This is a genomic window from Phenylobacterium sp. FG114 (assembly GCF_057809855.1).
The window spans coordinates 328,325-385,127 of sequence record NZ_JBMDKU010000001.1 but is presented as its reverse complement, the minus strand read 5'-3'; the positions used below and the strand labels follow the sequence as shown (position 1 = coordinate 385,127).

The following is a 56,803-nucleotide window of genomic DNA, read 5'->3' as shown; positions in this document are numbered from 1 at the left end:
ACAGCCGCCCGTCCGCCCCCCAGGCGCCGCCCGATGAGCTGCGCGGCTTGAAGCGGGCCAGTACGCTGTCGGGGAACGTCCATACGCCCGCGACGCGCCACTTGTCGTCGAACTTCAGCAGGGTGGTGAACCGATGGTCGCGACCCGGCTCCCCGCCTTTGCCGTCGTAGTTGGCGAAACAGGCCCACCAGGCGTTCTCGCGCCGGTCGACCCAGGTCAGCGAGCCGGGCTGGGGCGAGATGGGCATGGACCGCAGGTGGGTCATGGTGATGGTGTCGAACACCTCGACCGAGCTCTGCATCGGCAGGGTGGGATAGTTCGAGCTGGCGCAGACCAGCTCGGCGCCCAGGATGATGCAGGAGTTCAGGTGCGGGAAGGTGGCCGGATCGCCCGTCCAGGCGGTGACCTTCTGGCCCGTGGCGCGGTCGTACTTGGCGATGACCGAATTATCGATGGCGTAGATGAAGCCCGCGTCCACGGCGACGCCTTGGTTCGCCTCGGGGGCAGACAGGCGCGAGACGGTCGCGGCCGGGCTGAGCGCCAGCGCGGCCGCCGCCAGCAGCTCAAGCATTCTTCAGCCCCGCCTCGCCGTCCTCGACCACGAACCTTGCCAGGTCGCGGATGGGCGACTTCGGCAGCAGCGCGTTCTCGAGGCCCCGGAAGGTCACCTCGCAGGTCTTGGCCGAGACGTCGACGCGGCCGTAGCCGCGGGTCTGTCCGTCGCCGAACTTCAGCGTGGGCGTGATCGCCAGCATGCCCTGAACGATCTCCCGCGACCGCCCCAGGGAGGTGACCGAGCCGCCCACGAACTCGCTCGCGATCGGCTTGCCGCCCCGCTCCAGGGCCAGGTCGCCGGCGAAGAAGCAGTGGACGTCGCCGCCCAGCGCGACCGGGTTCGAAACCTTATGATCGCGCCAACCCTCCAGGATGCGCTGGCGGGTCTGGGCGTAGCCGTCCCAGCCGTCGTTGCTCACCCGCTGGTCTGGCGTGATGATCTCGTTCATCAGGGTCTGCTGCCCCAGCAGGTTCCAGCGCGCGGGCGTCGTGCTGAACTGTTCGGTGAGCCAGGATTCCTGGGCCTCGCCCAGCATCGAGCGCTTCGGGTCCGTCCGCTCGGGGCAGGACGCTGGGATCAGCTTTTCCTTCGACTGGACGTCGCAGCTGCGGTGCGCGCGGTACTGGCGGTCGTCAATGAGCGTGAGGCGGGCCAGCCGGCCCCAGTCCAGGCTGCGGTAGAGGCGCATGTCAGGCCCCACCGGCTTCACCGACCGGCGCAGCGGCATGTTCTCGTAATAGGCCTGGTAGGCGGCGGCGCGGCGCTTCAGGAACAGGGCGGGCGGCGGGTTCGAGCGGTCTTGGTCGCCGCCGTAGTCGTTCGAGACCTCGTGATCGTCCCACGTGACCACCCAGGGCGCGACCGCATGGGCCGCCTGCAGGTTCTCGTCGGCCTTGTACCAGGCATAGCGCTGGCGATAGCTGGTGAGGTCCTGGGCGATCACCGTCGGGTGCTTGCGCACGCCGTCGTCGGTCGCGGCCTTCTCGTAGATGTAGTCGCCCAGGAAGAGCACGATGTCCGGGTCGTCCTCCACCAGATGGGCATGGGCGGCGTAGTAGCCGGACTCCCACTTCTGGCAGGAGCCGTAGGCGATCCTCAGGCGGTCGGCGCGCGCTCCAGGCTCCGGCGCCGTGCGCGTACGGCCGACGGGGCTGGCGTGGCCGCCGGCGGTGAAGCGGTACCAATATGCGCGGCCGGGCTTCAGCCCCGCGACTTCGATGTGGACCGAGTGGCCGGCCTCGGCGACGGCCAGGGCCTGGCCGCGCTGGACCACTTGCTTCAGGCGCTCGTCCTCGGCGATCTCCCATCCCACGCGGACCGGGGCGCGGCTCATTCCGGCGCCGATCGCCTGCGGATCGGTGACCAGGCGCGTCCACAGAACCACGCCGTCCGGCAGCGGCTCGCCCGAGGCGACCCCGACCTTGAACGGATACTCCGCCAGCCGGGTTTGGGCGACGGCGGGGGTCCACGCCGCCGGAGACAGCGCGGCGCCCGCCATCACGGCGGCCTGGAGAAGCAGCCGCCGCCTGGAATACGCGTCTACCAACGTGCGCTCACCCCTACATAGTACGTCTGGCGCAGCCGCTCGTAGTTGGTGATCCAGTCCCGGCGTCCGCCGACGTACTGGCGCAACTTCGTGTCGGTCAGGTTCTGCCCCTCGACGAAAAGCTCGATCCGCTCATTGATGGCATAGCTGGCCTTCAGGTCCACCCGTTCATAGTCGTCATTGTAGGTGTCGCCCGCGGCGGTGGAGCCCAGGCTGAGCAGGTTCTTGCCCGTGTGGTGGAACGACAGCGCCGCCTCGAACGGACCCTTCTGGTAGAAGAGCTGGCCGCCCCAAAGCAGGTCCGACTGCTGCAGGAAGTCGGTGCGCCGGCCCACGATATCGAGGTGGGAGTCGATCAGGGTGAGGTTCGCCGCCAAGCCGAAGCCGCTGAGCAGACCCGGCAGGAAGACGAACTGCTGCTGATAGGCGAATTCGACGCCCGCGATCTCGCCGGACTCGGCGTTGCGCGGCTGGGTGTAACCCAGCGTCGCGTAAGTCTGCCCGCCGATGGTGATGTTGTTGAAAGTCTGGCGGAATTTGTAGATCGGGTCGTTGATCTTCTTGTAGAACGCGCCCGCCGACAGTAGGCCGCCCTGCGCAAAGTACCATTCCGCGGTCGCATCCAGGTTGTCGGACACATAGGGCTTCAGGTCGACGTTGCCCTCGTCGAGCTCGGCGTCGAGCTGGCCGTCCGCCCGCGGAACCGACGTGAGCGTCCCGGAGATCTTGAGCTGGCCGAAGTTCGGCCGGCCCAGCGTGCGAGAGTATGCGAGGCGCAGCACCAGGTCCTGCCGCGGCTCGAAGCGGAGCTGCAGGTTGGGCAACAGGTTGTTGTAGGCGTTCGACTGCTCCGCCGGACGGATGGTGGCCCCGTTCACCAGGGTGTACCCGCTGACGTCGGTCTCGGTGCGCTCCAGTCGCAGGCCGCCGATCGCGCGCAGCTGGCCGAAGCGGACGTCGAACATGCCGTAGCCGGCATAGATGCGCTCGTTCAGCCCGTAGTCGTTGACCGTCTCGTTGCTGACGCTGCTCCCGACGTTCTTCACGAAGCGCGGGCCGGCCAGGTTCTGGTCGGTGAACGCGATGATGTCCTGGCCGATCACATAGCGCAGGACATAGGTGCGATCCTCGAAACGCACGAACTCGTCCGGGCCGTGCAGGTTGAAGTCGGCCAGGGTGAAGCGGTTGGCGCCGGCGCCGGCGCGGTCCCAGACGTCGGTGCTTCCGTCGAACTTCTTGTCCTGGTCGCGCACCTTCACGCCGAACTTGACGTAGCCGCCATCGCCCCAGTCCACATCGTAGCGGGCGCTGGCCTTGCCGGCCCAGTTGGTCTCGTTTCCGTGCTCGTCCTGCTCCTGGTACTGGCGGAAGCCCAGGTTGCTGAGCGGCAGGTCGCGCGGCTCGGCCGAGAACAGCAGCGACCGCATGTCGAAGTCGACGACGGTGTTTGCCGACACGCTGCGGAATTGCCAGAGCCGGTTGGGCTCGACCACCTCGGCGTAGCTGTAGGAAAGGTCGTAGTCGAACTTCCACGACCCGCGCTCGTGCTCGCCGCCGAACGACAGCGAGGAAAAGGACTTCTCCTTGTATTCCTCGCGCAGGTCCTCGCGGACGTCCACGTTGCGCGACACGCCCGCATAGCCGTCGGCGTTGAAGGTGATGTTGGCTGGGTTCGAGCCGAAATCCGCGCGGTAGCGCTGGCGGTGCTCGTCCTCCGTGAACTTTGAATAGAGGCCGCGCAGATAGAACTTGTCCTCGTCGTTCGGCCGATACTCCAGCGCGCCCGAGACGCCCACGCGCTCGCGTTTGATCGTGTAGTTCGTGAACTTGATGTTGGTCGGCAGGCCGCCGCGGGCAGAACCCGGCACGGTGCGCCAGTCGTCGGGGAAGAAGCCGTTGGAGTGGAACTTCCGCGACGAGCCGCTGACGCCGATCAGGGCGCCCCACTTGCCGTCGCCGAAGATGCCGCCGACCGTGGCGTCGCCTTGCAGCGGGTGCGAACCCTTGTACGCCTCCTGGTAACCGACCTGGGCGCTGGCGCGGGCGAAGACGTCCTGCTTGAACTCGAACGGCGACTGGGTGACCAGATTGACCGACCCGCCGATGCCCTGGGCATCCATGTCGGGAGTGACCACCTTCACCACCTCGAGCCGCGAGAGCAGCTGGCCGCCGACGACGTCCAGGGGCACGCGCGGCTCCGAAGCGAGGCCGTCCGGATTGCCCAACTCGACGCCGTTCAGCGTGACGTTGCTGAGCGAGGAGTCGAAGCCGCGGATCGAGACGTACCGGCCCTCGCCCTGGTCGTAGAACACGCCGACGCCAGGCAGGCGCTCCAGGTTCTCGGCCACGTTCTTGTCCGCGAGGCGGCCCATGTCGTCGGCCGAGATGGCGTCGATGACGGCTGTGGAGTCGCGCTTGGCCGCAATGGCCTTTTGCTGCGAGGCGCGCTGCCCGGTGACGACCAGCTCGTCCACCGATGTTGAGGCGGTCTGGGCGACGGCCGGCGCGGCCGATAGCAACACGGCGGTCAGCACCGCCCAGCTGGACGTGGAACGAAGCATCAGTATCCCCCATGCCGCCTGAGCGGCTCTGCGGGGACGGCCTTAGGACCGAGGCGCGACAGCACGGTGAAGCTTGGGCGACGTTGCGATGACGTCCCACAGGCGACCCACAGCCGGATAGGGCTTGAGCCATAGGGCCAGGGGCGGTAGGCCGCGCCCATGTCGCAAGGCCCGAACCTCCAAGGACTTTCCCATCAGGCGCGCGAGGCCAAGAGCTGGCCGTTCGAACAGGCGCGCCTGCTGCTCGACCGCATCACCCGTCTGCGCCTGACCGACGCCGAGCGCGACCTGGCCGCGACGCTGTTCGCCCAGGGCAAGTTCGCCGAGGCGGTTCGGACGCTGCCGGCCCTGCAGAAACCCGTCATCTTCCAGTGCGGCTACGGCGCCAGCGGCCTGCCGCACCTGGGCACGTTCGGCGAGGCCACGCGGCCCACCATCGTGCGCAACGCCTTCCGCGCGCTCACCGAGGACGCGATCCCGACCCAGCTCATCGTCTTCTCGGACGACATGGACGGCCTGCGGAAGATCCCGGACAACGTGCCCAACAAGGCGATGCTGGAAGAGGACCGCGACAAGCCGGTGACCTCGGTCCGCGACCCGTTCGGCGAGCACGAGAGCTTCGGCGCCCACAACAACGCTCGCCTGCGCGCCTTCCTCGACAGCTTCGGCTTCGAGTACACGTTCATGAGCTCGACCGAGACCTACAAGTCGGGGCGGTTCGACGAGGTGCTGCTGCGCATCCTGGCCCGCTTCGACGCGGTACAGGCGATCATGCTTCCGACCCTGGGCGAGGAGCGGCGCGCCACCTACTCGCCGTTCCTGCCGATCAGCCCGAAGACCGGCCGCGTGCTGCAGGCCCCGACCGTGGGCCGCGACGTCGAGAAGGGCACGATCACCTTCCCGGACGAGGACGGCGAACTGACCGAGGTCCCGGTGACAGGCGGCCACGTGAAACTGCAGTGGCGGCCGGACTGGGCGGCGCGCTGGACCGCGCTGGAGGTCGACTTCGAGGCTTCAGGCAAGGACCTAGTCGACAGCGTCCGCGTGTCGAACAGGATCGTGAAGGCCCTGGGCGCCGAACCGCCCGAAGCCTTCCACTTCGAGCTCTTCATGGACGAGAACAACCAGAAGATCTCGAAATCCAAGGGCAACGGCCTGACCATCGAAGAGTGGCTGCGCTACGGCGCGCCCGAGAGCCTGACCTACTACATGTACCAGTCGCCCAAATCGGCGAAGCGGCTCTACTTCGACGTGATCCCCAAGGCGACCGACGAGTACCTGCAGCAGCTCGACGCGCTGATCCGCAAGAAGGCGGAGGGCGACAACGCCGCCCAGCTCGACAACCCCGCCTGGCACGTGCACCGGGGCGATCCGCCCGCGAAGGGTTCGCCGGTCAGCTTCTCGCTGCTCCTGAACCTGGTGTCGGCGGCGGACGCCTCGACGAAGGACCTGCTTTGGGCCTTCATCGCCCGCTACATCCCGGGCGCGACGCCGGAAAGCGAGCCGCTGCTGGACAAGCTCGCGGGCTACGCCATCAACTACTACGAGGACTTCGTGAAGCCGGCGAAGCGCTTCCGGGCGCCGACGGACCAGGAACGCGCGGCGATGACCGAACTGGTCGGGAAGCTGAAGGCCCTGCCCGCAGGCGCCGACGCCGAGGCCATCCAGAACGAGGTGTTCGAGGTGGGTAAGGCGGCCGGGTTCGAACCCCTGCGCGCCTGGTTCTCCGCGCTCTACGAGGTGCTCCTGGGGCAAAGCCAGGGCCCCCGCTTCGGCTCGTTCACCGCCATCTTCGGCGTGGACCGCACGGTGGACCTGATCGAACGCGCATTGGCGGGGGAACTGACGGCGGCCTGAGCCGCCGCCCTCAAGCCTTAGTCCTCGTCGCTACCGATCGGCATGCCGGGAGGCGCCTCCGGACGGCGCTTCGGCTGGGCGAGGACGCGGACCAGTTCCTCCTTGTCCTGCAGCAGGGCCGCCAGCGTCAGGCGGTGCGCACGGTCGGACGGATCGACCCCCGGCGCGGCCTTCAGCTTCGCCGTCAGATCGACGAGGCGCTGGCTGATCTCGGCCTTGGCCGCGGGCGAGACATCGGGCCGCCGCGTCACCGCCGCCAGCTCCAGCACCGTGCGGGTCTGCACCCGCCGGGCCACCTCGGCCAGCCGCCCGCTCGCCGGGGCGAAGGCCTGGGCCGTCAGCCGGTCGACGACCTCGCCGACGCCAGGCTGGGCCGCGTCGCGGCGATACTGTTCGGTCAGGCGGGCCAGCCGATCGGGGGCCAGGATCGCGTCCAACACCATGCCGGCGCCCACGTCAGCGGCGGTGAGGGCGTCGAACACCGGGCCGCCCGACCCGTCGAACACCTCGATCTCGTATTGCCGGTCGCCGTCGCCGGACTGGCCGGACGACAGGTAGGGGATCAGGGCTTCCGGCGTGTCCAGCGCCTCGGGCGTCATGGCGGCGAGCAGTCCTGCCAGCGCTGCCCGCTGGGCCGCCGCCGGGACCACGTCGGCCTTGGCCGCCGCATCCCCGCGCACCGCATAGCTGAAGTCGACGCCCCCCAGCACCTTGGCGGCGGCCTCGAGCTGGTAGCGGTGGATCAGGTAGATCGGCGCATACTTCCGCTTCAGCGCCTGCGCCGCCTCGCCGGGGCGCAGCGCCTGCGGGCCGAAGCGGTCGATGGCGACGCGGCGCACGGCCATGACGCGGGCTAACTCGGCCACCGGCTCGGCCCCGTCGTCCCAGATCGCGGCATGTGGCTGGCCGGTGCCCACGGCGCGGGCGTCCTGATCGGTGACGTAGCGCAGGCTCCGCTGCGCCTGAGCCGCCTTCGCCGAGGGATCGCCCTCGCCGTACAGCCAGTCGACGATGAAGTCGTCCCACTTGCCGACGCCCACGCCATAGGCGTCTGAGAGGTCGATGTTTCCGCCGGTCAGCTTCACCCGCGGCGCCGGGTAGTCCATCACCGAGGCGCGGTCCTGGCTGGAGGCCGCGAAGTTGTGCGCGAAGCCCAGGGAGTGGCCCACCTCGTGCGCCGCCAGCTGGCGGATGCGCGACAGGGCCACCTGGATCGGATCGTTCGGGCCGCCCTTGCCGCTGGCGTCGGCCCCGACCAGACCTTCGAAGATCAGCATGTCCTGGCGCACGCGCAGCGAGCCCAGCAGGACGGAGCCCTTCACGATTTCGCCGGTGCGGGGATCTGCCACCGCCTGGCCGTACGACCAGCCACGGGTCGCGCGGTTCACCCAGTTGATCATGTTGTAGCGGATATCCAGCGGGTCGGCGCCCTCGGGCAGGATCTCGACCCGGTAGGCGTCCTTGTAGCCGGCCTTCTCGAAGGCCGTGGCCCACCACCGGGCGCCCTCCTGCAGCGCGGTCCGGATCGGCTCGGGCGCAGCGCGGTCCACGTAGAAGACGATCGGCTTCTTCACCGTCGAGACGGCCGCGTTGGGATCGGTCTTCTCCAGCCGGAAGCGGCGGGCCACGCGCTGGACGATGTCGTGGTCGAGCGGCGCCGCGTAGTCGAGCACCACGCCGTCGAAGGCGCCCGAGCGCGGATCGAATGCGCGCGGCTGGTAGCCAGGCTCGGGCAGCTTCACCAGGCTGTGGCGCACGGTGAGCGTGATCAGCTTCGGATCGGGCGCGATATTGCGGGTCTCGGGCCCGGGCGTGTCGGAGGCGTAGGTCTGCAGCGCCTCGAACTCGACGTTCTCCGGGAACACCTTCACCGCCGAGGTGTCGGCGACCGACAGGTCCCCCACCGGCTTGAAGCCCGCCTCGCCGCCCCGCTTCAGGGCGTCGGCGATCCCCATGACGTCGCGGGTCAGGAACGACGAGAGGTCGACCAGCAGCCGGCCGTCGGGAAGCACGCTCTCGACCTTGCCCGCCCAGACCACCGAGGTGGCGAATGCTTCGCGGGCGGCTGCCTGCTCTGCGGCTGGAGCGCCGGCGGCCCGGAACCGCGGGTTCTCGAACTCGGCCAGCACCTTGCCGCCCACCCGGCGGAAGGCCAGCACCTGGGTGTCGCCGAGGCGCGCGCGGTCCAGGCCGACGGGCGCCGAGCCGAGGCCGGTTTTCAGCGCCGAGACATAGAGGTAGCGGCCGGCGATCCCGTCCTTGTCGGGCGCCGGAAGCGCGGCCAGCACGCGGCCCTTGGCGGCGTCGACGTAGATCGGAACCAGACCCTCCTGCCGGGTCAGTCCCGCGGTCGGGCTGGGCGGCGCCTCGGCCTTCGCGGCCACCGCGGGCGAGCCGCACATCAGCGCCAAGGCCGCGGCGCAGCCCAACCAGAGACTCTTCAAGGCGATACCCCCAACACGAACCCGCAACAGGCCGCGAAGCTATCCAGCCTCGCGCCCGCCATCCAGCCCCGCGCGCCGCGAGGTCGCCCCAATTCGGGAGATGCTGGCCTTCCGGGCGACTGGACGTGATTGCTCACCTCAGCGTGAACGCAAGTGTCCCTTGACGTAAACGGAAACCGAGATCACCGTGGTTATCAACGATAACCTAGGGAGGACGTCAAAATGCCAACCGATCTCCGTCGTCCGGCCCGGACCTATACGATCCGGCAGCTGTGCCTCGAGTTCAAATGCACCCCGCGCGCCCTGCGCTTCTACGAGGATAAGGGGCTGCTGAATCCCGCCCGTGACGGGATGAATCGCGTTTATTCCTACCGCGACCGCGGGCGGCTGGTGCTGATCCTGCGCGGGAAGCGGGTCGGCCTGTCGCTCTGTGAAATCGGCGAGATCCTCGACCTCTACGAGGCCGACGACAGCGGCGTGCAGCAGGCAGCCAAGAGCCTGAAGAAGTTCCGCGAGCGGATCGTCGCCCTGGAGCAGCAGAAAAAGGACATCGACGACGCGATCGCCCAGCTCGAGGGTGGCATCGCGGCGATGGAAAAGCGGCTGTCCGAGACACGCCCCGATCTGCTGCCCCGTGCGGCAGACTACGACCAAATGCTGCGCCGCCAGCTGGACGGCGTCGGGGCTTAGGCCGCCGCGCACGGCTCCCCGTTCGACTGAAACGCGTCGAACGGGAGAAGCCCGCCCGGGCGAACCTAGAGCGAGCGGCCGCTAGGGAAGTTCGCCGCGGTACTGTCGCGCCCAAACGACCAGCCGGCTGATCTGTTCGTCGACTTTGCCGAGGTGCGCGTCGAAGTCCGCATCCGGCCGGTCCTGGAAGATCACCGGACCGGAAACCGCCTCGAGCAGGCCGGGCCGGATGTTCTCCAGCTCGGCGAGCGCGCGCGACGTCACGATCTCGAGGGCATGGACGTTCAGTTGCAGCAGCTGGACCACCTCGGTCAGCGGGTCCGGCGCTCGGGCCATGCTCGTACTCCGTGATCGCCCCGAGGATTACCCGAGTCGCGCAAGGGCGCGCCGCCAGGAACCGGCCATGACGCGCGCCGGAGCACATGGTAATCGCCCAGCAAGGCGCCCCATCGCCCCTGCGATCCGATGTTCGGAGTTCCCATGACCTACCAAGCCCCCGTGCGGGACTACGTCTTCCTGCTGCGCGACGTGCTCCAGCTCGACCGCTACGCCAACCTGCCGGCCTTCGCCGACGCCTCGATGGACACCGTCGAGGCCATCCTGGAGGAAGCCGGCAAGTTCACGTCCGAGGTGCTCGCACCGCTGAACGGCGTCGGCGACAAGGAAGGCTGCACGTGGAGCCCGGACTTCAGCGTCAAGACGCCGACAGGCTTCAAGGACGCTTACGCCAAGCTGGTCGAGGGCGGCTGGCCGGCGCTGGGCTCGGATCCGGCCTATGGCGGCCAGGGCCTGCCGCACGTCGTGAACGTGGCATTCTCCGAGATGAGCAGCTCGGCGAACATGGCCTTCTCCATGTACCCGGGGCTGACGCACGGCGCCTATTCCGCCATCCACGTCGGCGGGACCCAGGAACAGAAGGACCTCTACCTGCCCAAGCTGGCCTCGTTCCAGTGGGCGGGCACCATGAACCTCACCGAGCCGCACTGCGGCACCGACCTCGGCCTGCTGCGGACCAAGGCGGTCCCTCAGGCTGACGGGACCTACAAGATCACGGGCCAGAAGATCTGGATTTCCGGCGGCGAGCAGGACCTGACCGAGAACATCGTCCACCTGGTGCTGGCCCGCATCGAGGGCGCCCCGGCCGGCGTGCGCGGCATCAGCCTATTCATCGTGCCCAAGTTCATCCCCGACGCCGACGGCAACCCGGGCCAGCGCAATTCGGTGAACTGCCTGGGCCTGGAAGAGAAAATGGGCATCCACGGCAACGCCACCTGCGTGATCGGCCACGAGGAATCGACCGGCTGGCTGATCGGCGAGGAGAACGCCGGCCTGAAGCTGATGTTCGTGATGATGAACGAGGCGCGGCTGGGCGTGGGCCTGCAGGGCATCGCCCAGGCCGAGGCCGCCTACCAGGCTGCCGCCGCCTTCGCCAAGGACCGCCTGCAGGGCCGTTCGCTGACCGGGCCGAAGAACCCCGAGGGCCCGGCCGACCCGATCATCGTCCACCCCGACGTGCGGCGGATGCTGATGGACGCCAAGGCCATCGTCGAAGGGGGCCGCGCGTTCATGGCCTGGACCGCCCTGCACGGCGACCTCAGCCACGCCAGCCCGGACGAGGCCGTCCAGCAGAAGGGCCGCGACTACATGGCCCTGCTGACCCCGGTGGTGAAGGCGTTCCTCACCGACCGCGGCTTCAACGTCTGCTCCGACGCCATGCAGGTGCATGGCGGTTCGGGCTTCACCGAGCACTTTCCGGCCAGCCAGTACCTGCGCGACGTGCGCATCGCCCTGATCTACGAGGGCACCAACGGTGTGCAGGCGCTGGACCTCGTCGGCCGGAAACTTGCCGCCGACGGCGGCCGCGGCGTGATGAGCTTCTTCGCCGAGCTCGACGCCTTCGTGGCCGAGAACGGGGCGGACGAGAAGATGAAGCCGTTCACGGACGGCCTCGCCGGGGCCAAGGCCGAGCTGCAGGAGGCCACTATGTGGCTGATGCAGAACGGCCTGGCCAACCCCGACAACGCGGGCGCGGCCTCGACGGACTACCTGCACCTCTTCGGCCTGACGGCGCTCGCCTACATGTGGGCGCTGCAGGCCAAGGCGGCGCTGGCGCGGATCGCGAGCGGAGACACCGACGCCTTCTACGAGACCAAGCTGACGGTCGGCCGCTACTACGTCGAACGCCTGTTGCCGGAAACGGGCAGCCGCCTTGCGAAGCTGAAGACGGGGTCCGATCTTCTGATGAAGCTTCCGGCCGAGGCGTTCTGAAGAAGGGGTGAGGTGATGGCGGCGTACCGCGCGACGATCGACTGGGTGCTGGCCGAGGGCGAGGACTTCCTGAACGGCCGCTACAGCCGCGGCCACCTGGTCGACTTCGCCGAGCACCGGATGCCCGCCACCTCCTCGCCGCACGTGGTCGGCAAGTGGGCCCAGAAGGGCGCGGTCGATCCCGAGGAGATGCTGGTCGCCTCACTGTCGTCCTGCCACATGCTGACCTTCCTGCACATGGCGCGGCTGGAGGGCTTCACCGTCACCCGCTACCGCGATGCGGCCGAGGGCGTGATGGAGAAGAATGCCGCCGGCGTACCCTGGGTCAGCAAAGTCACCCTGCGGCCCGAGATCGCCTACGCCGGCAGGCGCCCCACCGAGGCCGAGGCCGAACACCTCCACCACCGCGCCCACGAGGAATGCTTCATCGCCAATTCGGTGAAGACCGAGGTGGTGGTGGAAGAGGTGGTGGCGGCTTAGTTTCGGTTTTGTTCTTGATGCCGCCACAGCCACCGCTATAGTGGTGGTTGAAGCAACACAGAGGGCAACGTGGGGTTTTCAGCGAGTTGGATCGCAGTGAAGGGGCTTGCCGCCGAAACGGCGATCGAGGCCCTCGGCATGGAAGTCGTCAGTGAAGGCAATCCGTACCCGGAAGGTGATGTCAGCATCGCCGCGCTCGCGAACGGCTGGACCGTGGTCTGGTTCGAGCAAGATGTGGAAGCGGCCTTCGGCGCGCCGGCGCGCGTCCTCCTGCCACACGGCCCCGCCGTCGCCTGCGCCGTCGAGGAGCATGTGATGTTCTCCGAGGCGCGGGGTTACGCCGATGGCGCGGAGACCTGGCGGGTGACTTGGGATTGCGAGAAGCAAGACGACGAGCCCACTGCAGCCGGCGATCTCCCAGCGGCCTACGCCGGGGTTCTCGCGAAGGCGATCGAGGAACAGGCGGCGCCGGACAATCAAGGCGTCGACATGCTGTGGGATGTGCCGCCCGACCTCGCCAAATCGATCTGCGGCTTCCGGCACGACGAGTCGCTCCCCGATGGCTCCACCTTCATCCAGTTGCGGCGAACCTCGCACCACGGCGCCTCGCGCGAGCCGGCCGGCGAAGCGCGCAACCAGGCCGGCGGCGGGTTCTGGCGACGGCTGTTCGGCGGCCGCTGAACTCAATCCAGCAGGCGCTGCAACCTGGCCTCGAGCGCCGCCGCATCCTTCAGCTCGCACTCCCAGATCGTCTCGACGCGCCAGCCCGCCGCCGCCAAGGCCTCGGCGTTGCGGGCGTCCCGCGCCAGGTTGCGGCCGACCTTGGCGACCCAGTAGTCGCGGTTCTGCTTGGGCACGCGACTGCCCCGCGGGCAGTCGTGGCCATGCCAGAAACACCCATGCACGAAGATCGCCAGCCGGCGCCCCGGCATGACGATGTCCGGATTGCCGGGCAGGTCCTTACGATGCAGCCGATAGCGGGCGCCGAGCCGCGTCAGCGCCCGGCGCACCGTCATCTCCGGCGTCGTGTCCCGCCCCTTCACCCGCCGCATCACGGCAGAACGCTTCTCCGGGCCGTAGACGTCGGTCATGGCCTCAGCTCTGGCGGCGTCGGTCCCAGGCGGAACATGCCGGTCAGGGTGGCCGCCGCGATGCGATCCAGCAACGGCGCCTGGGCCAGCGGGGCGAACAGCGCGCTGCGCACCCATGGCCCCACGGGCCCGGAGGACTGGAACAGCGGCGTCAGGGCACGGGAGAAGATCTGGTAGGGCGCGGTCTGCAGGCGTCGCGCGCGCTGGTAGCGGGGCAGGTCCTTTGGATGCTCGACTCGCATCGCCAACTCCACCGCGTCGATCAAGCCGAGGTTCGCGCCTTGGCCGAGTTGCGGGCTGGTCCCATGCGCCGCGTCGCCGATCAGCACGAAGGCGCCCGCGCACCAACGACCGACGCTGACGTCACGATAGATCGCCTGGTTGAACGCGTCGGGGCCATCGAACTGCGTCACAATGGGCTCGATCTCGGGCCAGACACTGAGCACGCGGTCACGCCAAACCCTGAAGTCCCCCTCTGCCCAGGCGTCCATCGACCTGACCGGCAGCGACCAGAAGAAGCTGGCTTGGCCGCCACCGATCGGCAAGACGCCGGCCATCACCTCAGCGCGGTCGTAGCGCTGGCGCAGAGCGCCATCGAACTCCGGGCCAGCGGTCGCATTGGCCCACACCGCGCCCCACGGATAGGTTGGCGCCCTGGCGCGGGGTCGCACCTGTCGGCGCAAGCTCGACGCCGAGCCGTCCGCCACAACCACCATGTCGAATGGGCCATGGTTGCGGCCGGCGGCGTCCGCGAGCGTCGGCGACGTCAGGCCGTCGAAGCCGGCAATGGCTGCGCCGGTGCGAATGTCGACGCCCGACGCCTCGACGGCGGCAAACAGCAACTCGAACAGCGCCGCCCGATGTACGCCCAGTCCGAAGGCGTTCGGCCGCCAGGTGGAATAGGACATCTTCATCGGCTCGCGGCCGGCGAGATCCCGGCCTTCCAGCCGCTCGACCCGCGCCCCACACGCCAGGATCGCTTGATCGAGGCCCAGAGTTCGCATGGCCGCGAGACCGGACGGTTGCAGCAGGAGACCCGAACCACGCGGGCGCGGGGTCTCGAACGCCTCGCACAGCGTGACCGTGTGGCCGCGCCGGACGAGCGCCAGCGCCGCCGCGAGGCCGGCGACGCCGCAGCCGACGACGGCGACCTTCAGCCTACAGCCCGTCGAACAGCGCTGTGGAGATGTAGCGTTCGGCGAAGCTGGGGATGATGGTGACGATGAGCTTGCCGGCCATCTCGTCGCGGCTGGCCAGGTCAAAGGCGGCGGTCAGCGCCGCCCCCGACGAGATGCCGACCGGGATGCCCTCTTCCTTGGCCACGCGGCGGGCCATGGCGAAGCTGTCGTCGTTGGTGACCTGGATGATCTCGTCGATCACGCCGCGCTCCAGGATCGAGGGGACGAAGCCCGCGCCGATGCCCTGGATCTTGTGCGGGCCGGGCGCGCCGCCCGACAGCACGGGCGACGAGGACGGCTCGACCGCCACCATCTTCAGCGACGGCTTGCGCGCCTTCAGCACCTGGCCGACGCCGGTGATGGTGCCGCCCGTTCCCACGCCGGAGATCACGGCATCGACGCGGCCGTCGGTGTCGTTCCAGATCTCCTCGGCGGTCGAGACGCGGTGGATCAGCGGGTTGGCGGCGTTGTCGAACTGCTGCGGCATCACCGCCCCCGGCGTCGCCTCGACGATCTCGCGGGCGCGGGCCACGGCGCCGGCCATGCCGCGCTCGGGCGGGGTCAGTTCCAGGGTGGCGCCCAGGATCAGCAGCATCTTGCGCCGCTCGATCGACATGCTCTCGGGCATGACCAGGGTGATCTTGTAGCCCTTGGCCGCCGCGACGAAGGCCAAGGCGATGCCGGTGTTGCCCGAGGTGGGCTCTACGATGCGGCCGCCCGGCTTCAGGTGGCCGGCGGCTTCCAGCCACTCGATCATGGCCACGCCGATGCGGTCCTTGACGGAGGCCAGCGGGTTGAAGAACTCCAGCTTGGCCACGACCTCGGCCTTGGGCTTCAGCGCCGCGGTCAGGCGCGGCAGGCGCACCAGCGGCGTGTCGCCGATCAGGTCGAGGACGGAATCATAGATCTTGCCCCGGCCCGAGCGCTTGTAGCGGGCGGCGGTGTAGGCCTTGTCGGGGGTAGCGTCGTCCATAGCGGACCTCATCGAGCTGGAATTCGCCGCGAACCCTAGTCTTTCCGATGGGGATTGGAAGCCGGCGCGCAGTGGGGCCGCTGTTAGATTTACTCGGCCGCCATCACCGCCGCCGGACTCAGGAGCGGCTCCAGCAGTTCACCGGCCAGCCAGCGCACCACCGGGACGGCGACGCCGTCGCCGGCCACGTGCAAGGCGCCGGTGGTGGTGCGCGGCAGCCGGTAGGTATCGGGCAGGCCCATGAGGCGCGCGGCCTCGCGCGGGCAGAGCAGGCGGGATCGGACTCGGCCCGCCTCGACCACCAGGATCGCCTGCCGCGACGAGCCGCCCCGGGGCGTGCGCAGGCAACCGGCCAGACCGTCGAACCGCACCTCGGCGCGCTGCACGGGCTGGCCATTCTCGATCCGGGTGCGGCGGAAGACGGCGCCCACGGCTCGGCCGGTGACGGCGGCCAGGCGAGCGCGGTGCAGCGGGCCCATGAGGTCCACGAGCCGCGCGGTCTCCTCGGGCGAATGCCAGGCGACGTCGGCGTCGGATTCCAGCACGGCGGCGAGATCGGTGTTGCGGGCGGGCGGCGCGGCAAGGCGCCACCAGACCCAATGCGCGGCGACCGCCGCCGGCAGCGCCGCCTGGGCCGCCTTCACCGCGCGGGTGTGGAAGGGGCTGTCCCCGGTCAGGGCCGCAGGCACCTCACGGGCGGCCACCACGAAGACACGCGGGCGAGATTGCGGCAGCACGGTCGCCGCGTCGATCTCCAGGGCCCCGAAGCGGTAGCCCCGCGCGCCCAGGGCAGCGCCCAGGGCGGCGAAGTCCGCCCCGCCGTGCGAGGTGAGCAGGCCGGTGACGTTCTCGACCACGATCAGGCGCGGCGCGCGGCCGGCGTCGTCCAGCGCCTCCATGAGCCTCCAGAATCCGAAGAAGGCGGAGGACCGCCCGCCTTGGAGCCCGGCCCGGCCGCCCGCCAGGCTGAAGTCCTGGCAGGGGCTCGAGGCCCAGGCGAGATCGGCGCGGCCGGGCAGATCGGCGTCCGATAACTTCCAGACGTCGCCTTCGTGGAAGTGGGCCGCCGCGTCGGCGAAATTGGCGCGATACGTCGCCGCCTTCACAGGGTCGAAATCGTTGGCGAAGGCACAGGACCAGCGGTCGCCGAGACCCATCCGGGCCATCCCGCCGCCGGCGAAGAACTCGTAGAAGGTGAAGGGCCGCGCCACGGCATGGACGCTAGCGTGATTTGCGCCAAGATCGCGCGGATGAAGACGAGTCTCGTCAGCCTGGCCCTGCTGGGCCTCTGCGCCTGCCAACCGCAGGATCCCACGGGCGCCCCCGCGCCGCCGCCGGCCGACGCGCCTGTCGCCCCGGCAGCCGCGCCGTCGCCCGGCGGCTCCGCGGGAAGCTCGATCGACATCAGTCAGCCGATCCGCGCGATCGGGACCGAGCCGTTCTGGGCTCTCTCGATCGACGGGACCACTTTCAAGCTGGAGCGACCAGACATGCCGCCGCTCAGCGCGACGGCTCCGGGTGCGGCGATCCAGTCCGGTCAGACCGTATGGATCGCGAAGGCCGCCGATGGACGGCAGATGACGGTGACGCTGCGCGCCGGAGAGTGTTCGGACGGCATGAGCGACTTCAAGTACCCGATGAGCGCCGAGATCGCCCTGCTGAACGAGAGCCTGCACGGCTGCGCCGCCAAGGCCTCCGCAATGCCGCGCGAGAACTAGGCGCGATGCTGCTGGAACTCCTGGTGGCCACGGGGATGGTGGCGCTGACCGTCGTCATCCACGGCTGGGGCCTCGCCCTCCTGGCGCGCATCACTCGCGCTGAGCAGAACGTGCATAGCCTGGACTGGGTCTCGGCGCGTGGTGTCGGATTCACCGTGGCCCTGGTGCTGGGCCTGTTCGTTCTGCACGGCCTGGAAATCTGGCTCTACGCCGTGCTGTTCCACGCGCTGGGCGCTATCGAGGACTTCCGCACCGCGGTCTACTTCTCGACCACGACCTATTCGGCGATCGGTTACGGCGACAAGGCAATGGCGCCCGAGTGGCGGCTGCTGGGCGGCATCGAGGGCATCAACGGCGTCCTGCTGCTGGGCTGGACCACCGCCTTCTTCGTCACCCTGATGAGTGGCATGCGCCTGCGCCGGCGCGCGGCGCCCAAGGCTTAGTCGTCGAGCTCGATCGTCTGGATCTGCGCGACTTGCTGGGCCTCGGCGTGATGCGGGGCCGGAAGGGCGAAGCCGACGGCCACGGCGGCCAGGGCGGTGAGGGCGATGAACGCTTTGACGGACATGGGCTCCTTCTCCGGACTTCTTCCGGACAGGCCAGACGAATGCCCGCAAATCCAGCCGGTTCCCGCTTCCGCCCTTGACCGACCCGGCGTCACGGGCGGCAGGATACGGAAAACGCGGTACGGGAGACGCCCCATGGAAAAGGCCTTCGATCTGGTCCTGCGTGGCGGAACGGTCGTCGACGGCACGGGCGGACAGCCGTTCGAGGCTGACGTCGGCGTCAAGGATGGGCGGATCGCCGCCGTGGGCCGGATCGCCGGCGCGGGGGCCGAGGAGATCGACGCACGCGGCAAGCTGGTCACCCCCGGCTTCGTCGACATCCACACACATTACGACGGGCAGGCGACCTGGGACGGGCGCATGCAGCCTTCGTCGTGGCACGGGGTCACCACGGTGATCATGGGCAACTGCGGCGTGGGTTTCGCCCCCTGCAAACGCGAGGATCACGACCGCCTCATCCGCCTGATGGAAGGCGTCGAGGACATCCCCTTCCCGGTGCTGAGCACCGGCCTGCCATGGAACTGGGAGAGCTACCCCGACTATCTCGACAGCCTGGCGTCGCGGTCGTTCGACGTGGACATCGGCAGCCAGCTGCCCCACGCGGCGCTGCGTGTGTTCGTCATGGGCGAGCGCGGCGCCAATCGCGAGCCGGCGACCGAGGCGGACATTCACGCCATGGCGGCGATCGCCAAGCGGGCGATGGAGGCCGGCGCCATCGGCTTCGCCACCTCGCGGACGCTGAACCACCGCACCTCGGATGGCCAGCCGACGCCGACGCTGACGGCGGGCGAAGACGAGCTGACCGGCATCGCCATGGGCATGGCCGCCGCGGGCCGCGGCGTGCTGCAGGTGGTCTCCGACTTCCAGGACCCGGTCGAGGAGTGGGCCATGCTGCGCCGGCTGGTGGAGAGATCCGGCCGCCCGTTGTCGTTCTCGCTCCTGCAGAGTCCACGTGCGCCGCGCAGCTACCAGACCCTGCTGGCCGGCCTGCGCCAGGCCAACCTGGACGGCCTGCCGATGCGGGCGCAGGTGGCCAGCCGGCCGGTGGGCATCCTCTTCGGCCTGGAACTGACCCTGAACCCCTTCAGCCAGCACGCCGTCTACAAGGAGATCGCGACGCGGCCGCTGGCCGAGCGCGTGGCCGCCCTGCGCGACCCGTCGTTCCGCGCCCGTCTGCTCAGCGAGGAAATCGAGAGCCAGCGCAGCTTCGCCGGCAGCCAGCCGCGCAACTGGGGCGGCATGTACCTGATGGCGGCCGACCCGGACTATGAGCCCACCGCCGACCAGACGGTGGCGGCGATCGCCGAGCGCACCGGTCAGGACCCGGCGGTGGTGGCGCTGGACCAGATGCTGACGCAGGACGGGCACGGCATGCTCTACCTGCCGTTCCTGAACTACGCCGACGGCAATCTCGACCCGGCGTATGAGATGCTGACCCACCCCGACACCGTGCCCGGCCTCTCGGACGGCGGCGCCCATGTCGGCATGATCTGCGACGGCAGCTTCCCCACCACCAACCTCGTCCACTGGACGCGCGACCGCACGCGCGGCCCGAAGCTCAGCGTCGAGACGATGATCAAGGCCCAGTGCCGTGACACCGCCGAGACGGTGGGCCTGTTCGACCGCGGCCTGGTCCAGCCCGGCTATCGCGCGGACCTGAACGTCATCGATTACGGCCGGCTGAAGCTGCGGGCGCCCGAGGTGGCCCACGACCTGCCGGCGGGCGGGCGCCGCCTAATCCAGCGGGCTGAAGGCTATACCGCCACCATCCTGGCCGGCCAGGTCACCTACCGCGACGGCGAACCCACCGACGCCTTGCCTGGCCGCCTCCTGCGCGGCGCCCAGGCGACGCCCGTGAAGATGGCCGCCGAATGAGCGGACTGGTCCTGCGCCAGGACAAGGACAGCGCCGCCACGCTGACCCTGAACCGGCCCGACAAGCTGAACGCGCTGAACGTCGAGCTCTTCCGCGAACTGGATGCGCATGTCCGCCGGTTGGCGGCCGAGACCGAGACGGTCGGCCTGGTGATCCTGAGGGGAGCAGGCCGCTGTTTCTCGGCGGGCCACGATCTGGGCGACATCGCCGTGGGCGAGAAGCTGCCTGAACCGTTCTACCAGTCGAAGGTGATCGAGCGGCTGGCCGACCTGCCGCAGCCGGTGATCACGGCCGTGCACGGCCACTGCTACACCGGCGCGCTCGAGCTGGCCCTGGCGGGCGACATCGTCTTTGCGGCCGAGGGCGCGAAGTTCGCCGACACCCACGCGAAGTGGGCGCTGACGCCGGTGTGGGGGATGAGCCAGCGGCTGCCGCGTCGGGTGGGGACCTACAAGGCGCGCGAAATGATGTTCACGGCGCGCACGGTCGGCGGGCGCGAGGCCGAGCGGATCGGCCTGGCCAACCTCTGCGTGGCCGACGCGGAGTTCGACACCGAGCTGGACCGGCTGGCCGCCGACATCCTGGCCAATTCCTGGTTCAGCCACCGCGCGAACAAGCGGCTGGTGCGCGAGACCGACGGCCTGACGCTCGACGCCGGCCTCGCCCACGAGATCTTTCGCGGCGAAGGCCGGGGGCCGGACATGGAGGCCAGGATCGCAGGCTTCCAGAACAAGACCGTCAAGCAAGGGTAAGGGGCGGCGGCCGTCGGAAAGCCGACACTTCGGCTTAGCTTTCCTTCAATGAAATCCAGGCATTAAGGCGGGCATACGGAGTCCGTCATGTCCGCCATCTCCAGCAGCCGCACGCTGCACCGGCTCATCTACGCCAGCCGCGTCAATATCCCGGCCCACGATCTCGACCACGAAGTGGCGGGGATCATCCGTGCGTCCATCCGCAACAACCGCGAGTGCGCCGTCACGGGCCTGCTGCTCGTGCATCGGGGCTGGTTTGTGCAGTCGCTCGAGGGGCCGGCGAAATCGGTCATGGAGCGATACGGCCGCATCGTCGAAGACAAGCGACACGCCGAGGCGAAGGTGTTGAGCGCTGGACCGGCGGAGGATCGCGAGTTCGCAGACTGGAACATGTGCGCGCGCAGCATGAGCCCGGCGGACGACGCGATCCTGGACGCCCTGGCCCTGCGAGCGGCGTTCGAGCCGGCCAGCCTGTCGGGTCCGACCGCGCTGCGGCTGCTGAAGGCGGTGCGCAGCATCCAGGACCGAACCCAGATCAACGCGATGGCTTAGCGGGGGAAAACCCCAGCCGCGCATGGCGCCCGTGGGCGGCGCGCGTCATATAGGACCGATGAGTCCCGTCGACGTCGAAGCTCCGACCCGGCCGCTGGAAGTGGCGCGGGAGATCCTGCGGCGAACCTTCGGCCATAGCGATTTCCGGGGTCTCCAGGCCGACGTCATCTCCGAGGTGCTGGCCGGGCGAAATGCGCTGGCCGTGCTGCCCACCGGCGGCGGCAAGAGCCTCTGCTACCAGATCCCCAGCCTGGTGCGGCCGGGCCTGGGGCTGGTGGTCTCGCCGCTGATCGCCCTGATGACCGACCAGGTGGCCGCGCTGGTGCAGTCGGGCGTAGCCGCGGCAAGGCTCGATTCCAATATCGACATGGACGAGCGGGCCGAGACTTGGCGGCGGATCGAGTCGGGCGAGCTCCAACTGCTCTACGTCTCGCCGGAAGGGCTGATGCAGCCCTGGATGCTGGATCGGCTGGGCAAGACGCCGCTGTCGCTGATCGCCATCGACGAGGCGCACTGCGTGAGCCAGTGGGGCCACGACTTCCGGCCCGAATACCGGATGCTGGGCCGGCTGGCCGAGCTGTTCCCGCGCACGCCGCGCCTGGCGGTCACCGCCACCGCCGACGCCCGCACCCGTGACGACATCCGCGCGGAGCTGCGCCTGCAGGACTCCGCCGAGTTCGTCGCCAGCTTTGCGCGCCCCGAACTGATCCTCTCGGCCGAGCGCAAGCGGGGCAATGTCGAAAAGAAGGTCGTCGAGCTGGTCACCGCGCGGCCGGGCCGATCGGGCGTGGTCTATGCCGGCTCGCGCGACAAGACCGAGGGCCTGGCGCAAGCGCTGCGGGACGCGGGCGTGCCGGCGCTGGCCTACCACGCGGGCCTCGACAAGCGGATCCGCGCCGAACGGCTGGAGGAATTCCTGGAAGCCGAAGCGGCGGTGATGGTGGCGACCATCGCGTTCGGCATGGGCGTCGACAAGCCGGACGTGCGCTTCGTGATCCACGCGGATCCGCCGGCCGCGATCGAGGCCTATTGGCAGGAGGTGGGCCGCGCGGGCCGCGACGGCGATCCGGCCGAGGGCATCACCCTCTATGGCGCCGCCGACCTGTCGTGGGCGCTGCGCCGCATCGGTGAGCGCGACGTCGACGAAACGGTGAAGCAGGCCCAGGTGCGCAAGGTGCGCCAGCTCTACGCCATGCTGGACGGCGCCGGCTGCCGCGCGGCAGCCGTGCGCCGCTATTTCGGCGAAGAGGGCGTCGAGGCCTGCGGCCAGTGCGATCTCTGCCTGGGTACGGTCGAGACCCACGACGTCACCGAGGCGGCTCAGAAGGTCCTGTCGGCGGCGCACCGGCTGCAAGGCCGGTTCGGCCGAGGCCGTCTGGTCGACCACCTGCTGGGCAAGACCAAGGACGTCAGCGACTGGGAAGCAGGCCTATCCACCTGGGGGATCGGCCAGGAGCTGTCGGCCGTGCAGTGGCGGGACCTGACAGAGCAACTGCTGTTCGAGGGCCTGCTGCGCGAGGACCCGAACGACGGCCGGCCGCTCGTGGGCCTTGGCGACGCCGAGGCCGTGCGGGCGGTGTTCCGCGGCGAGCAGCGGGTCGCGATGCGCAAGGCGCCCGAGGGCTCCGAAGCGCGGGCCTCGCGCAAGGGTCGGAAGGGTCGCGACGCCATGGTGGTCGGGGCCGGCGACCAGGCCCTGTTCGAGGCGCTGCGGGCCTGGCGGGCCGCCGAGGCCAAGGCCCAGCACGTGCCGCCCTACGTGATCTTCCACGACCGCACCCTGGCCGAGATCGCCGCGGCCAAGCCCGGCTCTCGCGCTGCCCTGGCTCGCCTGAACGGCGTCGGCGAAGCCAAGCTCGCTCACTACGGCGAGGCGGTGTTGCAGGTGGTCGGCGGGTTCGTCTGAGCGTTCGGCCGTTGCCGTGGCACGGCTCGACGATCCCCGGCCGGTCGGGTTAGCTCCGGCGCATGAAGCTCGCTCTCTCTGCGCTCCTTGCCTTGGCGGCCAATTCCGCGGCGCCGGATCCGGTCGTCCTGCCCGGCGTGGTGTCCACGGCCGCCTCGGAGATTCGGCTGGCGATCAGCCCCGACGGGCGATGGATGCTCTGGGGGTCGGTGGGACGCGACGCCGATCGGGGGCAGCTCGACATCTGGCAGCGGCGCCGCGTGGGCGACGGCTGGTCGGAGCCGACTCCCGTGCCGTTCAACACGACCGGCGAGGATTTCGACCCGGCGTTCAGTCCTGATGGGCGGCAGGTCTATTTCCACTCGGACCGGCCCGGCGGATACGGCGCGACCGACCTGTATGTCGTCGACCTGGATCCCGCGACCGGGCGCTTTGGCGCCCCCCGCAACCTTGGGCCGACGATCAACAGCAAAGGCGCGGAATGGGCGCCGACGCCCATGAAGGACGGGCGGCTGATCTTCGCCTCGGACGGCTGGGGCGGCTTCGGCAAGCACGATCTGTTCGTGGCGGACCTGAAGGGCGGGAAGGCCGAGAACCTGGGCGCGGCGATCAATGGGTCGGACGAGGACTTCGACGCAGCGGTGGCCGCGGACGGCAAGGCGCTGGTGTTCAGTTCGGGAACGATGAGCGACGACGCGGAGAAGGTGGGGCTGTTCGTCAGCCGCCGGACCGCCAATGGCTGGTCGCCGCGGACGCCCGCGGGCGTCGGGTGCGCCGACTTCGTGAACGGACCGGGGTTCGATCCCTCGAACCCCGACCGCTTCTTCTATTCCGCCCGCTGTGAGGGCGGACAGGGCCGGATGGACATCCGCGAGACGCGGTCGCCCATCCGGTAGGGCCTTAGAACTTGGTCTTCGCCTCGATGCCGATGATGCGCGGATCGTTCACGAAGCCGGTCAGGTTGTTGAAGTCGATGCCGCCTTCCAGCGACTTGTCGTTGGTGATGTTGCGGCCGAAGGCGGCCACTTCCCAACGCTCGCCCGGTGCGCGGTAGCCCAGGCGCAGGCCGCCTTCCAGCAGCTTGTCGTCGCTGAACTCGGCCGACTGGTAGAGGAAGAAGTTGACCTTCGAGCGGTAGGCCCAGTCGGTGAAGACGAAGATCGAGCCCTCGCCCACCGGCCAGGAGTAGCCCGCCGTCACGTTGGCGATCCACTTCGGCGCGTTCGGCAGGCTGTTGCCGTCGATGCGCACCGTGCCGGCGATCGGGCCCGCCGGGTCCAGCACCGTGCAGCCGCCGCCGCAGGGCTGGGTGAACAGGTTCGGATCCTTGATCTCGGTGTGATTGTACGAGAGGCCCGCCGTCAGGACGAGGTTCTCCACCGGCTCGGCCTCGGCATTGAACTCGAAGCCGTAGCCCACGGCCTTGTCGGCGTTGAGCAGGCGGTTGAAGTTCGCCCCGCCGCCGACCGCGGTGATCTGCAGGTCTTTGGCGTCGTAGTAGAAGACCGCCGCGTCGAACCGGGCGCGGGCCTCGGGCAGCTTGCCCTTGATCCCCGCCTCGTAGGACATCACCGTTTCCTTGTCGGCGACCGACAGCGTGTCGCCGAACACCAGGCGGCCCTGGATCGACGGCGCACGATAGCCGCGGGCGACGCGGGCGTAGACGTTCAGGTTGTCGCTCACCGAATAGGTGGCGTTGACGTTGAAGCTCACCTCGCTGGTGTCGGGGTCGGCCCGCAGGATCGCCGTGGCCGGCGCGCCGAACGGCGACAGGGTGCGCTGAGCCAGGAAGTCCTTCTTGTCGTCGGAATAGCGGACGCCGCCGCCGATGTTCAGCTGTTCCGACACGTCATAGTCGACGTTGGCGAACAGGGCCCAGCTCTCGGACTTCTGGTTCTGGTAGGCGTAGCCCTGCAGGGCGCCGCCAGCCAGGGTGTTGTAGTCGAAGCTGTCGATCTTGATGCTTTCGTTGAAGTAGAAAGCGCCGATCGTGTAGCCGAGCGGGCCGTTGTCGCCGGCCAGGCGGAGTTCCTGGGTGAACTGGCGGTGGAACGGGATGCCGTCGGCGCTTTCCGACGGGAACGGGATCACGCCCGGACCCGACGGCGGAGCGAAGACCGCGCCAAAGCCGCCGTCGATGTCGCCACGCGAATAGGCGTCGACCCGCTCATAGGCGGTGATCGAGGTGAGCTGCGGCATGCCCTCGCCGAAGTCGTAGGTCAGCTTCAGGTTGGCGCCGGCCGACTCGATCTTCTGGGTCGCGCGGACCTGGGCGTCCTGGCTGATCTCGTCGCGCTTGAAGCCGGGGACGAAATTGTTCGTGCCCTTCTGGATGATGTTGGCGCGGAAGACGCGCGGCGTGCCGTCCAGGTGCTGGTAGTGCAGGTTCAGCAGGGCCGAGAGGTCTTCGGTGGGCGTCCAGAGCAGCTGGCCGCGGATGGCGAACTGGTCGTAGCCCTCGCTGTCGTTCTTCTTGGGGGTCAGCGTGTTGTCGACCCAGTTGTCGCGGTGCTGGTACAGGGCCGAAAGTCGGCCGGACAGCACGCCGGCCACGATCGGGCCGCCGACGGCGCCTTCCAGGTTGATGGTCGAGTGGGTCGCGTACGAGCCCTGGGCGTAGCCGCTGAAGGTGTCGCTCGGCTTGACGCTGTCGAACTTCAGAACGCCGGCCGGGGTGTTGCGGCCGAACAGGGTCCCCTGCGGCCCCTTCAGCACTTCCACCTGGGCGATGTCGAACAGCGGGAAGCCCTTCAGGACCGGGGTCTCCAGGACCACCTCGTCGTAGACGAAGGAGACCGGCTGGCTGGCGTTCAGGTCGAAGTCCGTGTTGCCGAGGCCGCGGATGTAGGGCCGCGGGAAGGTCCGGCCGAAGCTGGACTCCATGGTCAGGCTGGGGACGCGAGCCGAAAGCACGCGGATGTCGCCGCCCGAGGAGAGGATCGCGTCCAGCTTCTCGCCGCTGACCGCGGTCACCGCCAGCGGCACGTCGTTGATGTTCTCGGTCTTTTTCTGAGCGGTGACCAGCACCTCGCTCACTTCGGCTTCGTCGGCCGCGAAGGCCGGGGACGTCAACGCAAACACAGTGACGGAGGCGCTGGCGGCCAGCAGGGCGCGCAGCGACGCGGGCGTCTTCATGAGAGGACCTCTGTTCTTCAGGCGACTGGGAGCTCGCCTTCCAGGCGCCTAGCTACACCAGAGGGTGTGGTCGCCGCGCCGAACTTGAGAGGCGTGTCACAATTCTGTCGTGTCGCGTGTCACCCGCGCAACAGTGGTGTGCGATCTCACGGCTTGGGCGTCACGGGGTAGGAAATGATCAGCGAGAGCGGCTGCCCGCCGATCTGGCGGATCCCAACGACGGCGCCCTTGTAGAGATAAGCGGCCATGCCGGAGGTCAGCCTCGTGGTCACGCCGCCCGAGACCACGTCGCCCTCGCCGGACAGCACGTAATAGACCTCGTCGTGATCGATCGGGTGCGGCCCGATGGCGGCCCCCACGTGCAGCACGCGCTTGCGGAACTCCATCGTCCGGTTGGGCACGACATCGCTGATGCGATAGGCCGTGCTCATGCCGATCGCGCCGTGCGGCGGCGGCTCCTGCCGCATCACCTCTGTCTCCTTGACGATGACGGCGGCGGGCGCGGCCAGGGCGGGCCCGGCGGCAAGCGCGAGCAGAGCTGCGGTCAGGATCGTTCTCATGGGCTCCTCCGCGCGCCACTCTGTCCGTGACGGCGACTGCTCCCAACAAAGGAGCAGCGGTCAGCCGTGGTTGTAGCGGGACACCGCCTCGCGCACCCCCAGCTGCTCGGCCATGCGCACCAGGTCGGCCAGGGAGTCAGCCTTCATCTTCCGCATCAGGTTGCCACGGTGGATTTTCACGGTGATCTCGCTGACCTCCAGGCGCCCGGCGATCTGCTTGTTCATCAGGCCCGCCGTCACCAGGCCCAGCACGTCGCGCTCGCGGCGGGTGAGGGTCTCGAGCCGGGCCTTCAGCGTGGTCGCCTCCTGGCGACGCGCCCGGCCCTCGCGGTCGCGGGCCATGGCCTCGTCGATGGCGGTCAGCAGGGCGTCGTCGTCGAAGGGCTTGGCCAGGAAGGTCACCGCCCCGGCCCGCATGGCGCGCACCGTCATGGGAATGTCGCCGTGGCCGCTGATCAAGATGACCGGGATTTGCGTGCCGCTCTCCAGCAGCTCCTGCTGGAAATCGAGCCCGTTCACGTCGCCAAGACGGACGTCCAGCACAAGGCAGGCGGCGGCGTCGGCGGCCTCGCAGGCCACGAACTCCTGGGGCGATGCGAAGGCCTGCACATCGTAGCCCGACGCGCGCAGCAAGCTATGGAGCGAATCCCGCACGTCGGCGTCGTCGTCGACGATGCAGACCAGGCCGCCCTCGGGCGTGTCGTTCGCGTCCATCTTCCGTCCCCCTCGCGCTCTGTCAGGCCGCCAGCAGCGCCTCCACTTCCTCGAGCAGCATCTCCGGATCCGCTGGCTTCTCCACGAACAGGGCGACGCCCAGGTCCGCCGCCCGCTCGCGCGCCTCGGCCGTGGGATAGGCGGTCATCAGGATCACGGGGGCACGGCAGCCGCGCCGGCGCAACTCCTTGTGCAGATCCAGGCCGTCCATGCCGGGCATGTGCAGGTCGGTGATCAGGCAGGCCATGGCGTCGACGTCGGTCGACGCCAGCAGCGCCTCGGCGGCCTCGAAACCCTTGGTCACGACGCCGGCCGACCGGAAGAACGAGCCGATGCTCTCCCGGACGTCCTCGTCGTCATCGACAATGCAGATCAGCGATCCCGCGCGCAAAGGCCTACTCCTGCCGCGGTCTCCGCAGCCCGTCCTTTAGACCGCCGCTGGGGTCGGACGCCTATCATATCAAGATATGAGCTCCGGCGTTTTGGCTGGCGCCGGCGGGGACGTCGGCAGGGTGAAGGACACCGTCGCGCCGGGGCCGTCATTGTTGCGCGCGCTGATCCGCCCACGCTGGGACTCGATGATCGAGCGGCAGATCGACAGGCCCATCCCCATACCCTCGGCCTTGGTCGTGAAGAACGGCGTGAAGATCCGCTCGGCGTCGCCATCGGCGAAGCCCGTGCCGCTGTCCTGCACCGACAGCCGCACCGTGCCGTCCGGCAGGGCCTCGGCGAGGATGCCCAGCTCACGCTTGCGGCCCTCGACCTCGCGCATGGCCTGCACCCCGTTCATCACCAGGTTCACCAGGACCTGCTGCACCTGGACCCGGTCGGCCCACACGGGCGGCGGCGTCTTGCGCCAGGCCTTGCGGATGGTGACGTCAGCCGCGCGGGCGTCGCGCTGCAGCAGGGCGATGGCGTCGTCGACCAGATCGGGCAAGCTCAGCTGTTCGGCCTGCGGCGCGGTCTTGCGGGCCAGGGCGCGCACCCGGCCGATCACGTCGGCGGCCCGCGTGCCGTTGCCGACGATCCGATCCAGGCAGCCGGCCACCTCGGCCAGGTCGGGTTCCGGCCGCGACAACCACCGCTTGCCCGACTTGCCGAAGGTGATGATGGCCGTGAGCGGCTGGTTCACCTCGTGGGCGATGGACGCGGCGAGCTGGCCCAGGGTGGAGACCCGGGCGGCGTGGGCCAGCTCGGCCGAGGTCTGCTCCAGCCGGGCGCGGGTCTCGTTCCGCTCGGTGAGGTCGACCGCCATGACCAGCACCTGGGACCCGTCCTCGCCCTCGGGCAGCACGGTCACCCGGAGCACCACATCGACCACCCGGCCGTCCAGGGCCCGCAGACAGGTCTCGGCCTCGGCGGCGCGGGCGCCCGACGCCAGGACGGCCAGGATGTGGGCGAGACCCGGCAGGCCGGCAGGCACGTAGCGGTCGCGCAGCGCCGAGCCGTCCAGGGCCGCGGGCGTCGGCGCGCCGAACAGCTCGGCCGCGGCGGGATTGGCCATGCGGATCGCCGCCGCGTCGATGGCCGCCCGCGCCGCTTCGGGGTGCGCGGACAGCCAGGCGTCGAGGGGCTCGCCCGACGGGACGGCCTCGCGGACCAGCCGCATGGTCTGCGACCAGTCGCCCTCCCAGGCCGCGAAGCCGGCGGCGTCGAACATGGCCCGGTACCTCTGCTCCGAGGCTTGCCGTTGGGCGTCGGCGCGGCGCGTCTCGGTGAGGTCGGCGCTGGATTCGATCACGCCGATGGGCCGCCCTTCCGGATCGCGCCGCAGCAGCCAGCGGCTCGCCAGCACCAAGCGCGTGCCGTCGCGGCGGGTGCGCACCACCTCGCCAGACCACTGGCCTTCGGCCTCCAGCGCGGCCGCCACGCCATCGGCGGGATAGTCGCATTGCAGCAACGCGGAACAGGTCCGCCCCACCGCCTCGGCGCGGGTCCAGCCGTAGAGCTCTTCGGCGCCGTCGTTCCAGTAGAGGATGGTGTCGTTCTTGGAGCGGATGATCACCGTGTCGTGGCTCAACTCGAGGAGGCGGGCTTGTTCGCCCAGGGTGGTGCGGGTCGAGCGGTCGCGCAGAGACAGCAGCGTGGTGATCACGATGGCCACCAGGCTGACGGCCACTCGCGTGTAGGCGCCGCCTGAGGGGCTGTTGAGATGACCGCCCAGGAACGCGACTACCGCCAGCAGCACCGAACCGAGACCTGCCGCCACCACGAACCGCCGGCCCAACGGCGCCAGCAGGAGGATGACGGCGATGTAGAGGACGGCGACGGCGCCATCGAGCGGGGTGAAGAGGTCCACCGTGAAGATGCCGGCTGCGAGCGCGAGCGCCAGGGCCACCAGCCAACGGCGGCGCGGGGCGGCCGCGGCCCCGCCCCGCTGTTGGACCTTCGCGGTGTCGTCCGCCATCGCTCCGTCCCCTGGTCCGACGCCCGCGGTCTGCCGCGCCGGTTCGCCATCTTCATGCGAAACGCCGCCGGCGCAAACGTCGCCTAACCGCCTCGCGCCGCATCGAGGATCAGCCGCGCCACGGCGTCGGGCTGGGAGAGCAGCGACAGGTGGCTGGCGCGGAGTTCGACCGTCTTCGCGCCCATGCGCCTCGCCATGAAGCGCTGGAGGTCCGGGTTGATGGTGCGATCCTCGGTCGAGACGGCATACCAGCTCGGTTTCGAACGCCACGCGGCCTGGGTCGTACGGCCCGACAGCAGCGCCCGCTCGAAGGGCTGCTGCACCGCGTAAAGCGCCCGCGCCCGTGCAGCCGGCAGGTCGCCGCCGAAGTCGCGAAGGAAGGCCGCTTCGCCCAGCCGCCCCTCGTCACCGTCGTAGACGATCCCGGCGCTGGCCGGCGGCGTCGGGAACCGGCCCGCGAGACCGGCATAGTCCTCGCCCGCGTCTGGCGCGCGAGCGGCCACATAGACCAGCGCCGAGACGTTCGGATGGACGCCCGCCTCGCTGACGATCATGCCGCCGAAGGAATGCCCTGCGAGCACGGTGGGGCCGTCTTGACGGGACAGGACCCGCATCGCCGCCGCGGTGGCGTCGGCTAGGCTGGTCAGCGGATTCTGGACGGATGTGACGTTCAGCCCTCTCGCCTGGAGTCGGGGGATCACCTCGGACCAGGATGAGCCGTCGGCGAACAGGCCGTGTACGAGCACCACGTTGCGGGCCGCCGCGGCCGCCTGGGCAGGCTTGGCGGTCATGGCCGCTGCCGGGCCGCCCGATAGGGCCAACACCACCTCGCGCCTGCTGATCATGACCATCGACCTCCAAGGAAGTGGCGGCGGTCTAGCCCAGGGCGGGACGGACGCCATCCTATCCCTAGGTCTGATGCGCGATGCAGGCCGCGATCCGGGCGCCACATGCTTAAGTTTAATTTCCGGCGGCGATGCGGGCGCCTATCTCTCTGGATGCGAGGCCGCTTCGCCCCCAAGGCGGCCGCAGCCTGAGAGCGCCCGCCCCTCCCCACAGTGGCGCTCTTCCGGATCGGGCCGCCCTCCGCGTCCCCCCCGCCGACAGGCGGCCCGATCCCCCGGCAACCTGTTGGGTTCCCGAGGGTTGTCGAGAGGGCCACGCTGACGTGGCCGCGACATTGGAGGAGCCGACCTTGTCCGGGATCAGCGACCCAAGGCTTCCAGCGGCAGCGTCCGAGGCCGGCAGCCCCGCGTCTTCGCCCGCGGCCGACCGCGACGGCCTTGTCGCGGGCGCGGGGCAGGAACTCCTAGACGACGGACAGGAAGAGGTCTTCTCGTACAGCGCCGTCGAAGCCGGCGACGTCGCCGATCCCAAGGCCTTGGGCCCCGAGGATCTGCAGCGCGCGCCCAAGTCGCCCGGCTCGCTCCGCGCGCAGCCGGAGTCCGGGCCGAAAGCCGGACCCGGCTAGACGTCCACCTCGGCGTCCAGGGCGTTTTCCTGGATGAACTCGCGGCGCGGTTCGACGAGGTCGCCCATCAGGCGGGTGAACATGTCGTCGGCGTCGTCGGCGTGGTTGACCTTCACCTGCAGCAGGGTGCGGGCTTCCACGTCCAGCGTGGTCTCCCACAGCTGCTCGGCGTTCATCTCGCCCAGGCCCTTGTAGCGCTGGATGGAGAGGCCGCGACGGCCGTTGTCCATCACCGCGTTCACCAGGTCGAGCGGGCCGCGCACCTTGGCCGTGCGGTCCTTGCGGGTGAAGGTGGCGACGCCCGAGAAGGTGGCCGAGAGTTCCTTCGAGCGCTCGGCCAGGCGGCGCGCGTCGGCCGCGTGCAGCAGGAGATCGTCCAGCACCACCCGTTCGGACACGCCCCGCTTGACGCGGCTGAAGGCGTAGCCGCCGCCGGCGGCCTGCTCGCCCGACCAGGGGCCGTCGCCTTCCTCGGCGTAGAGGTTGAGGCGTGCAGCGGCCGCGGCCGGGTCGCCGTTCTCGCCCAGCAGGCCGGCGAGCGCGGCCTGTTCGATGGCGAACGACGGCGCGCGGGCCGAGAGACGCTCGATGTTGGCCTTGGCGCCGCGGGCGGTCTGCACCAGCGCCAGCAGGTCGGCGCCGGTCAGGCGTTCGCCGCTGGGCAGGTCGAGCGTCGCGCCGTCGGTCCCCTCGTCGATGAGATAGACCTCGAGCTCGCTGTCGTCCTTCAGGTACCGGACCGACTTGCCCTTCGACGCCTTATAGAGCGGCGGCTGGGCGATATAGAGGTATCCCCGGTCGATCACCTCGGGCATCTGCCGATAGAAGAAGGTGAGCAGCAGGGTCCGGATGTGGGCGCCGTCGACGTCGGCGTCCGTCATGATGACGATCTTGTGGTAGCGCAGCTTCTCGATGTTGAAGTCGTCGCGGCCGATGCCGGCGCCCAGCGCCGTGATCAGGGTGCCGACCTGCTCCGACGACAGCATCTTGTCGAACCGCGCGCGCTCGACGTTCAGGATCTTGCCGCGCAGGGGCAGGATGGCCTGGTTGTCGCGGTTGCGAGCCTGCTTCGCCGAGCCGCCGGCCGAGTCGCCCTCGACCAGGAAAATCTCGGACTTCGCCGGATCCTTCTCGGAACAGTCGGCCAGCTTGCCGGGCAGCGAGGTGATGTCGAGCGCCGACTTGCGCCGGGTCAGTTCGCGGGCCTTGCGCGCGGCTTCGCGGGCGGCGGCGGCCTCGGCGATCTTCTGGACGATCATCCGGCCTTCGTTGGGATGTTCCTCGAACCAGGTCGAAAGGCCTTCCGAGACCAGGTTCTCCACCGCCGGGCGCACTTCCGAGCTGACCAGCTTGTCCTTGGTCTGCGACGAGAACTTGGGGTCCGGCACCTTGACCGACAACACGCAGGTCAGGCCTTCGCGCGCGTCCTCGCCCGAGACCGACACCTTCTCGCGCTTCGTCGTGCCCGAGGTCTCGGCGTAGCTGGTGATGATCCGGGTCAGCGCCGAGCGGAAGGCCGCGAGGTGGGTGCCGCCGTCGCGCTGCGGGATGTTGTTCGTGAAGCAGAGGACGTTCTCGTGGTAGCCGTCGTTCCACCAGAGCGAGAGGTCCAGCTCGACGTTCTCCTTCTTGCCGCGCACCACGATGGGCGTCTTCATCAGCGGCGTCTTGGCCTTGTCCAGGTGGCGCACGAAGGCCTCGATGCCGCCTTCGTAGTGCATGACCTCCTCGAACGGCTCGGCCTCCCGGAAGTCCTTCAGCCAGATGGTCACGCCCGAGTTCAGGAAGGCGAGTTCGCGCAGGCGGTGCTCGAGCGTCTTCCGGTCGAATTCGATGAAGGCGAAGGTCTCGCTGGACGGGAAGAAGGTGACTTCGGTGCCCGACAGCGGCTCGCCGTTGGGGCGCATCGGCGCGACGCCGGTCTCCTTCAGCGGCGCCACGGAATCCCCGTGGCGGAACTCCATCTCGTAGCTCTTGCCGCCGCGATAGATCTTCAGCTTCAGGAACTCGGAAAGTGCGTTCACCACCGAGACGCCCACGCCGTGCAGGCCGCCGGAGACCTTGTACGAGTTCTGGTCGAACTTACCGCCGGCGTGCAGCTGGGTCATGATCACCTCGGCCGCCGAGATGCCCTCGCCCTCGTGGATGTCGACCGGAATGCCCCGACCATCGTCGGTGACGGTCACCGAGCCATCGGCGTTGAGGATCACCTCGACGCGCGACGCCCAGCCGGCCAGGGTCTCGTCGATGGCGTTGTCCACCACCTCATAGACCATGTGGTGCAGGCCCGAGCCGTCGTCCGTGTCGCCGATGTACATCCCCGGACGCTTGCGCACCGCGTCCAGGCCCTTGAGAACCTTAATCGATTCCGCGCCGTACTCGGCCTGACCGTTGCCCTCGGGGGCGTCGTTTTCTTCGCTCATCTTGCGTCCAGCTGAGGCGCTCGCTCGAGGTTCGGACCCCGTGGATCCGGAGCGCCTGGTGGAAGGCTGCTCGCGCTTGGCGCGGAGCCTAAAATTCAATGCCTTCTATATAGGGTTCCCGGCTGATTCTGCACGTGTTTCGGCGCCGCAGCGAGCCGTGCGCCTCAGGCCGCCGGCGTCAGGCCCGCGGCGTCCACCCGGAAGCCCTGAGCGCGGCCCGCCAAGCCGTCGAACAACATCTCGTCGGTGCCGGTCAGGAAGGCCTGGAGGCCGAGGGCCTCGATCTCGTCGAACAGGGCGGCGCGGCGACGGGCGTCGAGGTGGGCGGCCACCTCGTCGAGCAGAAGGATGGGCGCGGGCTGGCCCTCGGCGCGGGCCAGGCGCGCGGCCTGGGCCAGGACCAGGTTTAGGATCAGCGCTTTCTGTTCTCCCGTGGAGCACTCGGCGGCGGCGCGGTCCTTTTCGTCGTGGATCACCGACAGGTCGCCGCGGTGCGGGCCGGTGAGCGCGCGGCCGGCGGCGGCGTCACGGTCGCGGGCCCCGGCCAACGCGCGGGCCAAGCGGCTCTCGATCTCGGCGAACTCGACGCCCTCGCCGGCCATCCGCTCCCAGTCGCCGGTGAGCGACAGCCGCGCCAGCGGGAACGGCCGTTCGCCGCGCGTGGCGATCTCGGCCGACAGCGCCGCCAGGGTGCGGGCGCGCGCCTCGGCCATCAGGGTCCCTGCCTCGGCGAGGCGGGCCTCCAGGGCGTCGAGCCAGGCGGGATCGGGCGGGCCGTCGGTGAGCAGGCGCAGGCGCTCCCGCAGCGCCTTCTCGTAGGCCTGGACGTGGGCGGCATGCTGCGGCTCGGCGGCAAAGACCAGGCGGTCGAAGAAGCGGCGGCGGTCGGCGGCGCCCTCCAGGAACAGCCGATCCTGGGCGGGGGTCAGCCAGACCTGGCGGATGTGTTCGGCCAGGCGGCCGGGCGGGACGGGCTCGCCCTCGACGCGGACGACGCGGCGCGAGGCCCCGGCCTGTTCAACGCCCGTGCCCAGGCGGGTCTCCTCGCCGTCGGCGCGGATCGTCACCGCCACGGCCCAGGCCCGGCCCACGGCCTCGCCCGGCATCCGGCGGCCCACCTCGGCGAGGCTCGACCCGCGCAGGCCGCGCCCGGGGATCAGGAAGCTGACGGCCTCCAGCAGGTTGGTCTTGCCCGCCCCATTCGGACCGGCCAGCCACACCGGCCGCCCGTCGAGCTTCAGCTCGGCGGCGGCGTAGGACCGGAAGTCGGTCAGGGCGAGGCGCGTGAGGGCGGTGGTCACGACGCGCTCATACAGGGTTTCGCGCCGCCACAGCCACGGGATCAGGCGCCGAGACCGCGCCCCAGGACCAGGCAGAAGGCGAAAAAGACCGCGCCGACCGCCAGGATGACGCGCCAGTCCCGTGGCACGCTCGAACCGACCACCGCGGGGCCGCGTGTCGCCCGCCACCCCGCCCAGAGGTAGCCCAGCGGCGCGAGGCCCAGGGTCAACAGGCCCTCCCGCGCGCCGGCCAGGCCACCGCCGCGCCAGAGCGCCCCGGCGATCCCGGCCGAGATCGCGCCCGTCGCATAGGGAATGACCAGTCGCCGCAGCGACGCGCCGTCGGCGTGAGCCAGGCGCCGCACCGTGCGGAGCGTCCAGAGGTAGCCGGCGACGCCCACCGCGCCGAGGGCCAGGCTCGCGGCCGTGCTCCGCGCCGCGAACGCCCAGTCGTCCATGTGCATCAGGCCGTCGCGAGCCAGTTGGCCGAACAGCCAGAAGAGCGCGAAGGCGGCGAGGATCAGGGCGAACTGCCGCGCCGTTGGACCGGCCGCCCGGCGATGCAGCATCAGCGCCGCCAGTCCGCAGGCGAGGCCCGCGAGCGGGCCGGCGACGTCCACGAGGTCGCGCCCCGGCGCGCATCGGAAGAAGATCGAGGTCAGGCGCACGACCTGGCCGCCGGTCGCCAGGCAGGCTCCGCCGTGGCCGAGCGCCTCGTGCGCAACCGCGGCGATGGTCGCGGCCAGCACGCCCAGCGCGGCCAGGGTCAGGGCGTCGTCGCGCCCCGCCCTCATCCGATCGTGTCCGGATACCGCCAGCACGGTGTCAGCAGAGCCCCCATATCCATCCGCGACCTTAAGACGCCAACCCCGGGGACGCCATGAGCCAGACCGCCAAAGCCGAACTATTCCGCAAGCTGCACGAGGACCCCGAGGTGCTGGTGCTGCCCAACGCCTGGGACGCCGCCAGCGCCGCCATCATGGCCGACGCGGGCGCCAAGGCCGTCGCCACCTCCTCGGCCGCGGTGGCCTGGGCCTATGGCTATGCCGACGGCGACGTCCTGCCGATCGACCTGGTGATCGCCACCATCGCCGCGACGGTGAAGGCCGCCGGCGACACGCCGGTGACGGCGGACATCGAAGGGGGCTTCACCGACGACCTGGACGAGCTGTCGCGGAACATCTCCCGCGTGATCGAGGCCGGCGCGGTCGGGATCAATATCGAGGACGGCGGACGCGATCCCAAGCTGCACGCCCGCAAGGTCGCCGCGGTTCGCGCCCAGGCGGCGAAGCAGGGCGTACCCCTGTTCATCAACGCCCGCACCGACGTCTATCTCCGCGGGCTAGCCGAGGGGGAAGCCGCCTACGAGGAATCGGTGAAGCGCGCGGCGCTCTACGCCGAGGCCGGCGCCGACGGCATCTTCGTGCCTGGCCCCGCCGACCCGGGGTTGATCGAACGCCTCGCCAAGGCGATCCCGCGGCCGCTGAACGTCATGGGCTGGGTGGGCGTGCCCAAGGCTGTCGAGCTGCAGGCCCTGGGCGTGCGCCGGCTGTCGTCGGCCACCAACCCATTCCGCGTCGCCTACGCCGCCATGGGCCGGGCGGTGGAAGCCTATCTGCGCGACGGCGACCCGGACGCGCTCGCCAGGGCCGGAGACGGCGCGGCCAACCTGCAGAAGCGCTTCGCATGATGCATCGAGGCCGGGTGACCTTCGGGCCGCCCGGCCCTATCTTGGGCCCATGACCGACACGCTCGACGCCGCGCCGCAGACTATCGGCGAGATCCCCCGCGAACCCACCCAGGACGGCCCAGCGATCCGGCTCTACCTGGTCGACGGCTCGGGCTTCATCTTCCGCGCCTTCCACGCCTTGCCGCCGCTCACCCGCAAGACCGACGGCCTGCCCGTGGGCGCGGTCTCGGGCTTCTGCAACATGATCTGGAAGCTGCTGGTCGACATGAAGACGTCGACCGAGGCCCCGACCCACCTGGCGGTGATCTTCGATCACTCCGAGCAGACGTTCCGCAACAAGCTGTACGACAAGTACAAGGCCCACCGGCCGCCGCCGCCCGAGGATCTGGTCCCGCAGTTCCCGCTGGTGCGCGAGGCGACGCGGGCGTTCGGCGTGCCGTGCCTGGAACTTCCTGGCTACGAGGCCGACGACCTGATCGCCGCCTATGCCTGCAAGGTGCGCGACCTGGGCGGCGAGGTCGTGATCGTTTCGTCCGACAAGGACCTGATGCAGCTCGTGGACGAGCGCGTGTCGATGCTCGACACCATGAAGAACGTCAAGATCGGGATTGAGCAAGTCGCCGAGAAGTTCGGCGTTACGCCAGACAAGGTCGTCGATGTGCAGGCCCTCTGCGGCGATTCGGTCGACAACGTGCCCGGCGCGCCCGGCATCGGCATCAAGACCGCTTCGGCCCTGATCAATGAGTACGGCGACCTGGACACGCTCCTGGCGCGGGCCGGCGAGATCAAGCAGGAGAAGCGCCGCCAGACGCTGATCGAATACGCTGACCAGATCCGCCTCTCGCGCCTTTTGGTCCAACTCGACTGCGACACCCCGCTGCCCGAGCCCATCGACGCCCTGGCGGTGGACGATCCCAATCCGGCCGAGCTGCAGGCGTTCCTCGAGAAGATGGAATTCCGCACGCTCGCCAAGCGGATCGGCGACGGCAAGACCCCTGCGGCCGGCGGCGGGATCACCGTGGCCGCTACGCCCCCGCCGGAAACGAAGGCGCGCATCGCTCCCCAGCACGGCGCCATCGACGTCAACGCCTACCAGTGCGTCCGCGACCTGGCCACGCTGGACGCCTGGATCGCCAAGGCCTACGCCGCCGGCCTGGTGGCCTTCGACACCGAGACCGACGCCCTGGGCGCGACCAGCGCCAACCTGTGCGGCGTCAGCCTGGCCACCGCGCCTGGCGAGGCCTGCTACATCCCCGTCGGTCACGCCAACGAAGGCGAGGGCGGCCTCGAGCTGGAGGCGCCCGCGGACCTGACGCAGATCCCGCTGGAAGACGCCATGGCGCGGCTGAAGCCGCTGCTCGAGGATCCTTCGATCCTCAAGGTGGCGCAGAACGGCAAGTACGACCTAGCGGTCCTGGCGCGCTACGGGATCCAGGTCGCGCCCATCGACGACACCATGCTGATGTCGTTCACGCTGGAGGGCGGCCTGCACAAGAGCCACGGCATGGACGAGCTTTCCATGCGCCTGCTCGAGCACCAGCCGATCAGCTTCAAGACTGTCGCCGGGGCCGGCAAGGCGCAGAAGAGCTTCAAGCACGTCGAGCTGGGCTCGGCGACCTGCTACGCCGCCGAGGACGCCGACGTCACCCTGCGGATCTGGGAGCACCTGAAACCGCGCTTGGCGCACGAGAAGCTGGCCACCGTCTATGAGACCGTCGAGCGGCCCATGCCCGCGGTGCTCGTGGAGATGGAGTTGGCCGGGATCAAGGTGGATCCCGCTCGCCTGCGGCAGCTGTCCAACGACTTCTCGGTACGCATGGCCGAGCTGGAGGCCGAGGCGCATCGCGTCGCGGGCCGCCCGTTCAACCTGGGCAGCCCCAAGCAGATCGGCGATATCCTGTTCAACGAAATGGGCATCGCGTCCGGCAAGACGACGGCGAAGGGGGCGGCGTCCACCGACGCATCTCTGCTCGAGGACCTCGCGGCTCAGGGTCATGAGCTGCCTCGCATCCTGCTGGACTGGCGGCAGCTGTCGAAACTGAAAGGTACGTACACCGACAACCTGGTGGCCGCGATCAACCCGGCCACCAACCGCGTGCACACGTCCTACAGCCTGGCGGCGGCCACGACGGGGCGCCTGGCCTCATCCGATCCCAACCTGCAGAACATCCCGATCCGCACCGAAGAAGGGCGCAAGATCCGCCGCTGCTTCATCGCCGAGCCGGGACACGTCCTGATCAGCGCCGACTATTCCCAGATCGAGCTGCGCCTGTTGGCCCACATCGGCGATATCCCACAGCTCAAGAAGGCGTTCGCCGACGGCCTGGACATCCACGCCATGACGGCCTCCGAGATGTTCGGCGTGCCCGTGGAGGGGATGCCGGCCGAGACGCGCCGCCGCGCCAAGGCGATCAACTTCGGCATCGTCTACGGTATCTCGGCCTTCGGCCTCGCCAACCAGCTCTCAATCCCGCGGGAGGAAGCCGGGGCCTACATCAAGACCTACTTCGAGCGCTTCCCTGGCATCCGGACCTACATGGACCGCATGCAGCAGCAGGTGCGGAGCCAGGGCTTCGTCACAACCATCTTCGGCCGCAAGGTCCACATCCCCGCCGCCCACGGGAAGTCGCAGGCCGAGCGGGCCTTCGGCGACCGCGCCGCCATCAACGCCCCGATCCAGGGCGCCGCGGCCGACGTGATGCGGCGCGCGATGATCCGCATGCCCCAGGCACTGCGCGACGCGGGCCTAACCGCGAAAATGCTGCTGCAGGTGCACGATGAACTGGTCTTCGAGGCGCCCGAGGCCGAGGCCGAGGCCGTCATCGCCGTGGCGAAGCGGATCATGGAGCGCGCGGCCGAGCCGGCGCTGCAGATCTCGGTGCCGCTGGTGGTCGAGGCCCGCGCCGCGACGAACTGGGACGACGCGCATTAGGGACGGGAAAGGTTCCTGGTGGAGCCGAGGGGAGGCTTTCCCGCTACTGAATGATGGCTGATTTTATTCGGCTTTTCCGCCTCAGATGCGGCGCGGTGTGCCATCTTTGTGTGCCAAAACTTTCTGCCGGTTTGGGTGACTTCCGACTGGCTTCCTACCCACTGCCATCCCTGCCGCGAGCAAGGGCCGCGATCTGATCGACTGCAATTCGCAGATCGTCGTCGCTTAAAGCGCGCGCTTGGAGCGCGAGCCGAGACAGCATTCTCGCACGCTCGTCCGACAAGCCGTCGTCCACCTCGAAGAAGTCACGGATCGGCACGTCCAGCGCGCCCGCAAGTTTCTCCAGGGTCTCGAAACTCGGCAGAGCGCGGCCCCGCTCCAAGGCGGACACCGCATCCACGGATCGGTCGATCCCCTCCGCAAGTTGCTCCTGCGTGAGCCCGCGAAATTTCCTGATCTCTCGGAGGCGGGCTCCGACCCGTAGCTTGAGCGACATGCCCGAAGGTCCATCGGCAGCCCCCCGAGCGACACCGCGCTTAACTCGTCTTTCAGCGCGAAACTCGTAATATACTACGAGTTCTGATCATGAAGCCGTGGAGATATGCAGGTGGAATTGGTGCTTGGGTTCGCGTGGTTCTTTGGGAGCCTCTATTCGCTGGTCAGCGTGTTCCGTCCGCTACCTCCGTTCAGAGGGCGGAAGCAGGCTGGTCTGGGCCTAGTCGCGGTGCAGGTGGCAGCCGTCGTAGCCGCCGTCGCCATGCCCACGGCCAAGCCGCCCGCCGCCACATCCCAAGCCCCCGCGATGGCCGCAGCAGCCACCGCAGAAGCGAGTTCGGACGAGCCAGCAGGCGACCCGTCGTATCTGGTGCGCATCAAGCCGGGCGAACACCGCACTGTGGCCCAGCCCGCGAAAGCGGGCGATGTCGCCGCGCTGAAGGTCAAGACCCGTGTGGGGCTGAAGACGCTGGATGCTGCGGAAGCGGTGCTGACAAACGCCGTCCGGAACAGCCGGATCGACTTGGTGCGCGAGGCAGAGAACGCTGCACGCAAGGTGAGCTTCACCATGGTGACAGACCGCGAGCCGCTCCTTGGGACGGCCGACCTGGAGAAGGTCGCGCCCTGTGAGAGGGCGGCCAGTGCGCTAGCAGCATTCGCGCGCAGCATCGCCACCGACGGCCAGGGCGTCACTGCCGTGCAGGAGCGCTTGCGCTTGCAAGATCGGTATGGAGCGGCGCGGAAGGAATGCGAGGCGTGGGTCGGACGCTAAGTCGTTGTAATTACTTCATTTCTATTGACAAAGGATCGGCGAACTGAGATGATCTAAGTATAGTCTGGAGATCATCATGACCCGATACCGAGAGCTTGATGAGATCGGCCGCATCCAGCTTTCACGCTCTTTCTATATGCGGGACTTCCTCTTCTCAGAGATCGGCGCAGCCTACGCGATCCCCAACCTTCCGGACGACCTGGACCTTGCGGTCTTCACGGGCCGCGAGCTTTGCGAGCGCATACTGGAGCCGCTGAGCGAGACCTTCGGCCGTATCCACATCCGGAGCGGCTACCGCTCGTCACGCCTGAATGCGTTCGGCAACTGTCGCGGCCTGAATTGCTCCAGCAACCATCGGACCTTCGCCGATCATATCTGGGACTGCCGCGACGCCGATGGGCACGCTGGAGCATGCGCCACCGTGGTCGTGCCTTGGTTTCTGGAGCACCACCGCGCCGACGAATGGGAGCGGCTGGCGTGGTTCCTCCATGACCATCTGGACTACCACCGTATCGTGTTCTTCGGCCGTCAGGCGGCGGCGAACATCGGCTGGCGAGAAAACCCCGCTCGCGAGATCATGTCGCATGCCGCACCCCGAGGCCGCCTAACTGGACCGGGGATGCTGAACGGGTGGGGCGACCATTCGGATCAGTATCCCCGCTTTCCGGAGTTCCGCGCGCCGACCCTCGCGGCGTTGCAACCCGTTGCACGGCGGGACACCGGCAGCCGGGATAGTTACACCCGATTGCACGGGCCTAGAGAGACAGCATCCAGCGACATTTCCTGCGCAGCGAGCATCACCTGCGGTCTAGCTGAGCGCGCCCTGCCGTCCCGACAAACACAAGCAAACGAGGGTTTGCATGACAAATGATCGGTCACATGGCGGGGGCCGACGGTTCGTCGCCTACTTCCGGGTCTCAACCGAGCGCCAAGGACAATCCGGCCTGGGTATCGAGGCCCAGCGCGACGCGGTGGCGACCTTCGTCTCCCGTGAGGGTGGGCAGGTGGTCGCGGATTTCGTGGAAGTCGAGAGCGGCAAGCGACGCGACCGGCCAGAATTGGAGGCGGCGCTGGCGACTTGCCGCAAGATGAAGGCGACGCTGCTTATTGCGAAGCTGGATCGGCTGGCTCGCAGTGTTCACTTCATCTCCGGTTTGATGGAGGCGAGCGTCGAGTTCGTCGCCGTGGACAACCCCCATGCCAACCGGCTGATGTTGCATTTACTCGCCGCCTTCGCGGAACACGAGCGAGAGATGATCTCATCACGGACCAAGGCGGCTCTGGCCGCAGCCCGCGCCCGAGGCGTCACGCTCGGCGACAATGGGCGGGTCCTCGCGGCGAGATACCGCGATGAAGCAGACGAGCGTGCTAGGTGCTTAGAGCCTATCATCGATGAATTGCGGTTAGCCGGAGTGCTAACGCTTCAAGGTCTGGCTTCTAGCCTAAATGCGCGCGGCCTTATTGGCCACAAAGGTGGTGCGTGGCGCCCAACGAGTGTTCGCAGGTTGCTATTGAGAATAGACCGAATATGTATTGACTAGTATGCATCGATGTATTTTACAAATACCGATAGTCAAATCTGGATACAAAAAAAATGCAACGGCATAGATTTCATGAAATCTGGAGAATTGCGCAGAATAGACGCGGACAAGAGTTTAGCGACTATGAGGTATCGAATGCTGGGCGCGTGAGGCGCCGAACGGCATCATACCGCGACCCGGCCCAAACGCTGTTGCGCCCGTTCCCACAGACCACTGGCTATCTCACGGTCAACATCGGCGAGCCCGGCCGCCGAAACACGATCTCAGTGCATGAGCTTGTGTGCGCGACCTTCCATGGTCCCGCGCCCGATCTCGCAATGGTGGTGTGCCACGGGGACGGGACGAAGCAGAACAACGCCTCCGACAATCTTCGATGGGGAACGCCTCGCGAGAACGCGGCGGACGCCATTGCACACGGGCAAGTTCCGCGTGGAGCCCGACACGGGAAGGGCCAAGCCAAACTCAGCCCGACAAGTGTTTCCCGGATAAAGGGCCTTGCCCTCGATGGGGCCAGGACTTCCGACCTAGCTCGGATTTTCGGCGTCAGTCAGAACGCGATCTCCCACATCAAACATGGGCGCACTTGGCGCGAAGTCTCAGCGATGCGCGTGCGTGAGCGGCAGTGGCCCGTATCGCAATTAGATCGGTGAGCTTTACAGGTGCGGTTGCCCGAGCGGTGCGCGCTCGACGCGGAAGGCGGAACCCGCGCCCATCGTGATCAAGAACACCGACGCCCTCGTGGAAATCCTCGAAGGCACGGACGCCCTGACGGCGGCCGAGGAACTGATCGCGCAGGCCGAGGAAACCTACTTCAACCTGGGCGGTGTGCTAGCGCACATCTACCACGAAGGTCTCTACAAGTCGGCGGGCTTCGACGGCCCGAACGGCTTCGGCGACTACACCAAGGCGCGGCTCAACACCGACTACCGCAAGGCGGCTTTGCAACCCGTTGCAAACCGCCGCTCCCGATCTTGGGCGGACGGTGGAGCATCACACCCGCGTCAGCGCCTCTTGAGGACTTGAAGGTCGGAGAACCACCGGCCACAACTTCGACGCGTTCGCCTCTGGCGGCGGTGAGGGGGATCAGTGGCTAAGCTCACACAATCAGAACTCGAACGGCATCTCTGGCAGGCGGCGGACATCCTGCGCGGGACCGTCGATGCCGGGGACTACAAGCAATACATTTTCGGGCTGCTTTTCTACAAACGGCTCTGCGACGTTTGGGACGAAGAGTTCGAGGCTCTGCTGGCTGAAACCGGCGACCGCGAGGAGGCCGCCGAGCCCGACGAGCACCGCTTCCACATCCCGGCCGAGCACCGCTGGGATCAGGTTCGAAAGCAGTCCACCCAGATCGGCCAACGGCTGAACAACGCCTTCGCAGCCATCGAAGACGCGAACCTGCGACTGCGCGGCGTGTTCGGCGCCGTGGACTTCGCCAATCAGGAACGCTTCCCCGACGCGCGGCTGGAAATGCTGCTCTCTCACTTCGAGAAGATCGGGCTGCGAAACGCCGATGTGCCCGCTGATGTGCTGGGCGACGCTTACCTCTACCTCATCACGATGTTCGCCGAAGGCGCGGGCAAGAAGGGTGGTGAGTTCTACACGCCCCGGCAGGTCGTCCGCCTGATCGTCGAGTGCCTCGATCCGCAGCCCGGCATGTCGATCTATGACCCCACCTGCGGCTCGGCCGGGATGCTGCTCGAAGCCGTCCAGCACCTCAAGGATCGCGGCCAGAACCCGCGCAGCCTGTCGCTCTACGGGCAGGAGAAGAACCTCGGCACTTGGGCCATCGCCCAGATCAACCTTTTCCTGCACGACATCGACGACGCCTTCATCGCCAAAGGCGACACGATCCTTGATCCAAAGCGATACGACCCGAAGGCCAAGGAGTTCGTCGCGGGCGTCGGTGCCTATGACCGAGTGATGGCCAATCCGCCGTTCTCGGAGAAGGTCTGGGGCTATGAAGTTTGGTCTAACGGCGACCACTACGGCCGGGACAAATACGGTTGCCCGCCAAAGGTCTACGGTGATCTCGCCTTCGTGCAGCACATGGTCGCCTCGCTGAAGGACGACGGCATGTTGGGCGTCGTCGTGCCGCACGGAGTGCTTTTCCGAGGCGGCGCCGAGGGCCGCATCCGCGAGGCGATGCTGAAAGCCGACATCATTGAGGCGGTGATCGGGCTGGCGCCCAACCTGTTCTATGGCGCGACCATCCCGGCGGCGATCCTGATTGTGCGGAAATCCAAGCCTAAAGATCGGAAGGGCAAGGTGCTGGTCATCAACGGGGACGCCACCTTCCTGCCGGGCAAGGCCCAGAACGCCTTGACCGACAAGAACGTCAAGACGTTGGCGGATGCATTCCACGCCTTCACCGACGCCGACAAACTCGCCCGCGTGGTGCCGGTGGACGAGATCGAGTCCAACGCGTTCAACCTCAACATCAGTCGTTATGTCCAGACAGGAGCGGACGCCGAGATTGGCGATGTGGCTGCCGAGGTCGCTAAGCTGCAAAGCCTCATCACTACACGGAACGAGGCCGAAGCAGTCATGTTCGAGCATCTCAAGAGGCTCGGCTATGCGGGCTGACGGGGCGGGCTCCAATCAGAGCAAAGTCGGCGATCTAGTAGAGATTCTCTCGGGCTTTGCCTTCAAGTCCGAGCAGTTCACGAGTGATCCCGATCTGGGGATGCCGCTCATTCGCATCCGCGACCTGAAATCGAACGAGACCACTTGCCGATTTGTAGGGGAGTATGACCCAGCCTACATCATCAGGAAGGGTGACATTATCATCGGGATGGATGGCGCGTTCTTGGCTGTCCGGTGGAGCGGCGAAGATGCCCTGCTGAACCAACGGGTGCTCAGGTTGAGGTCGTCTCGTCCCGATGAGTTGGATGAAGAATACCTCTTCTATCGCATGCAGCCGGAACTTGAGCGGCTTGAGCGAGCGATAACGGGGACTACGGTCAAGCACCTCTCGACCAAGGACATCAAACGTCTCATCTGGCAACTTCCCCCGCTCGGCGAGCAGCGACGAATCGCCGAGGTGCTGCGGTCGGCGGATGAGGCCGTCCTCGCTTCGGAAATCGTGTCCGACCACTATGGATCAGTCATTCAGAAGGAGGCGGACTCCGTCATTAGGCGTCTGATCGCCGATGATGCCGTGAGAAGCGTCAGGCTAGGTGAAGTCGCTAGGGTAAAAGGTGGGAAGCGGCTCCCAAAAGGCAGTGAATACGAAGAGGCTCCAACGGGTAATCCATATATCCGTGTGACAGATTGGGACGATTACACCGTTAGCCCCGCGTCGGTTCGTTGGATTTCGAATGACGTTGCCGCGTCCATTTCACGATACAAGATTTCATCGAATGACTTGTTCATTTCTATTGCCGGTTCAATCGGCCTTATAGCTTCAGTTCCTGAGGTATTGGATGGGGCCTACCTGACCGAGAACGCGGCAAAGATCGTCGTCAACGATGCGAATGCCGTGGATACGGGCTATCTGCTGGTGGCATTGCGTAGCGAAACACTTGTCGGGCAGATTCGCCAGCAGAAGGGCATTGGCGGGGGAGTTCCGAAGCTCGCGTTATTTCGGATCGAAGATTTGGTCCTGCCACTGCCGCCAATCAAAGTGCAGCGAGAAATCGCCGCGTCCTATATTAGCCTTAGGTCGGCGAAAGAGCGTTCGGTATCGGCACTTCTATCGGCGAGAAGTTTGAGAGCCCGTCTCGCAGATGACCTCCTAACTGGCGGCGTTCGGGTGCTTGCATGAGCGAATATCGCCTCGCTGAAAAGCCGACGCTCGATGCCCTGACCACGCTCGGCTACCGACTGCTGTCGCCCGAGGCGGCGATGGCGATGCGGCAGGAAGAGAACCGCGTCATCCTGAAGCCCGTGCTGGTCGAGGCGTTGCAAGCCCTAAACGGGATCGGCGCGGCGGACGCCGAGGCGATCTATGGGGAGCTATCGACCCTTTCGGACAACGAGGAATGGCAGCGCAAAATGCGCGGTGCCTATTCGCGCCGACCGACCGGCGAGGCCCGTGACCGGCCGATCACCCTGATCGACTTCAAGCACCCCGATAGGAACCGCTACCACGTCGTCCGCCAGTTCCGTGTCGCGGCCCAGCGTGCGCGCATCGCCGACATCGTGGTGTTCGTGAACGGCATTCCGCTGGTCGTGATCGAAGCCAAATCGCCTTTGAAGGCGACGGCGCGGGCTGACGAAGCCTTCGAGCAGATCAAGCAATATGAGCGAGACATCCCGCGCCTGTTCCACTCCAACGCCTTCAATCTAGTGACGGACGGGATGAGGACGGAATACGGCGCCACAGGCAGCCCGTCGCAGTTCTACGCACCTTGGCCCGATGCGTGGCCGCGCAGCCGCGACGAGTTTGCCGACGACCTTTCCAAAGACCTCTGGTGCCTGATGGAGCCGTCGCGGCTGCTCGATCTGCTGGCCCACTTCATCGTCTTCGAAACTGACCCGGAGAGCGGCCGGAAGATCAAGAAGGTCTGCCGCTATCAGCAGTTTCGAGCGGTCAACAAGGCGGTCGCCCGCGTCGCCGAGGGCAAGCTCAAGAAGGGCCTGATCTGGCACACGCAGGGGTCGGGCAAGAGCCTGACCATGGTGTTCCTCGCGCTCAAGCTAAAGACCCATCTGACGTTGGACGCGCCCACGCTTCAGAACCCCAACGTTCTTGTCCTGACCGACCGTATCGACCTCGACGATCAGATTTCCAAGACCTTCGTCGCCTGCGGGCTGCCCAACCCGAAGCAGGCGGCATCGGTCAGCGAACTTCGCGAAGCCGTCGCGCGCGGCGGCAACGGCCAGATTCTCCTGTCCACCATCTTCAAGTTCGCCGGATCAAAAGACCCGATCCCGAACTCGGACAACTGGATCGTGCTGGTGGACGAGTGCCACCGCACGCAGGAGAAAGACCTCGGCGCCTTTCTTTCCGCGACCCTACCCGACGCCCGGTTCTTCGGCCTCACCGGCACGCCGATCAAGAGCACCGACAAGGACACCTACGCGCGGTTCAGCGAGCCCGGCGAAGGTTATCTCGACAAGTATGGGATCGACGACGCCGTGCGCGACGGCGCCACGGTGCCGATCCTCTATGAGGGCCGGAAGACCGACTGGTCGATCAACGAAGCCGAACTCGACATCCTGTTCGACCGTTGGTTCGTCGATCTGCCCGATGAGAAGCGCGAGAAGCTGAAGTCCAAGGGGCTGACACTCGCCACCATCGCCAAGCACCCGGAGCGCGTGCGGCTGGTCGCCTTGGACATCTGGGAACACTTCAAACAGGTCTGCCGACCGGACGGCTTCAAGGCCCAGATCGTCGTTGTGGATCGTGAGGCGGTCGTCCTCTACCGCATGGCCTTGGCCCATGTGATCGCCGCCGACCTGATGAAGGGCGGCATGGACGAGGAAGCGGCGAAGGCGAAGGCCGACGCCATGATCGGCTGCGTCTTCTCGAAGAGCCAAGAGGACAACAAGCCGTCCGAAGACCCGGATGTCGCCGCCGTGCGGGCCGAGCTTGAGGGCTGGTATCTCGACGACGCGGCCGAGAAGGAGGCCAAGAAGCGGTTCAAGGCGTTCGGCGAAGAGCCCAGCTTCCTGATCGTCTGCGACAAGCTGTTGACCGGCTTTGACGCACCCATCGAGGCGGTGATGTATCTCGACAAACCGCTGAAGGAGCACGGTCTGCTTCAGGCCATCGCCCGCACCAATCGCACCTGTTCGCTCAAGCGGCCGGACGGCGTGGAGATCGAGAAGCCCCACGGCCGGATCGTGGACTACATCGGCGTCACCAATCACCTCGACGAGGCTCTGGCCTCCTACCGCGCCGAGGATGTGCAGAATGCGCTCCGCGACATCGCCGTCCTGCGGAATGACCTGAAAGAGGCCCATGCCCGCTACGCCCGTCAGAAGCGACTGATGGGCCTCGATGGTATGGACGAGAAGGCGGCGGCCTATGCCGTCGGCAAGCTCGCCGCCGAGGGCCGGGAGGACGACTGGTTCGAGCTTCAGCGGCTCACCCGCAACTTCGTGCGCGTCTACGGCGACCTGTCGCCCGATCCGGCGATCTTGGAGTTCACTGCCGAGGTGAAGTGGGCGGCGGCGTTCCTGCGGCTGGCGACACAGGTGATCTCGAAGGACGAGAGCCTCGATCACCGCAGCTACACCGGCAAGATCAGGGACATGCTGGAAGAGCACGTCCACGCCACTGGCCTGTCCACCACCATCCGCCTGCGCTCGATCACCGACCCGAACTTCGCCGACGATTTCGAGGTCGAGGAAAAGACCGAGGAAGAGCTTCAGGAGGCGTTCGTCCGCAAGTCGGCCGAGCTTCGCCGCGTCACCCGCGAACTGGTGGACAAGAACCCAGCCCAATACGGCCGCTTCTCCGAGCGGGTGCTGGAAATCATCCGCCGGTTCGAGGAAGGCCAGATCGCCGCCGCCGAGGGCCTCAAGGACTTCGAAGACCTCACCGGCGGCATCAATGCCGAACAGGGCGCCCACGCCGATCTGGGCATGGACGAGCGGGCCTTCTCGATCCTGCGGATCATGGAGACCATGGCGCCCGACACGGATCACGCGAGCCTTCAGGCCGCCGCCATCGGCGTCGGTCAGATCTACGCATCGGCCCTGCGTGACCAGCCTTCATGGTTCTTCATGGACGGCTACAAGAAAGACCTGCGGAAGCAGGTCAGACCCATCCTCCGCACGCACGGCGTGGCAGATGCCTCGGCGGTCGGCGAGAAGATCGAAGAGTTCGCCGTCCACGCCTACGCCGGGTCGCACTGATGCCCAGCCTCCGCGTCGGCCAGACGGAAATCCCCTACGAGCTTCGCCGCACGGCTACGCTCTCGGAGCGGCGGATTACTGTGATGCCGGGCGCCGTCGAGGTGCTGGCCCTGACAACCGACGATGACGCGGCCATCGAGGGCTTCCTCGCCCGCAAGCGACAATGGCTGTTCGACACCGTGCGAGAGATGGAAGAAGCGGTCGCCAACCGGCCGGTCGTCCCCCGCTTCATGAGCGGCTCGAAGATACCGTTCCGAGGGCGCCAGTCCTCGCTGACTGTCCGTCGCCATGACGGACCTCACATCGAGATCGCGCACCGGAACGGCTTTCTCGTAGACCTGCCGTCGTGGGTCACTGAGGACGCCGCAGACGCCCTCGTGGCTATGGAGATCAAGCTCTGGCTGAAGCGGCGCGTCAGGCTCGACGTGCGCGAGATCGCGGGCGCCTACGAGAAGCGGTTCGGGCTCAACCCCCGTTCAATCCGGGTGGCCGAGTTCGCTACCGGCTGGGGCTCATGCGGGCCGAGCGGGACCATCCACATCGACTGGCGGCTCGTCTTCGCGCCCAAACGAGTTCTGGAATACGTCGTCGTCCACGAACTCGCCCACCTGAAGCACCGTTCGCACGGCGCGGAGTTCTGGGCGTTCCTTACGTCGATCCTGCCGGACTACGAGCGGCCGAAGGGCTGGCTCGACACGCATCAGGGCGCGTTGGACGCTTCGTTCCTGTCTACACAGGCGCTTCGCTAGAGATTGACGGTTTCGGCTGGGACGCTTTTTTCTCGGCGAACTTCTTTGCGAACGCGGCCGTCGCCGCAGCCCCTTTCGGGTGACAAGCCTTGTGAACAAGCGCGCCGTTGTCGAGGGTCGTCATGCCACCGGCGGAATGCTCGACTACGTGGTGCACTTCACAGTCGTTCCAATCCACAGTCCCATCGCATTCGGCGCACCGCTTGCCTTGCGCGTAGAATAGTATCGTTCTCTCAACCTCGCCGAATAGCCGGGTCGCGTCCTTTGGAGCAAGGGGCTGCAAATACTCGAACATCTTCTCGACGTAGAACCGGTGGCGCCTGCTGATGTTGTCCCCTCGGTCGGAATTGACACGAGTCCACTGACCGTAGTGGGTCCAAAATTCGTGAGCGATCCCAGCGTCGTTTGCGGCTTTGCCCTTAGCAAGGCCCTCCAGAAACTTATCGAGCGCTGCTGGAAAGCGATCTGCCCAGTTTGGCGGGTAGTCGTCCCACAGCGCATCGACTAGGAGCGCGGCGTGGATGGCGTCGTGTCCACGGAGCTTAGGGTGCTTGCCGCCAACGAGCATCTTCTCGATTTTCGATAGAACATCGTGAAGCCGTTGGGTGCTCGGCGAGCCCTGATCGAAATCCAGGTGGTCATAATAGAAGGCGTTGATCGCCTCAGCGTTGATGTCGCAGAAGGCGTCTGCCCCTTTGGATTTCCGGGTCAAGAATAACATTGTGAGCTGGGCAGCTAATTGCCGCGTCTTGCCCCGATCCGTTGATGGACGCATCCCCAGAACTTGAGTGAAGAAGCTGTGGCCAGGATACCGCGCGACTTCGGGCTTTCCACCAAGCTTCAGGACGAACTCGGTGAAATTTCCCGGCCACGCGTCCCTAGTTTCCTGATGGTTCAGCGGAAGGCCGCTCTGCAACCGGACGAACAGATCGCGCACCTCGTTCACTTGATCTGTTTCGATCATCGCTACGGCGATTTCGGTGCCTTTGAACCGCTCTTTCAGGTCTGAAGGGAGAGCGTCGAACGTCTTGCCTCCCCATGGGCAAGGCTGATCTTTGACGAAGGCTGGAAATCGCGCGACGGCTTCGTCGGCCACGGGATCGAAAAGCGAAAACGCGCCTTCAAAATACTCATAGATCGCGTTTATGCGCTGTTGTCCGTCAATTATCTCGAAGTCATCCCGCGCGTATTTCCCGACACCCTTCTTGATGTGGTGCAGGTAGATGATCGGCAGAGGATAGCCGCGCATCATGGAGTCTATGAGTTTACGCTGCTGGGTGCGGCTCCAAACCGCGCCGCGCTGATACTCGGGGTTGACCCCCAGCATGCTGTTCTTACGAAGCTCGATTAGTTCGTCGACCGTATGCCGCGCCTGTGTCGCCTGCATGAGCACCCCCGCATCTAAGAGAAGCGTAGCTAGGCTTGGACGGGGCGCAACCCCTGGTCGCTACGAGCGGCGACGGCACGGCCGTCGGACCTGACATTGCGGGTGTCTGCGTGGTTGCTGTCGGCCCACAAATCCCCGAGCGAGACTGGATCAGAACCAATCTGGCTTGAGTGCCGAACTCCTGAAGGTGACGAATCTTGCCGTCGGCGTCACTCGACAGTGACGACGCCTGAATCATCGTCCCGAGCAGGGTCCGCCAGCGCACCCAGCAAGAGCAGCGAGTGCACAATCCAAAGGGTCGTGCCCTCGTTCATGGCGTCGGCGTGCAGCAAGCCGTGGGCAAATTCGTTTCGAAGGTTCATGCCGCGCGGGTCGGCATAGATGGTCGCAAAATGCAGCGCGACGTCATCGCCCATCGCTCCGAGTGAGGCCATCGCACCCTTGTTGTAAATGACGTCACCCATACCGATGGCAACCTGCGCAGTCTTGAATGCAGGGTGTGGTTTGGTGGTGGCGTGACCACCGCGCCCGACAAGTTCGCGCAACGCCCCTTCTACCTGTGGGATCAGCACATGAATGGCCTTGGTATGATCGCCCGACAACCATGCCTCCACGCCCTGCCGCAACAGGGTCCCATCGCCGAACAAGCCGCCTCTGTTGGCCCAAGCGACGAAATGATCGGTCGCGATGTTGTGCACCTCCATGGCGTGTCGCACCGCCCAGGATAGCCATGTGGTCGAGAAGTTGATCTGCCAGAGAGCTTGCCGCAGAACACGGCCATAGGGGTCGTCTTCAACGGAGCCAACCGTGGCCACCACGTGGTCTTCGCCCATGATCGTTTGCCCGATCATGGCCATCAGAGGCGCGGATTCCTTTTGCTCCTGGATTTCCTTTTCAAGGGTCGCTCGTTTGAGCAGGAATTCTCCCGCTATCCGCATCAGCGTTTCGGGACCGCTGGCGACGACAACGGCGGCTAGAAACCTTTCACGATCTTCGGCGCTGATCTCGACGGTGTGCGAAAATGTCGACATCTGCTCACGAGCCTCGCGCACCTTCTCGGCCATCAGCCGTCTTATGCGTTCAGCATCCTTACGATCGCCAGCGGCCTTGTAACCATCCATCGCAGTCTGCAACGCAGCGGATGCCAACATTGCGTCACCCAGGCCGGCAAAGTGTTCAAAGGTCCCGGCGATCGTGCGGTGGAGGCGGACGGCCTCGGAACGGGCGCCCAGTCGCCCGTAGTGCTTCAACAGACGTTCAGCTACGTCCTGAGAGCCGTGGGGGTCGAAGTCCTGGCCAGCCGCGTCGGAAAGTCGAAGCAATAGGGCTTCGAGCCCTTCGACCAAGCCCACTCGCTCAGCGTCGGTGAGCCTCGTTCGCTTGTCAGCGACAAGAGCGTCATAAACTTGAAGCGGTCGCCCACCAGCCTCAATGGCGACGGAGTGCAAGCTCAGCAGGGTGGTGCGCGCCGCATCTAAGAGAGGACCATCCTTCAGGGTCATAGCGAGCGAAAGCGCTCGCTTGGCACCCTCAACTGCGAAGTGAAGCTCCCTATCGGGGCGTTGAGCCGCCGCCAAATAGGCATTGATTGCTATCGTGGCAAACGCGCTGCTCGCGCCCCTTCCCGTTATCTTCTGGGCCAAATCCCAGACCAGATCGGCATAGCGAGCGCGCAGGATCGGGTGGCTCACACTTCCGGACCGACCCTTCCAATGGTCAACAATTTCGGCGTCGGCATCAGCAATGTCAGGCGAGAAGAATGGTGTGCCATCGCCTCGGGTGCCCGATGCCATCGGACCGAAGAATGTCCCCCATTCGCTGGGTCGCGCATGGGTGGGCATCAGCGCAAAAGCCAAAACTTCGGCCCAGGCACCCTTGTTCTCCTCGCCTGAGGGCGACGTAAGGTCACTGCGGGCCGCTTGCAGTGCACTTGCCACATCACTTGCCTCAAATGGCTCCGTCTTCGCATCGAAGGAGGCGATCACGGCGTCTACAGCATCGGGAACGATCAATGTCATCACACTCGCAAGTGGTGACGGTCTGGCTTGAGGCAAAGGCCACCCGGCTGGGCCAGCGTCAATTTGGGTTGCAACGGTCCAGGCCAGGATGAGGGACCTAGCCATCTCCTCAGCGAGGATCGCGGCCTTCAGCTAGGATTTGGTGCGGACGATAAGCGAGCCGGAAATGCGGGAGGTAGTCAATCAATCGCGCTCGGGCTTGGCCCGCTGCCGTTCTTCGCGCCGCCAACGCCGCTCCAATGCGCGTTGCTCATGTAGACGGTCTGCTGACGTGTAGACATCCACCTTCACCTTCTTGAAGGTGCTGGCGACGGTTTGCCAGTCCTCTCGCAGCTTCTTCATCTGCTCTGCGATTTGCACGGCCGGGTCAGAAGCCCCCAGTCGAGAGATGCCCTTGAGGGCACCGAGGTCTAGTTCGTAAGTATTATTCTCGCGCACCTTATCGTCTCGGGAACGCTTCCACGTGACCGCAACGGTATACTTCTGATCAATGATGGGCTCGAACTCTGTTAAGTAGCTTGCGATGCCGTGGCCCGGCTTCAGCACGCTCAAGCGCTGCAACGGAACTTGCTTGTCTGAGCGAGCCTCTCCGTTCTGCAACGGCGGATCAAATTCGACTTCGATATCATACGCGGTGGCGTTCCCAGTGTTCTCAACACGCAAGTCCGCATGGATCATCGACCAGCGATTGGGCTCTATGGTGGCAACAACATGGGGCTGTGAACTGGCGTCGGCCATGCGACGCGTTTCGACAGCCAGCACCTTCGTGACCCGCCAGAGTAGGAGGGTGGCCAGGGCGGTGACCACAGCACCAAGAACGCTCACCACCGTTACGATAATTGTCAGCCAGATTGGCAACCCGCTCTCCTGGCTCGACGTCAAAACTCCACGACGCGCATGGATGAGCGGGGAAACTAGATGTTGTTCAGCTTGGAGCCAAGCGATGCCGCTCCATTGAGCGGTAGACCCATCGTGACATGGCGGCAGACGGCGTTGTCAGCAGTCCTTGATACATTGGTGCACGGTAGCCGCTCAGACCCTTCAGCCGAGCCTAGCTTGGATAGAGCCCCGACAAATCCAGGGCGGGATACCTGACCTTCCCGATCTCTTCGGCGAAGACCGCTGCCAGCACCATCGGCGAGCCCCCATACAGCTTGTCTGTGCCCTCACCGGCCCAGCCGCCAATCATCCGCGCGCGCTCCTGCGAAGTCCCTGCCGCCTGTAGGGCGTCGCGGAACGAATGGCGGAACGAATGGAACGCCTTTCTGCGGTCGGAGACGCCGCAGCTATCCAGGAAGCGTGCGAACCACTTGCTGAAATTGTCGCTCGCGTATCCGGTGCTGGCTAGGGACAGATCGGGGAACAGGCGCGATCCTGGCCGATGTAGGCGGCGAATTTCGTCAACGTAGGTCAGAAAACCGAGCTTCTTCAGTTCGTCGTGGACGGGAACAATCCGCCGGGCCGCTGGCGTCTTCAGGCGCTTCGTGCCGTCCGGGCTGTCCGTGACGCGGATGACGGTGTGATCGCCGACCACCGCAATATCATCCTCGGTAAGTTGGCAAACCTCGCCCAACCGCAGTCCGGAAAACAGCGCGATCAGAGGCACCCAGTAGCGGCCCCTGCGCGGCCTCCTAGACCCTGGCTGCGCATACCCAGCGCCATCGTCCACGCAGCCGACAAACAGGGGAGCCGAGAAGATCACCGCCAGATCATCGTCATCGAAGGGGAGGCGTTTGTCCTCCGGTCGCACATCGTCTGGCACGAGGAGGTGGGACGTGAGGTCCGCCTTCACATGGCCCTCGCGAACCGCATATTGAAACAGCGTCGTGAGGGCCGCGAGATAGGCGTTCACGGTGGCTGGGCTCAGGCGAGCCCCCTTGGCGTTCTCTGGAAGGTCGAGAAGCTTCCGAACCGACAGGCCGGGGAAGCGCTGCTTCGCGTTGGCGGGCAGACGGCAAAGGTCGTCCCGGAAAGCGCGCATCTGATCACGCTCGATGCGATCAACACGCGCGCCCGCGCCGAAGTATTCCTTGAACAGGCGATATTGAGCCTCGCGCTTCTTGGCCGTCTTGGGGGCCAAGCAGGCTTGCGCCGGTTCCTTGGAAAACCGTTCGATAAGCTGCGTCAGGGTGACGGAGCGAAGTTCAGTGATCTCCGCCCGCGCCGTCAGCCCTGCCAACTCAGGATTTAGCGACACGTCCTTCGGGCCACCGAAACGAACTATGAGCCGCTTCAGCCGCTCGGCGTTCGCCTCCTGAATTAGCGACTGGAGCCTTAGGAAATCGGGGCTGCTCTGATCAAGTTCGACGCCTTCGGCATCGAGCAGCTTTCGAACCGCCTGACGAGTTGACGGTTCGGATTGGCTCCAATCAAGAGTGTCGCTCAGTTCTTCGCTGAGAGCGCAGGCGTCGATCTCACCCGCCGTCAGTCCTCGGTCGCGCTGCTGGGCACGCACGAACCACCGCGACATCAGCCCCCACAGTTCATCCTCTGCCAGAACGGCGCGCGGCGCGGCGCTTCCTGCCTGCACCAACGTGCGCCGCGCGTGATCGAGGGTCGCCCGCGCCCTCAGAACCTCAAGCGGAAGTATTCTTTTCGCCTCGCGGGCGTCGCGCGTCCGAAGGGAGCGCTTGATTTCCCGCTTGCCGACGATGGGCTGGAGTTCTTCAGGGACACGCATGCGGAAGTGCCACACGCCGTCGCGGGATTGGAGGTGTTGTAGGCTGCGGGACAAGTTGGGCTCCAATGGGCTTTGTGTGCCAAGCGTGTGCACCGAGAGCCCCCAAAGCCCTTGAATGCAAACACTTTCCTTGCAGGTGCAAGGACATCAGAAATCCTGGTGGAGCCGAGGGGAGTCGAACCCCTGACCTCCTCATTGCGAACGAGGCGCTCTACCAACTGAGCTACGGCCCCAGGAAGGCGCGGAATAAGGCGATAGAGACCCCACCTGTCAAGCGCCTCTGCGCAGCGTCGCCTTGCCACAGCCGCAAAGGCCGGTAGAACCGCCCCATGATCAGCTTTCTCTACTTCGTGATCGATGGGCTGCTGGGCCTGCTGATTCTGGCGATCATCGTCAGCGCGATCTTGTCGTGGCTGGTCGCCTTCAACGTGATCAACCTGCGCAACCAGTTCGTCTATGGAGTGGCGCGGTTCCTGGACGCGGTGACCACCCCGGTTCTGCGGCCCTTCCAGCGGCTGATCCCGCCGCTCGGCGGCGTCGACATCAGCCCGATCATCGCGATCCTGATTCTTCAGGGCGTCCGCGGCTATCTCCTGCCCTGGCTCTTCCGGCCGCTGATCGGCTTGATCGGCTGATCCGGCTCACCGTCAGGGTCACGCCGCGCGGCGGCCGCGACGCCGTCGAAGGCTGGAGCCTCGACGAGGCGGGCCGGCCCATCCTCAAGGTGCG

At 67.1% G+C, this 56,803-nt stretch carries 50 protein-coding genes and 1 tRNA gene (2 of these 51 cut by a window edge); 26 read left to right on the top strand and 25 right to left on the bottom strand.

The window, feature by feature from the left end; translation table 11 throughout:
- The 3 genes in view from ACODSY_RS01975 to ACODSY_RS01965 are tightly spaced (at most 41 nt apart) and all read right to left on the bottom strand, a layout consistent with a single transcriptional unit that may run on beyond the window.
- On the bottom strand, positions 1–571 hold the 5' portion of the coding sequence (locus tag ACODSY_RS01975; RefSeq protein WP_488949946.1) for a hypothetical protein. The gene continues 206 nt to the left of window position 1, outside the view; the window shows 571 of its 777 coding nt (coding positions 1–571); it begins with the start codon at positions 569–571; the stop codon falls past the left edge of the window.
- Positions 564–2,054: an alkaline phosphatase D family protein gene (locus ACODSY_RS01970; protein ID WP_488949945.1), complete on the bottom strand. Its 1,491-nt coding sequence runs from the start codon at positions 2,052–2,054 to the stop codon at positions 564–566. Before ACODSY_RS01970 ends, ACODSY_RS01975 begins: the two co-directional genes overlap by 8 nt.
- Positions 2,055–2,095: 41 nt before the next feature.
- The gene (locus ACODSY_RS01965; RefSeq protein WP_488949944.1) at positions 2,096–4,663 is read right to left on the bottom strand and encodes a TonB-dependent receptor; all 2,568 of its coding nucleotides are present in this window, start codon (positions 4,661–4,663) and stop codon (positions 2,096–2,098) included.
- A gap of 159 nt (positions 4,664–4,822) precedes the next feature.
- Here ACODSY_RS01965 and ACODSY_RS01960 point away from each other — a divergent pair, with 159 nt between their 5' ends.
- Positions 4,823–6,520 (top strand): lysine--tRNA ligase, encoded by a 1,698-nt coding sequence (locus ACODSY_RS01960; protein ID WP_488949943.1) that lies wholly within the window; start codon positions 4,823–4,825, stop codon positions 6,518–6,520.
- 17 nt (positions 6,521–6,537) lie between these two features.
- Here ACODSY_RS01960 and ACODSY_RS01955 read toward each other — a convergent pair whose 3' ends face one another.
- The gene (locus tag ACODSY_RS01955) at positions 6,538–8,964 is read right to left on the bottom strand and encodes a zinc-dependent metalloprotease (RefSeq protein ID WP_488949942.1); all 2,427 of its coding nucleotides are present in this window, start codon (positions 8,962–8,964) and stop codon (positions 6,538–6,540) included.
- Between the two features lie 222 nt (positions 8,965–9,186).
- Here ACODSY_RS01955 and ACODSY_RS01950 point away from each other — a divergent pair, with 222 nt between their 5' ends.
- The gene (locus tag ACODSY_RS01950) at positions 9,187–9,654 is read left to right on the top strand and encodes a MerR family transcriptional regulator (protein ID WP_488949941.1); all 468 of its coding nucleotides are present in this window, start codon (positions 9,187–9,189) and stop codon (positions 9,652–9,654) included.
- 81 nt (positions 9,655–9,735) lie between these two features.
- Here ACODSY_RS01950 and ACODSY_RS01945 read toward each other — a convergent pair whose 3' ends face one another.
- A complete protein-coding gene (locus ACODSY_RS01945) occupies positions 9,736–9,990 on the bottom strand; it encodes a hypothetical protein (protein ID WP_488949940.1) in 255 nt (84 codons plus the stop codon).
- Positions 9,991–10,134: 144 nt separating this feature from the next.
- On the opposite strand from ACODSY_RS01945, the gene ACODSY_RS01940 reads away from it, so the two are divergent.
- The 3 genes from ACODSY_RS01940 (at position 10,135) to ACODSY_RS01930 (ending at position 13,083) form a co-directional block, all read left to right on the top strand.
- The gene (locus ACODSY_RS01940; RefSeq protein WP_488949939.1) at positions 10,135–11,922 is read left to right on the top strand and encodes an acyl-CoA dehydrogenase C-terminal domain-containing protein; all 1,788 of its coding nucleotides are present in this window, start codon (positions 10,135–10,137) and stop codon (positions 11,920–11,922) included.
- 15 nt (positions 11,923–11,937) lie between these two features.
- The gene (locus tag ACODSY_RS01935; RefSeq protein ID WP_488949938.1) at positions 11,938–12,402 is read left to right on the top strand and encodes an OsmC family protein; all 465 of its coding nucleotides are present in this window, start codon (positions 11,938–11,940) and stop codon (positions 12,400–12,402) included.
- Positions 12,403–12,498: 96 nt separating this feature from the next.
- Positions 12,499–13,083 carry a hypothetical protein gene (locus ACODSY_RS01930; protein WP_488949937.1) on the top strand — a complete coding sequence of 195 codons (585 nt, stop codon included), beginning with the start codon at positions 12,499–12,501 and terminating at the stop codon, positions 13,081–13,083.
- Positions 13,084–13,085: 2 nt separating this feature from the next.
- On the opposite strand, the gene ACODSY_RS01925 is transcribed toward ACODSY_RS01930, so the two are convergent.
- The 4 genes from ACODSY_RS01925 to ACODSY_RS01910 form a co-directional block, all read right to left on the bottom strand.
- Positions 13,086–13,493, bottom strand: coding sequence for a very short patch repair endonuclease (locus ACODSY_RS01925; protein ID WP_488949936.1), 408 nt, complete (start codon positions 13,491–13,493; stop codon positions 13,086–13,088).
- Positions 13,490–14,755 carry an FAD-dependent oxidoreductase gene (locus tag ACODSY_RS01920; RefSeq protein ID WP_488949935.1) on the bottom strand — a complete coding sequence of 422 codons (1,266 nt, stop codon included), beginning with the start codon at positions 14,753–14,755 and terminating at the stop codon, positions 13,490–13,492. Before ACODSY_RS01920 ends, ACODSY_RS01925 begins: the two co-directional genes overlap by 4 nt.
- On the bottom strand, positions 14,652–15,644 hold the full coding sequence (gene cysK, locus ACODSY_RS01915) for a cysteine synthase A (RefSeq protein WP_488949934.1): 993 nt from the start codon (positions 15,642–15,644) through the stop codon (positions 14,652–14,654). The genes ACODSY_RS01920 and cysK overlap by 104 nt, the downstream gene beginning before the upstream one ends.
- Positions 15,645–15,733: 89 nt before the next feature.
- A complete protein-coding gene (locus ACODSY_RS01910; RefSeq protein WP_488949933.1) occupies positions 15,734–16,855 on the bottom strand; it encodes a DNA cytosine methyltransferase in 1,122 nt (373 codons plus the stop codon).
- A gap of 39 nt (positions 16,856–16,894) precedes the next feature.
- Here ACODSY_RS01910 and ACODSY_RS01905 point away from each other — a divergent pair, with 39 nt between their 5' ends.
- Positions 16,895–17,362 carry a COG3650 family protein gene (locus tag ACODSY_RS01905; protein WP_488949932.1) on the top strand — a complete coding sequence of 156 codons (468 nt, stop codon included), beginning with the start codon at positions 16,895–16,897 and terminating at the stop codon, positions 17,360–17,362.
- Between the two features lie 5 nt (positions 17,363–17,367).
- The gene (locus tag ACODSY_RS01900; RefSeq protein WP_488949931.1) at positions 17,368–17,805 is read left to right on the top strand and encodes an ion channel; all 438 of its coding nucleotides are present in this window, start codon (positions 17,368–17,370) and stop codon (positions 17,803–17,805) included.
- Here the strand turns inward: ACODSY_RS01900 and ACODSY_RS01895 are convergent.
- A complete protein-coding gene (locus ACODSY_RS01895; RefSeq protein WP_488949930.1) occupies positions 17,802–17,930 on the bottom strand; it encodes a hypothetical protein in 129 nt (42 codons plus the stop codon). The two genes, ACODSY_RS01900 and ACODSY_RS01895, sit on opposite strands and share 4 nt — an antisense overlap.
- A gap of 133 nt (positions 17,931–18,063) precedes the next feature.
- Here ACODSY_RS01895 and ACODSY_RS01890 point away from each other — a divergent pair, with 133 nt between their 5' ends.
- The 5 genes from ACODSY_RS01890 (at position 18,064) to ACODSY_RS01870 (ending at position 23,909) form a co-directional block, all read left to right on the top strand.
- A complete protein-coding gene (locus ACODSY_RS01890; RefSeq protein ID WP_488949929.1) occupies positions 18,064–19,803 on the top strand; it encodes an N-acyl-D-amino-acid deacylase family protein in 1,740 nt (579 codons plus the stop codon).
- Positions 19,800–20,555 carry an enoyl-CoA hydratase/isomerase family protein gene (locus tag ACODSY_RS01885; protein WP_488949928.1) on the top strand — a complete coding sequence of 252 codons (756 nt, stop codon included), beginning with the start codon at positions 19,800–19,802 and terminating at the stop codon, positions 20,553–20,555. Before ACODSY_RS01890 ends, ACODSY_RS01885 begins: the two co-directional genes overlap by 4 nt.
- Positions 20,556–20,642: 87 nt before the next feature.
- A complete protein-coding gene (locus ACODSY_RS01880; protein ID WP_488949927.1) occupies positions 20,643–21,107 on the top strand; it encodes a BLUF domain-containing protein in 465 nt (154 codons plus the stop codon).
- 58 nt (positions 21,108–21,165) lie between these two features.
- Complete coding sequence (gene recQ / locus ACODSY_RS01875; RefSeq protein WP_488949926.1) at positions 21,166–23,013, top strand: DNA helicase RecQ; 1,848 nt, start codon at positions 21,166–21,168, stop codon at positions 23,011–23,013.
- A gap of 62 nt (positions 23,014–23,075) precedes the next feature.
- On the top strand, positions 23,076–23,909 hold the full coding sequence (locus ACODSY_RS01870) for a TolB family protein (RefSeq protein WP_488949925.1): 834 nt from the start codon (positions 23,076–23,078) through the stop codon (positions 23,907–23,909).
- Between the two features lie 4 nt (positions 23,910–23,913).
- Here the strand turns inward: ACODSY_RS01870 and ACODSY_RS01865 are convergent, their stop codons facing one another.
- The 6 genes from ACODSY_RS01865 to ACODSY_RS01840 all read right to left on the bottom strand — a co-directional run bounded on the left by ACODSY_RS01865 (position 23,914) and on the right by ACODSY_RS01840 (position 30,674).
- Positions 23,914–26,148, bottom strand: a complete 2,235-nt coding sequence (locus tag ACODSY_RS01865; protein ID WP_488949924.1) for a TonB-dependent receptor — start codon at positions 26,146–26,148, stop codon at positions 23,914–23,916.
- Between the two features lie 146 nt (positions 26,149–26,294).
- On the bottom strand, positions 26,295–26,708 hold the full coding sequence (locus ACODSY_RS01860) for a cupin domain-containing protein (RefSeq protein WP_488949923.1): 414 nt from the start codon (positions 26,706–26,708) through the stop codon (positions 26,295–26,297).
- A 60-nt stretch (positions 26,709–26,768) separates the two neighbouring features.
- Positions 26,769–27,422, bottom strand: a complete 654-nt coding sequence (locus ACODSY_RS01855) for a response regulator transcription factor (RefSeq protein WP_488949922.1) — start codon at positions 27,420–27,422, stop codon at positions 26,769–26,771.
- Positions 27,423–27,444: 22 nt separating this feature from the next.
- On the bottom strand, positions 27,445–27,813 hold the full coding sequence (locus ACODSY_RS01850; protein ID WP_488949921.1) for a response regulator transcription factor: 369 nt from the start codon (positions 27,811–27,813) through the stop codon (positions 27,445–27,447).
- A 69-nt stretch (positions 27,814–27,882) separates the two neighbouring features.
- Positions 27,883–29,829, bottom strand: coding sequence for a PAS domain-containing sensor histidine kinase (locus ACODSY_RS01845; RefSeq protein ID WP_488949920.1), 1,947 nt, complete (start codon positions 29,827–29,829; stop codon positions 27,883–27,885).
- 83 nt (positions 29,830–29,912) lie between these two features.
- Positions 29,913–30,674, bottom strand: a complete 762-nt coding sequence (locus tag ACODSY_RS01840) for an alpha/beta fold hydrolase (protein ID WP_488949919.1) — start codon at positions 30,672–30,674, stop codon at positions 29,913–29,915.
- A 350-nt stretch (positions 30,675–31,024) separates the two neighbouring features.
- Between ACODSY_RS01840 and ACODSY_RS01835 the strand changes: the two genes are divergently transcribed.
- Positions 31,025–31,300 (top strand): hypothetical protein, encoded by a 276-nt coding sequence (locus ACODSY_RS01835; protein WP_488949918.1) that lies wholly within the window; start codon positions 31,025–31,027, stop codon positions 31,298–31,300.
- Here ACODSY_RS01835 and gyrB read toward each other — a convergent pair.
- The 3 genes from gyrB to ACODSY_RS01820 all read right to left on the bottom strand — a co-directional run bounded on the left by gyrB (position 31,297) and on the right by ACODSY_RS01820 (position 35,797).
- Entirely contained in the window at positions 31,297–33,723 is a 2,427-nt protein-coding gene (gene gyrB, locus ACODSY_RS01830; RefSeq protein WP_488949917.1) for a DNA topoisomerase (ATP-hydrolyzing) subunit B, read from the bottom strand. The two genes, ACODSY_RS01835 and gyrB, sit on opposite strands and share 4 nt — an antisense overlap.
- Before the next feature lie 164 nt (positions 33,724–33,887).
- Entirely contained in the window at positions 33,888–35,024 is a 1,137-nt protein-coding gene (gene recF, locus ACODSY_RS01825; protein ID WP_488949916.1) for a DNA replication/repair protein RecF, read from the bottom strand.
- Between the two features lie 41 nt (positions 35,025–35,065).
- Positions 35,066–35,797, bottom strand: coding sequence for a hypothetical protein (locus tag ACODSY_RS01820; RefSeq protein ID WP_488949915.1), 732 nt, complete (start codon positions 35,795–35,797; stop codon positions 35,066–35,068).
- Between the two features lie 86 nt (positions 35,798–35,883).
- Here ACODSY_RS01820 and ACODSY_RS01815 point away from each other — a divergent pair, with 86 nt between their 5' ends.
- Complete coding sequence (locus ACODSY_RS01815) at positions 35,884–36,693, top strand: isocitrate lyase/PEP mutase family protein (protein ID WP_488949914.1); 810 nt, start codon at positions 35,884–35,886, stop codon at positions 36,691–36,693.
- 49 nt (positions 36,694–36,742) lie between these two features.
- The gene (gene polA / locus ACODSY_RS01810; protein ID WP_488949913.1) at positions 36,743–39,625 is read left to right on the top strand and encodes a DNA polymerase I; all 2,883 of its coding nucleotides are present in this window, start codon (positions 36,743–36,745) and stop codon (positions 39,623–39,625) included.
- Positions 39,626–39,779: 154 nt separating this feature from the next.
- On the opposite strand, the gene ACODSY_RS01805 is transcribed toward polA, so the two are convergent.
- On the bottom strand, positions 39,780–40,121 hold the full coding sequence (locus tag ACODSY_RS01805; RefSeq protein ID WP_488949912.1) for a helix-turn-helix domain-containing protein: 342 nt from the start codon (positions 40,119–40,121) through the stop codon (positions 39,780–39,782).
- A gap of 111 nt (positions 40,122–40,232) precedes the next feature.
- Here ACODSY_RS01805 and ACODSY_RS01800 point away from each other — a divergent pair, with 111 nt between their 5' ends.
- The 9 genes from ACODSY_RS01800 (at position 40,233) to ACODSY_RS01760 (ending at position 49,989) form a co-directional block, all read left to right on the top strand.
- Entirely contained in the window at positions 40,233–40,892 is a 660-nt protein-coding gene (locus ACODSY_RS01800) for a hypothetical protein (protein WP_488949911.1), read from the top strand.
- A gap of 76 nt (positions 40,893–40,968) precedes the next feature.
- Entirely contained in the window at positions 40,969–41,763 is a 795-nt protein-coding gene (locus ACODSY_RS01795) for a hypothetical protein (RefSeq protein WP_488949910.1), read from the top strand.
- Positions 41,753–42,433, top strand: a complete 681-nt coding sequence (locus tag ACODSY_RS01790) for a recombinase family protein (protein WP_488949909.1) — start codon at positions 41,753–41,755, stop codon at positions 42,431–42,433. The genes ACODSY_RS01795 and ACODSY_RS01790 overlap by 11 nt, the downstream gene beginning before the upstream one ends.
- Positions 42,434–42,486: 53 nt before the next feature.
- Complete coding sequence (locus ACODSY_RS01785) at positions 42,487–43,083, top strand: NUMOD4 motif-containing HNH endonuclease (RefSeq protein ID WP_488949908.1); 597 nt, start codon at positions 42,487–42,489, stop codon at positions 43,081–43,083.
- A 64-nt stretch (positions 43,084–43,147) separates the two neighbouring features.
- Complete coding sequence (locus tag ACODSY_RS01780; RefSeq protein WP_488949907.1) at positions 43,148–43,456, top strand: hypothetical protein; 309 nt, start codon at positions 43,148–43,150, stop codon at positions 43,454–43,456.
- Positions 43,457–43,519: 63 nt separating this feature from the next.
- Positions 43,520–45,019 (top strand): type I restriction-modification system subunit M, encoded by a 1,500-nt coding sequence (locus ACODSY_RS01775; protein ID WP_488949906.1) that lies wholly within the window; start codon positions 43,520–43,522, stop codon positions 45,017–45,019.
- On the top strand, positions 45,009–46,199 hold the full coding sequence (locus ACODSY_RS01770; protein WP_488949905.1) for a restriction endonuclease subunit S: 1,191 nt from the start codon (positions 45,009–45,011) through the stop codon (positions 46,197–46,199). The genes ACODSY_RS01775 and ACODSY_RS01770 overlap by 11 nt, the downstream gene beginning before the upstream one ends.
- Positions 46,196–49,240, top strand: coding sequence for a type I restriction endonuclease subunit R (locus ACODSY_RS01765; protein WP_488949904.1), 3,045 nt, complete (start codon positions 46,196–46,198; stop codon positions 49,238–49,240). Before ACODSY_RS01770 ends, ACODSY_RS01765 begins: the two co-directional genes overlap by 4 nt.
- A complete protein-coding gene (locus ACODSY_RS01760; RefSeq protein WP_488949903.1) occupies positions 49,240–49,989 on the top strand; it encodes a M48 family metallopeptidase in 750 nt (249 codons plus the stop codon). Before ACODSY_RS01765 ends, ACODSY_RS01760 begins: the two co-directional genes overlap by 1 nt.
- On the opposite strand, the gene ACODSY_RS01755 is transcribed toward ACODSY_RS01760, so the two are convergent.
- The 5 genes from ACODSY_RS01755 to ACODSY_RS01735 all read right to left on the bottom strand — a co-directional run bounded on the left by ACODSY_RS01755 (position 49,970) and on the right by ACODSY_RS01735 (position 56,307).
- Positions 49,970–51,376: a GmrSD restriction endonuclease domain-containing protein gene (locus tag ACODSY_RS01755; RefSeq protein WP_488949902.1), complete on the bottom strand. Its 1,407-nt coding sequence runs from the start codon at positions 51,374–51,376 to the stop codon at positions 49,970–49,972. The two genes, ACODSY_RS01760 and ACODSY_RS01755, sit on opposite strands and share 20 nt — an antisense overlap.
- 209 nt (positions 51,377–51,585) lie before the next feature.
- The gene (locus tag ACODSY_RS01750) at positions 51,586–53,394 is read right to left on the bottom strand and encodes a DUF7380 domain-containing protein (protein ID WP_488949901.1); all 1,809 of its coding nucleotides are present in this window, start codon (positions 53,392–53,394) and stop codon (positions 51,586–51,588) included.
- Between the two features lie 183 nt (positions 53,395–53,577).
- A complete protein-coding gene (locus tag ACODSY_RS01745; RefSeq protein ID WP_488949900.1) occupies positions 53,578–54,252 on the bottom strand; it encodes a hypothetical protein in 675 nt (224 codons plus the stop codon).
- Between the two features lie 193 nt (positions 54,253–54,445).
- Positions 54,446–56,128, bottom strand: coding sequence for a DUF6538 domain-containing protein (locus ACODSY_RS01740; RefSeq protein ID WP_488949899.1), 1,683 nt, complete (start codon positions 56,126–56,128; stop codon positions 54,446–54,448).
- Positions 56,129–56,231: 103 nt separating this feature from the next.
- Positions 56,232–56,307: transfer RNA gene (locus tag ACODSY_RS01735), tRNA-Ala, on the bottom strand.
- Between the two features lie 96 nt (positions 56,308–56,403).
- On the opposite strand from ACODSY_RS01735, the gene ACODSY_RS01730 reads away from it, so the two are divergent.
- Together ACODSY_RS01730 and ACODSY_RS01725 are read left to right on the top strand one after the other, a co-directional pair.
- On the top strand, positions 56,404–56,709 hold the full coding sequence (locus ACODSY_RS01730) for a YggT family protein (RefSeq protein ID WP_488949898.1): 306 nt from the start codon (positions 56,404–56,406) through the stop codon (positions 56,707–56,709).
- Positions 56,709–56,803, top strand: the 5' end (the start) of a protein-coding gene (locus ACODSY_RS01725; RefSeq protein WP_488950152.1) for a DUF167 family protein. 196 nt of this gene lie beyond the right edge of the window; the window shows 95 of its 291 coding nt (coding positions 1–95); its start codon is at positions 56,709–56,711; the stop codon falls past the right edge of the window. Before ACODSY_RS01730 ends, ACODSY_RS01725 begins: the two co-directional genes overlap by 1 nt.

What these genes read in the sequence shown, in the direction of transcription:
- ACODSY_RS01970 (WP_488949945.1), bottom strand. Translation starts at nt 2,054, where the DNA reads ATGGCGGGCGCCGCGCTGTCTCCGGCGGCGTGGACCCCCGCCGTCGCC.
- ACODSY_RS01965 (WP_488949944.1), bottom strand. Translation starts at nt 4,663, where the DNA reads ATGCTTCGTTCCACGTCCAGCTGGGCGGTGCTGACCGCCGTGTTGCTA.
- ACODSY_RS01960 (WP_488949943.1), top strand. Translation starts at nt 4,823, where the DNA reads ATGTCGCAAGGCCCGAACCTCCAAGGACTTTCCCATCAGGCGCGCGAG.
- ACODSY_RS01950 (WP_488949941.1), top strand. Translation starts at nt 9,187, where the DNA reads ATGCCAACCGATCTCCGTCGTCCGGCCCGGACCTATACGATCCGGCAG.
- ACODSY_RS01945 (WP_488949940.1), bottom strand. Translation starts at nt 9,990, where the DNA reads ATGGCCCGAGCGCCGGACCCGCTGACCGAGGTGGTCCAGCTGCTGCAA.
- ACODSY_RS01940 (WP_488949939.1), top strand. Translation starts at nt 10,135, where the DNA reads ATGACCTACCAAGCCCCCGTGCGGGACTACGTCTTCCTGCTGCGCGAC.
- ACODSY_RS01935 (WP_488949938.1), top strand. Translation starts at nt 11,938, where the DNA reads ATGGCGGCGTACCGCGCGACGATCGACTGGGTGCTGGCCGAGGGCGAG.
- ACODSY_RS01925 (WP_488949936.1), bottom strand. Translation starts at nt 13,493, where the DNA reads ATGACCGACGTCTACGGCCCGGAGAAGCGTTCTGCCGTGATGCGGCGG.
- cysK (WP_488949934.1), bottom strand. Translation starts at nt 15,644, where the DNA reads ATGGACGACGCTACCCCCGACAAGGCCTACACCGCCGCCCGCTACAAG.
- ACODSY_RS01905 (WP_488949932.1), top strand. Translation starts at nt 16,895, where the DNA reads ATGAAGACGAGTCTCGTCAGCCTGGCCCTGCTGGGCCTCTGCGCCTGC.
- ACODSY_RS01900 (WP_488949931.1), top strand. Translation starts at nt 17,368, where the DNA reads ATGCTGCTGGAACTCCTGGTGGCCACGGGGATGGTGGCGCTGACCGTC.
- ACODSY_RS01895 (WP_488949930.1), bottom strand. Translation starts at nt 17,930, where the DNA reads ATGTCCGTCAAAGCGTTCATCGCCCTCACCGCCCTGGCCGCCGTGGCC.
- ACODSY_RS01890 (WP_488949929.1), top strand. Translation starts at nt 18,064, where the DNA reads ATGGAAAAGGCCTTCGATCTGGTCCTGCGTGGCGGAACGGTCGTCGAC.
- ACODSY_RS01885 (WP_488949928.1), top strand. Translation starts at nt 19,800, where the DNA reads ATGAGCGGACTGGTCCTGCGCCAGGACAAGGACAGCGCCGCCACGCTG.
- ACODSY_RS01880 (WP_488949927.1), top strand. Translation starts at nt 20,643, where the DNA reads ATGTCCGCCATCTCCAGCAGCCGCACGCTGCACCGGCTCATCTACGCC.
- recQ (WP_488949926.1), top strand. Translation starts at nt 21,166, where the DNA reads ATGAGTCCCGTCGACGTCGAAGCTCCGACCCGGCCGCTGGAAGTGGCG.
- ACODSY_RS01870 (WP_488949925.1), top strand. Translation starts at nt 23,076, where the DNA reads ATGAAGCTCGCTCTCTCTGCGCTCCTTGCCTTGGCGGCCAATTCCGCG.
- ACODSY_RS01865 (WP_488949924.1), bottom strand. Translation starts at nt 26,148, where the DNA reads ATGAAGACGCCCGCGTCGCTGCGCGCCCTGCTGGCCGCCAGCGCCTCC.
- ACODSY_RS01860 (WP_488949923.1), bottom strand. Translation starts at nt 26,708, where the DNA reads ATGAGAACGATCCTGACCGCAGCTCTGCTCGCGCTTGCCGCCGGGCCC.
- ACODSY_RS01855 (WP_488949922.1), bottom strand. Translation starts at nt 27,422, where the DNA reads ATGGACGCGAACGACACGCCCGAGGGCGGCCTGGTCTGCATCGTCGAC.
- ACODSY_RS01845 (WP_488949920.1), bottom strand. Translation starts at nt 29,829, where the DNA reads ATGGCGGACGACACCGCGAAGGTCCAACAGCGGGGCGGGGCCGCGGCC.
- ACODSY_RS01840 (WP_488949919.1), bottom strand. Translation starts at nt 30,674, where the DNA reads ATGATCAGCAGGCGCGAGGTGGTGTTGGCCCTATCGGGCGGCCCGGCA.
- gyrB (WP_488949917.1), bottom strand. Translation starts at nt 33,723, where the DNA reads ATGAGCGAAGAAAACGACGCCCCCGAGGGCAACGGTCAGGCCGAGTAC.
- ACODSY_RS01820 (WP_488949915.1), bottom strand. Translation starts at nt 35,797, where the DNA reads ATGAGGGCGGGGCGCGACGACGCCCTGACCCTGGCCGCGCTGGGCGTG.
- ACODSY_RS01815 (WP_488949914.1), top strand. Translation starts at nt 35,884, where the DNA reads ATGAGCCAGACCGCCAAAGCCGAACTATTCCGCAAGCTGCACGAGGAC.
- polA (WP_488949913.1), top strand. Translation starts at nt 36,743, where the DNA reads ATGACCGACACGCTCGACGCCGCGCCGCAGACTATCGGCGAGATCCCC.
- ACODSY_RS01805 (WP_488949912.1), bottom strand. Translation starts at nt 40,121, where the DNA reads ATGTCGCTCAAGCTACGGGTCGGAGCCCGCCTCCGAGAGATCAGGAAA.
- ACODSY_RS01795 (WP_488949910.1), top strand. Translation starts at nt 40,969, where the DNA reads ATGACCCGATACCGAGAGCTTGATGAGATCGGCCGCATCCAGCTTTCA.
- ACODSY_RS01790 (WP_488949909.1), top strand. Translation starts at nt 41,753, where the DNA reads ATGACAAATGATCGGTCACATGGCGGGGGCCGACGGTTCGTCGCCTAC.
- ACODSY_RS01785 (WP_488949908.1), top strand. Translation starts at nt 42,487, where the DNA reads ATGCAACGGCATAGATTTCATGAAATCTGGAGAATTGCGCAGAATAGA.
- ACODSY_RS01770 (WP_488949905.1), top strand. Translation starts at nt 45,009, where the DNA reads ATGCGGGCTGACGGGGCGGGCTCCAATCAGAGCAAAGTCGGCGATCTA.
- ACODSY_RS01765 (WP_488949904.1), top strand. Translation starts at nt 46,196, where the DNA reads ATGAGCGAATATCGCCTCGCTGAAAAGCCGACGCTCGATGCCCTGACC.
- ACODSY_RS01760 (WP_488949903.1), top strand. Translation starts at nt 49,240, where the DNA reads ATGCCCAGCCTCCGCGTCGGCCAGACGGAAATCCCCTACGAGCTTCGC.
- ACODSY_RS01755 (WP_488949902.1), bottom strand. Translation starts at nt 51,376, where the DNA reads ATGCAGGCGACACAGGCGCGGCATACGGTCGACGAACTAATCGAGCTT.
- ACODSY_RS01750 (WP_488949901.1), bottom strand. Translation starts at nt 53,394, where the DNA reads ATGACATTGATCGTTCCCGATGCTGTAGACGCCGTGATCGCCTCCTTC.
- ACODSY_RS01730 (WP_488949898.1), top strand. Translation starts at nt 56,404, where the DNA reads ATGATCAGCTTTCTCTACTTCGTGATCGATGGGCTGCTGGGCCTGCTG.